Here is a 55,664-nt window from a genome sequence, read left to right as displayed (position 1 = left end):
CACCGAGCGTGCGGATATCGTGGATTTTTTGTATGCTCAAAAAGAAGCCGGGCGCTCTACAGCTACGCTGGCGCGCTTTTTGTCGTCGGTCCGGGCGTTCCACCAGTTTCTTCTGCGTGAGCAGGTAGTAAAAAAGGATCCCGCGGAATTGATTGAAATTCCAAAAGGAGAAAAAAAGCTCCCGACCGTGTTATCCACTCAGGAGGTTGAGCGGCTGCTTACAGCAGCCGAAGGAACGACGGCCTTTGCAAAACGGAATCAGGCGATGCTTGAATGCATGTATGCTACCGGTCTGCGGGTTACAGAGCTGTGTGAATTGAAAATTTCTGATGTGCATCTGCAGATGGGATTTATCCGCTGTATTGGAAAAGGAAACAAAGAGAGGATTGTGCCACTTGGGAAAGTGGCTTCCGAGGCTATTGATACGTACATACATCACGGACGCAGTACCCTGATGAAAAACAAACGCCACGACCTGTTATTTGTTAATCATCACGGCAATCCGCTTTCAAGACAGGGTTTTTGGAAAATATTAAAAGCAACGGCAGGCAAAGCGGGCATAGAAAAAGCATTAACTCCGCATACCCTTAGGCATTCCTTCGCCACCCACCTGCTCGAAAACGGGGCAGATCTGCGGGCGGTCCAGGAGATGCTCGGGCACGCAGATATTTCCACCACCCAGATTTATACCCATGTATCCAACCATAAATTAAAAGATGTATACCTGCAGGCTCATCCAAGGGCCTAACAGTAAAGGAGAGAGAGCAATGGAAAACTACAAATATCCACGCGTTTTTTTAGTTGTTATGGATTCTGTCGGTATCGGCGAAGCCCCTGACGCTGAAGAATACGGGGATAAAGGTGCCGACACGCTCGGTCATATCGCTCAGCACATGAATGGAATCAAAATTCCGAACCTTGAACGACTCGGTCTTGGAAACATCCGGGAAATTCCGGGCGTAGAGGCATCAGCGGCGCCTACAGCTTCCTACGGCTACATGGAAGAAATGTCTCGAAGCAAAGACACGATGACCGGCCACTGGGAAATCATGGGCCTCTATATTGATGAGCCGTTCCGCACATTTCCGGAAGGCTTTCCGGATGAGCTTTTGCAGCAGCTCGAACAGGAAACGGGCCGGGGCATCCTCGGAAACAAAGTAGCTTCAGGCACCGAGATCATTGAAGAACTCGGCGAAGAACACCAAAAGACCGGCAAACTGATTGTCTATACATCGGCGGATTCAGTGCTTCAAATCGCGGCCCACGAAGATGAGGTGCCTATTGAAGAACTGTATGACATCTGCGAAAAAGCGCGGGCGATGACGTACGAAGCACCGTATATGATCGGCCGCGTGATCGCGCGGCCATTTAAAGGCTCCCCCGGAAACTACGAACGGACGTCCAACCGCCACGATTATGCGCTTAAGCCGTTTGGCCGCACGGTCATGAATGACCTTGAAGACGCAGGCCTCGACAGCATTGCTATTGGAAAAATCAGCGATATTTATGACGGCGAAGGGGTGACGGAGTCGATCCGGACCTCGTCCAACATGGACGGCATGGACCGTGTGACGGAAACGGCGCAGAAGTCCTTTACGGGCCTCAGCTTTTTGAATCTGGTGGACTTTGACGCCAAGTTCGGCCACCGCCGTGACCCGCAGGGATACGGAGAGGCGCTTGAGGAGTTTGACGCCCGGCTTCCAGAGCTGCTCGAAGCAATGCATGAGGATGACCTTCTGCTTATTACGGCCGACCACGGAAATGATCCTGTCCATCACGGTACCGATCATACCCGTGAAATCGTGCCGCTGCTTGCCTACAGCAAAAGCACCGGCTCAGCACCGCTTGGCATCCGGGGAACATTTGCCGATATCGGAGCCACGGTAGCGGATAATTTCCGTCTGTCCATGCCGAAGTATGGCACGAGCTTTTTACCGCTATTAAAAAGGAAGGGTGAATAACTTGAGTATCCAGCAGCAAACCAAGGAAGCAGTTCAATACATTCAGTCCAACATCCCTGCCGTACCGTCGACCGGCCTCGTGCTCGGTTCCGGCCTGGGAGTACTGGCCGATGAAATTAAAAACCCGGTCGTTCTAAAATATGAAGATATCCCCGGCTTTCCCGTTTCTACAGTGGAAGGCCACGCGGGCCAGCTTGTATTCGGTGAACTTGAAGGCATGCAGGTGGCGGCAATGCAGGGGCGTTTTCATTACTATGAAGGGTATTCCCTCCAGGAAGTAACGTTTCCAATCCGGGTAATGAACGCACTCGGAGTGAAACGGCTTCTCGTTACCAACGCTGCGGGCGGCGTGAACCATGACTTTGAACCGGGTGATTTAATGATTATTGATGACCACATCAACTGGCTCGGCGCTAACCCGCTCATCGGAGAAAACGATGCAGAGCTCGGCCCCCGGTTTCCGGATATGAGTTCGGCGTATTCGAAGGGACTCGCCAAAATTGCTGACGAGGCGGCGCTGTCGCTAAATATCCGTATTCAGCGCGGCACGTACATGGCAAACACCGGCCCGGCCTATGAAACTCCGGCAGAGGTCCGCATGGCACGTGTGCTGGGTGCAGACGCCGTTGGTATGTCCACGGTGCCGGAGGTAATTGTTGCCGTTCACGGAGGCATGGAAGTCCTCGGCATTTCCTGCATTTCAAACCTGGCTGCCGGTATGCTTGACCAGCCGTTGAGCCATGATGAAGTCATGGATACGACATCAAAGGTCCAGGAAGATTTCTTGAAATTAATGAAAGAAACCCTTCGCCGGATCGCACAGGAGGATGCCTGAATGGACGCTGTAAAAATAGAGGAAGCAAAGAATTATATACAGTCGAAATACAGTGCAGCGCCTGAAGTCGGCATGATTCTCGGCTCCGGGCTCGGCGACCTGGCTGACGATATTGAAGCAGGCACCGTCATTGCGTATGAAGACATTCCGCATTTTCCTGTTTCCACCGTAGAGGGCCATGCCGGACGCCTCGTACTCGGCGAGCTCGAAGGAAAAACAGTAGTAGCGATGCAGGGCCGCTTTCACTACTATGAAGGCTATTCGATGCAGGAGGTAACGTTCCCGGTGCGGGTGATGAAAGCGCTCGGTGCCGAGTTTTTATTTGTTACCAATGCCTGCGGGGGGATGCAGTCGTCGTTTCGCCCAGGAGACTTAATGGTGATTGAAGACCACATAAACTTTACCGGATCCAATCCGCTGATCGGTCCAAATGACAATGAGCTTGGCCCGCGTTTTCCTGATATGAGCCAGGCGTACGATCCGGTACTCCGCGGGAAAGCATTCCAGGCTGCTGAAACGCTTGAAATTGACTTGAAACGCGGCGTCTACGGCGGCATCGGCGGTCCGAACTTTCTGAGCCGGGCAGAGCTAATCCTGCTCCGTAACGTCGGCGCTGATGTGGTGGGCATGTCCACGGTGCCGGAGGTAATTGTGGCCCAGCATGCCGGACTGCGCGTACTCGGTGTTTCGTGTATTACTGATATGGCCATCGGTGAAGAAATCGTCAGCATATCCCACGATGAAGTGATGGAAACGGCGGCTAAAACCAAACCGATTTTTATTTCTTTAATGAAGGAAATCGTCAAAAATACGTAATTAACAGCAAGGTGTAAAGGGGCCATACTATGAGAATGGTGGATATTATTGCAAAGAAGCGTGATGGAAAAGAACTGAGTGAAGAAGAAATCCGCTGGTTTGTGGATTCTTACAGCAAAGGTGAGGTGCCGGATTACCAGGCATCGGCGTTTGCAATGGCGATTTACTTTCAGGACATGACCCAGCAGGAGTCCGCTGCGCTTACCTATGCGATGGCAGAGTCCGGCGATCAGCTTGATCTGTCGGCGATCGAAGGAATCAAGGTGGACAAGCACTCCACCGGAGGTGTCGGCGACAAAACGACGCTGATCATCGGGCCGATTGTAGCAGCCTGCGGCGTCCCTGTGGCGAAAATGTCCGGGCGCGGACTCGGACACACCGGCGGGACGATCGATAAGCTGGAAAGCTTCCGTGGATTCGAAACAGAGATTCCTAAGGAAGAATTCGTCAATCTTGTTAATGAGCATAAAATTGCGGTCGCAGGCCAGAGCGGCAATCTGACTCCGGCAGACAAAAAGCTGTATGCGCTCCGGGACGTGACGGCGACCGTAAACTCGATTCCGCTGATTGCAAGCTCGGTAATGAGTAAAAAAATCGCTGCCGGCGCGGATGCGATCGTGCTGGATGTAAAGGCAGGCTCGGGCGCCTTTATGAAAGAAGTGGAGGAAGCCAAGCGTCTGGCAGAGGCGATGGTGGAAATCGGTCAGTCACTCGACCGTAAAACGATGGCGGTCATTTCCAATATGGACCAGCCGCTCGGCCGGACCGTCGGGAACGCGCTCGAAGTAAAAGAAGCAATTGAAACGCTGCAGGGCAACGGCCCCGAAGATCTGCACGAGCTGAGCGTTACGCTTTCTTCCTATATGCTTGTTGCAGGCGGCAAAGCCGAATCGCTTGAGCAGGCGGAAAAAATGGTGCTCGAGGTAATTGAAAACGGGGACGCGCTTAAAAAAATGAAAGCATTCGTGGAAAATCAGCACGGAGACGCCTCCGCTGTAGATGATCCGGAAAGTCTTGCCGCTGCCGAGCACCGCGTGGAAGTGAAGGCGGAAGCCTCCGGCTATGTGCACGGCATTGAAGCTGAAGAAATCGGCGTAAGTGCGATGCTTCTTGGAGCCGGACGTGCTACCAAGGACGACGTGCTTGATTACAGTGTGGGTATTGAGCTCACGAAAAAAATCGGTGACGCTGTGCAAAAAGGCGATACAATTGCCATTATGCATGTGAATGACCAGGACAGCGCCGAAAGTGCAAAGAAAATTTCCGAAGCCTTTACGATTGCAGAAGCTGCGGTCGAAAAACCAGTCCTCATTTATGAAACCGTGCAGTAATTGCGCGGTTTCTTTACTTGCATAAAGCTTTTGTCTTTTTGAGAAGCGTGCTAAAATAAATGAACGAGGAGGAGTAACGAAGGAGAGAATAATATGCAGCTTCATGGAACGCACCATATAAATGAACACGGCCACCTGGAGATCGGCGGGGTGGACACGGTTGATATAAAGCATGAATACGGAAGCCCGGTTTATGTGTACGACGTTGCTTTAATGCGTGAGCGGGCCCGCGGGTTTCAGCAGGCCTTTGAAGAGAACGGGATCACATATCAGGTCGCCTATGCGAGCAAGGCCTTCAGCTGCGTCGCAATGTCGCAGCTTGCGAAGGAAATGGGACTCAGCCTGGACGTGGTTTCCGGGGGAGAGCTGATGACGGCGTCAAAAGCCGGTTTTCCGATGGAAAAAGTTCATTTTCACGGCAATAATAAAAGCGAAGCAGAAATCGCCCTTGCCATTGAACTTGGCATCGGCTGTTTTGTGATTGATAATTTTCATGAAATTCAATTGATTGAGCAGCAGGCGGCCAGGCAGCAAACACATGTGGAGGCATTGATCCGGACGACGCCCGGCATCGAGGCGCACACACATGAATACATTTCCACCGGGCAGGAGGATTCAAAGTTTGGGTTTGATCTGACTTCCGGACAGGCAGACCAGGCCATTTACCGCCTGCAGCAGAGTCCGTCCATTAACATTAAAGGCGTGCATTGTCATATTGGTTCGCAGATTTTTGAAACGAGCGGATTCACCATGGCTATTAAAAAACTGTTTGATCAGTTTGTGCACTGGCAGGAGCACCTGCAGTTCACGCCGGATGTGCTGAACTGCGGCGGCGGCTTTGGGATCCGCTATGTGGAAGGAGACGAACCGCTCGCGCCGGAACAGTACGTTCAGGATATGATTCAGTCGGTCAAACAGGAAGCGCTCCGTACCGGCATGGACGTGCCGGAAATCTGGATCGAGCCTGGAAGATCCATCAGCGGTGATGCCGGCACAACGTTATATGACGTAGGTTCGAAAAAAGATATCCCTGGTGTCCGCCGCTACATTTCGGTGGACGGCGGCATGTCCGACAACATTCGTCCGGCGCTGTATCAGGCAGAGTACGAAGGCATTCTGGCCAACCGGGGCCATGAAAAAGCCGATGACACGTTTTCGGTCGCCGGCAAGCTCTGTGAAAGCGGCGATATGCTGATCTGGAACCTTCCGCTTCCGGAAGTGAAAACCAATGATACGCTGGCGGTTTTTTGCACAGGAGCCTACGGGTATTCCATGGCCAACAATTACAACCGCCTCCCGCGTCCGCCGGTCGTTTTCGCCGAAGACGGGGAATCACACCTGGTGGTCCGCGGGGAAACGTATGAAGACATTCTTCAGTACGATTTGTCCTACGCGCCAGCAAAGGCAAAAACCAAATAAAAAGGGGTAGAGAGAGATGAAAAAAGGTAAAATCGCATTTGAAAACGGAGAAACAGTAACATTGGAATTTTTCCCGGAGGACGCCCCGGGCACAGTAAAAAACTTTGAAAGCTTAGCGAATGACGGCTTCTATGACGGCCTTACATTCCACCGCGTCATCCCGGGCTTTGTTGCCCAGGGCGGATGCCCGAACAACCGCGGGGACGGCGGTCCGGGATATACCATTCCGTGTGAAACGGAAGGAAACCCGCGCACCCACGAAAGAGGCTATCTGTCGATGGCTCACGCTGGAAAAGACACCGGCGGCAGCCAGTTCTTTATTCTGTTTGACCAGCAGCCGCACCTGAACGGTGTACATACGGTATTTGGCCGTGTGACAGACAATATGGATCAGGTGGACCGCATCCAGGCACAGGACGTTATGAAGGAAGTGCGTGTCTGGGACGAAGCATAAGCTGAATGTTTTGACGGATGTATAAGAACGTAATAAAATGTATTTTAACTTCATACGGTACGTTGATTGCGATCAACATCCTTCGGGGTCGGGTGCAAGTCCCAACCGACGGTGATAAAGCGAATGCTTTTCAGTCCGTGACCCGGTAAGCGCCAGAGGCGTGGACGGTGGATTCAGTGCAACTCTGAAGCCGACAGTAACAGTCTGGATGGGAGAAGGAAAAACCGTATTCGAAAAAATTCTGTTTTTCTGTCTGCAGCCGTCAGGTTTGCAGACGAGAATAGAATACTATTTTGGATACGTATGTATAAAAGCCCCCGGATGTTCATCCGGGGGCTTTTTTTGTTTCTGTAATCAATAAAACAAGCAAAAATAAAAGGAGGTCCGGCCATATGGATCATACATGGATGCACACAGCACTCGAACTGGCACGCTCAACAGAAGGGCAGACTTACCCGAATCCGATGGTCGGCGCCGTCATCGTTAAAGATGGCAGAATCGTTGGAATGGGAGCTCACCTTCGCTCCGGCGAAGCACACGCAGAAGTCCATGCGCTTGCAATGGCAGGAGACGAAGCTGAAGGAGCTTCGATCTATGTCACTCTCGAGCCCTGCAGCCATTACGGCCGCACCCCGCCGTGTGCGAAGCAGATTATTGAAGCAGGCATTGCAAAAGTGGTAGTGGCAGCATCAGACCCGAATCCGCTTGTAGCCGGCAAAGGCATACAGATGATGGAAGAGGCGGGCCTTGAAGTTGTGACCGGAGTGGGGCAGGAAGAAGCGGCGTATTTAAACCGGAAATTCTTTCACTTTATTAAAACCGGACGCCCCTACGTGACGGCTAAAACAGCTTCTTCGCTCGACGGAAAAACTGCTACGGCCACGGGCGAAAGCCAGTGGATCACCGGAAAAGAAGCCCGGGAGGATGTTCACAGGGAAAGGCGCAGGTGTGACGGCATTTTAGCCGGTATCGGAACTGTGCTGAGTGATGATCCGTCCCTCACTGCCCGGGTCCCGGAAACAGGCGTGACGCCGGCACGGATAGTGCTTGACAGTGAGCTCCGGATGCCGGAAAACAGCCGGATGCTAAAGGATGCTGCAGCTCCGGTCTACGTCTTGACGAACGAGCCGGCGAGCGCTGAAAAGCAGCGCCGTCTGGAGGAAGCGGGAGCTGAAGTGATCCCAGTCGCTTCCGGCGTGAAAAATATCTCCGCGGTGCTGGAGGTGCTTGGGGAAAAGAAAATCGTTTCATTGTTTGTGGAAGGAGGGGCCGGGGTTCTCGGGTCTTTCCTGGAAGCTGAAGTGATTCAGGAGTATTTAATGTACGTAGCGCCGATTGTGATTGGCGGCGAAAATGCACCGGGAGTGTATCAGGGAAGCGGTATTTCGGCGCTTCAGGAAGCCCGGGCATTTTCACTGATAAAAGAAGAGACATTCGGGCAGGACCGAAAATATACACTGCAGGCCGGGGAGTGAAAGCATGTTTACGGGAATTATAGAAGCGACAGGAACAGTGTCAAAAATGACGCATCAGGAAAATTTAATCCAGCTCGAGCTTGAGAGTGATTTGGATATGAACAGTATTCAAATTGGCGACAGCATCGCAGTAAACGGCATCTGCCTGACGGCGACGGCTAAAAAAGGCCAGTGTGTCTACGTAGACGTGATGGCTGAAACGCTCAAGCATACGAGTCTGAAATATATGGAAGAAGGCACACGCGTAAACCTTGAGCTTGCGATGCAGGCCGGAGGAAGGTTTGGCGGGCACTTTGTGCAGGGACATGTGGATGCCACAGGAACCATTGCTTCTATTGAAGAGGAAGAAAACATGATTTACGTGCACGTACAGACGCCGAAGGAGCAGCTCCGCTACATGACCAATAAAGGCTCCGTCACGGTTGATGGCATCAGCCTGACGATTTTTGGGGTGGACGATGAAAAAGAAACCTTTACCCTGTCCATTATTCCGCATACGTGGCAGGTAACCAACCTGGCAGACAAACAGGCCGGCGATCTGGTCAATATTGAATGTGACATGCTTGCCAAATATACAGAACGTTTGTTAACTGTAGATAAATAAAACCTTTGCAAAGAAAGTAGGAACGATACCATGGAGGAACGACGCTGGTTTGACCCCATTGAAGAAGCGTTAGATGAACTGAGAAACGGGCAGGTTGTGATCGTTTGTGATGACGAAGACCGCGAGAACGAAGGAGATTTCGTCGCTCTGTCGGAAAACATTGATGCCCAGACAATTAACTTTATGATTACGTATGGCCGCGGTCTCGTCTGCACGCCGATCACAGAAGAGCAGGCCGAGCGCCTGCAGCTTCAGCCGATGGCTGATCAGAATACTGATCCGCATGGAACTGCTTTTACGGTGAGCGTCGACCACGTGTCGTCCAAAACCGGTATCAGTGCTTCCGAGCGGGCGCTGACAATTCAGCACCTTGCCAATCAGACCGCAGAACCGGGAGACTTTCAGCGTCCGGGCCATGTGTTTCCGCTTATTGCAAAAGAAGGCGGGGTGCTGCAGCGGGCCGGTCATACAGAAGCTGCAATAGATCTTGCGCGCCTGTCCGGAAAAACGTCGTCCGGAACGATTTGTGAAATCACAAGAGAAGACGGGGAAATGGCCCGGGTGCCGGAGCTGCGCGAAATCGCTGACCGCTTCGGGCTGAAAATGGTAACGATCAAAGACTTAATCAGCTACCGCCGCCACCGCGAAAAACTGGTGAAACGGGAGGCGGATACGAGCCTTCCAACCGAATTTGGTGATTTCCGGGCGCTCGGTTTCACGTCGTCCATTGATGGGAAAGAAATGATGGCGCTTGTGAAAGGGGAGATCGATCCGGAGGAAGAAACGCTGGTCCGGGTTCATTCGGAATGTCTGACGGGGGACGTCTTCGGCTCCAAGCGTTGTGACTGCGGGCCGCAGCTGCAGGCAGCGCTGATGCAGATTGAAAAAGAAGGAAAAGGTGTACTGCTTTATATGCGCCAGGAAGGACGAGGCATTGGCCTGATCAATAAATTAAAAGCGTATGAGCTGCAGGAAGCGGGCTACGATACGGTGGAAGCAAACAAAAAGCTTGGCTTTCCGGATGACCTGCGTGAATACGGGATTGGCGCCCAGGTGCTCCGCGACATTGGTGTAGGGAAAATGAAGCTGCTCACCAACAACCCGAGGAAAATAACAGGGATCTCCGGCTACGGCCTTGAAGTGACGCAGCGCATTGCGATACAGCTGCCGCTGCAGGAGGAAAACGAGAAATATATGCGTACGAAGTATCAAAAATTAGGCCACATGCTTCATTTTTAGGAGGAGAATAGAATGACAACTACTATTGAAGGCAACGTAAACGGAAGTGAACAAAAAATAGCGATCGTCGTAGCACGGTTCAATGAATTCATTAACAAACAGCTTCTCGAAGGAGCGGAAAGCACGCTGATCCGCAGCGGAGTGAGAGAAGAAGATATAGATGTTATCTGGGTGCCCGGGGCATTTGAAATTCCATTTGCCGCCCAGCAGGCAGCCAAAACGAAAAAATACGATGCAATTGTGGCAGTCGGCACCATCATTCGCGGCGCAACTCCCCATTTTGACTATGTGGCCAACGAATCCGCCAAAGGAGTCGCAAATGTATCGCTGCAGGAAGAACTGCCGGTTATTAACGGTATCATTACTGTGGAGACGATTGAACAGGCAATTGAACGAGCCGGCACAAAGGCCGGGAATAAAGGATCCGAGGCTGCTATGGGGGCCGTGGAAATGGCCAGTCTTGCAAAAAAAATCCGCATGGAGTAAAATAAATCACACGGTTTAAAGCCGTGTGATTTTGGTTTGAGTGATTACACGTGCATGAGCGGTGATGAGCAGCTTTCAGTTATAATTACCTATATTCCTCTTGCATTTCTGTCCAAAAGCGTGTATGGTCAATGGTGAACTTGGATACTGGTTTGCGTAAATTATGGAAATGAAGACAAAATTGTCTGAAATTCTGATCACAATGAGGGATAATTGGTTATGTTGATTAAGTATAAACAATCCTATAAAAAAATAGCGATGGGGCTTCTTTCGTACATGCCGGAAGAAAAAGATGTAAAAAAGCTCCAGGAAACAGTCCAGCAGTATGAAGAAACAGATGACTGGCAGCTGTTTATGTGGAAGGAAGACGATGACATTGTCGGAGTCGTCGGTCTGCGTTACACCGAGAACGGAGAAGCAGAGCTTCGCCATGTATGCGTGAACCCATCCTACCGGGATGAAGGCATCGGCAAAAAAATGGTGCAGGCGGTCAGAGGCCGTCTCGACCAGGAGCTGGTCGCCAGTAAGGAAACGGTGCAGTTCCTGCAGGTGTGCGATGAGCATCAAAAAGATATTCTGGAAAATGAAGTGAACTAATACCCACCCGCCGGTGAACGGCGGGTTTTTTAATGCAAATACGAAGGACACCACACCCAACTCACAGACCGCGGCTCCGGCGCTGCTTATCCCGGATGCGGAGCTGTTTGTCACGTTCATGAACGATGTCGGTGCGGTCACGGAGCACATGCTTATGGACGAGGTCCGTATCCTCAAGCGGGGAGGGCTGCAGCCAGGACGTCTTTTTTTGTTCACACAGACGAATACACTGGTCTTCGAGTTTGGGATCGGTGATTGGGAGGTTTAAGTCCCGGAACGGCTCTCCGAGATGGTCGAGCTGCTCCTCGATCCTCTGCAGGAGCCTTTCGGCGTCGAGTCCGAGCGCCTGGAGACGGCGAGGCAGCGGCCTAAGAATCACGCCGGCATTTTTCAGGCATTTGGAAGCACCGGTAAGGTTTCCCCTCCGCTCGTGGTACAGCCCAACAGCGATCTGAATCAGCCCGGGCCATACAGGGTCACGCTCTTTGGAAGGAGCTTCCTTCCAGTGGTCTTCGAGTATTTCGTGGCATTCAAAATAGTCGCGGGTGCTGTGAAACTCGACAAGAAACAGAATATAGGCGTCCGGATACATACGACGGTTTCTCCTTTCAAAAATTATTGATAAAGCTGATTGTATCAAAAACAGCCAGGGAAAACGCATGCCCTGCTTACAGCGGATATGATATACTTGCAACAGCACTCAACAAGTGATGAAGGATGGGGACTATGTCCGAGCAGTATAAAGTAAAAATTGATCAATTTGAAGGCCCGCTTGATGTGCTGCTTCATTTTGTCCAGCAGGCGGAGATGGATATCCAGGATATTCCGCTGGCTGCAATCACGGATCAGTATTTGCAATACGTACGGACCATGCAGGAGCTTGAGCTTGATGTAGCGGGGGAGTACCTCGTGATGGCGGCTACGCTTTTGCAGATCAAAAGCCAGACCTTACTGCCTGTGACAGCTGATGAGGAAGCCTGGATTGAGGAAGACGATCCGAAGGAACAGCTGATTGAGCAGCTTGAAGAATACAAGCGCTACAAGGAAGCAGCCGGGAAACTGCAGCAAAAGGAAGAGGCACAGCAGCAGGTGTACAAAAAACCGCTCAGTGAATGGAGCACCATGGAAGAAAAGGAAGAAAGTCTTCCGGAGGGGCTGACGGTGTATGACATGGTGGCAGCGTTCCAGAAGATGAAGGAACGGGCGAAAAACGCCCACCCTCCCCAGGCCACTGTCCGGGCGGATGAATATTCGGTGGAAGACCGGATGACAGAGGTGATGGGAGAACTCGAACAGCTCGATGCCTGTTCGTTTTATCAGCTGTTTGAAGAGACGAGAACCAAACCGCAGATGGTGGTGACGTTTCTTGCTCTGCTCGAGCTGATGAAACAAAAGCAAATTCGCTGCGAGCAGGCGCACAATTTTGATGATATAACGATTCAACTGGCAGAAAAGGTGAAGGTATGAAAAGGGAAAAAACGATTGAGGGGACGCTGGAATCGCTGCTGTATATTAGCGGGGATGAAGGCCTGGAAGCAGAACAGGCTGCCAGAGCACTTGGTATAGAAACAAAGACTGCCCGCGAACACTTAATCTCCTTAAAGGAAGCCTGGGCACAGCGGGAAGGCGGCCTGCAGATCACCCAGGCGGAAAATACATTTTTCTTCGCGACAGTGCCCGAGGCGGCGGAAGCGATTGAGCAGTTCAGTGAGCAGCAGAATCGGCAGACGCTCAGCCAGGCAGCACTGGAGACGCTTGCCATTATTGCCTACAATCAGCCGGCGCTGCGGGCGGACATCGATCAGGTGCGTGGAGTGAAATCGGACCGCGCGCTGCAGACCCTGCTCTCCAAAGGCCTTGTTAAAGAATTTGAACGTACACAGAAGCCGGGGAGGCCGATGTCTTTTGTAACGTCCACCCGCTTTTTAGAGTATTTTGGACTCGAGACCCTGGAAGAGCTGCCGCCGCTTGAGGATACAGAACAGCCCGAACAGGCGGATCTGTTTTTCCGGGAACTGTATCAAGATGAAGAATAAACGAAAAGCGCTGATAAGCGCTCTGCTTCCTGGTACAGTGACTTAGTGGCGGCGTGGACAGTTTCCCAACTGTCAGCGCCGTTTTGTGCGTTCGACACAAATACGGTTTTCCAGCCGCCCGTGCGGGTTTTCCAGTACGAATCAAGATACTGGCGGTAGCGCTGGAAAAATTGCCGCAGCGCTTCTGCTTCGCCGGAGGAAAAGGCGGTGTTCAGCTGTTCCTCCGAAAAATGCATAGCGTTTTCGGACTCGCGAACAGCACGCGGAAGAGGGGCATTGAACTGCCGGAACAGCGCATCCTTTACCGTCATGAAGCGGATGTAGATATCCTGCTCCGCGGATGCAGCATAAGCCTGGGTCCGGGCGGTTTCTGCTTCGGCTTCGAGCTGGTTTACGCGCTGGTACAAGTGCTTCAGCCGCCTGTTTGTAAGCTTTGTGCAGACAGCGGACCAGGCGGTTATCACGGCAAGAAGCAGCAGTGCTGCATAAAGAATCAGAAAATGAAATGTCATGTGGAACGCTCCTTTCTCCGTATTGTAGCGGAAGCAGGACGAAAATAAAATAAGCAGAAAAAACTGTATGAGGAGGCCTATTTATGGAAAGATTACAAAAGGTGATTGCCCAGGCCGGCATCACTTCAAGAAGAAAAGCAGAAGACTATATTACGGATGGCCGGGTGAAGGTGAACGGCAAAACAGTCAAAGAGCTCGGCAGTAAAGTCGGGCTCCACGATCAGGTGGAAGTGGACGGCATTCCGCTCACAAAGGAAGAGCCGGTCTATTATTTACTGTACAAGCCAAAGCAGGTTATTTCTGCGGTAGCGGATGATAAAAACCGTAAAGTGGTCACCGATTTCTTTCCCGAAGTAAAGGCGCGTATTTTTCCCGTCGGCCGGCTGGATTACGATACTTCCGGACTGCTGCTTTTAACCAATGACGGCGAGTTCGCCAATAAAATGATGCACCCAAAAAGCAACGTGAAAAAGACGTATATCGCAAAGGTGACGGGAAAACCATCAGCAGAAAAGCTGCAGCTTCTCCGCCACGGCATTGAGCTCGACGGAGTAAAAACGGCCCCTGCGAAGGTAAATGTTAAATCTGCCAATAAAAAAGGCAACAGCTCGATTATTGAAATTGTGATTCATGAAGGAAGAAATCACCAGATCCGCCGCATGTTTGAAAAGATCGGCCACCCGGTGGAAAAGCTGAAGCGCGAGCAGTATGCCATGCTTGATCTGCTCGGAATGAACCCAGGGGAAACCCGGCCGCTGAAGCCCAAAGAAGTTAAACAGCTCAAGGATCTGGCCTGAAAGTTCATTAATGTTTCAGTCCTGCCGCTTTGAATCTCGGTCTGGCGGCGGGTAAAATGAATGCATAAGCTTTTTAGACAGGAGAGGATTTCATGGACCAGCAGACAACCATATTAGTTGTAGACGATGAAGCCCGGATCCGCCGGCTTATCCGGATGTATTTGGAGCGCGAGGATTTTTTGATTGAAGAGGCGGAAAACGGGGAGGACGCTCTTGCGATGGCCCTGGAAAAGGATTACGACGTTATTCTGCTTGATTTAATGCTTCCAGGCATGGACGGCGAAGAAGTATGTGAACAGCTGCGTGAAACGAAAGCGACGCCGGTCATTATGCTGACAGCCAAGGGGGAGGAATCCAACAGGGTACAGGGGTTTGAGGTAGGGGCTGATGACTATATCGTCAAGCCGTTCAGCCCGCGCGAGGTAACGCTGCGCGTAAAGGCCCTCCTCCGGCGCTCATCGTCCACCAAATATATGAAGCCGGAAGCATCTGCCAATGAAGTACTGGTTTTCCCTCATTTAACGATTGATAACGATGCCCACCGGGTGACGGTGGACAATAAAATCATCGGTCTGACGCCGAAAGAGTATGAGCTGCTGCTGTATCTGGCCCAGTCGCCGGATAAAGTATTTTCCCGCGAACAGCTTTTGAAGGATGTATGGAAATACGATTTTTTCGGGGACCTGCGGACGGTGGATACGCACGTGAAGCGCCTGCGTGAAAAGCTGAATAAGGTTTCTGAAGATGCCGCGGATATGATCTCCACAGTATGGGGCGTCGGCTATAAATTCGAGGTGGAGCAAAAGCAATGATCTGGCGCAGTGTCGTCGGAAAGCTCTGGCTGACTATATTGGGACTGTTAACGGTGGTCCTGTTAATTCTTACTATTCTGCTGCTTCAGTTTTTCGAGCAGTTTAATATTTCGGAAGCAGAGAACCAGCTGACCAACAATGCTGAAATCATCGCGACAGCGCTTCAGGAAGAAAACTCCCCGGAGAGTTCGCAGCCGGTCATTGATCAGATCGCCGGCACGTACAATTCTGAAGTGATGGTATTTATCGATGGAGACCTCTGGTACGGCTCCGGGGGCGGGGACGGCCTGGCCGCCTCTGATATTCAAAATAGTAATGAGCTCGGACGGGTGGCCGGAGAACGGGAGCAGGTGACGGTTCATGATACCTTTTCCATGGATGGCGGAGAGGACGAGATTTTTGCTGTCGGCGAGCCTTTTACAACTAATGAGGGCCGCGAGGGGGAAGTGTATGTGTACCAGTCACTTTCGGTCATTGAAGAGACCACCGGGGAAACAAAGCAGATTATTCTGCTTTCGGCTGGTATTGCAATTATTTTAACCACCGTTTTTGCATTTTTTCTGAGTACCCGTATTACAGCACCTCTACGGAAAATGCGCGAGCTTGCCCTCAATGTGCTGAAAGGGGATTTCGACTCCAAGGTGCCTGTAGTAAGCAACGATGAAATCGGTCAGCTCGGCAATGCGTTTAATCGGATGCGACGGGAGCTTTCGCATAACCTGACAGCGCTGAACCAGGAAAAAGAGCAGCTGAGCCGTATCCTGCACAGCATGGCCGATGGGGTCATCACCTTTGACCGGGGAGGGACGATGGTGCTGACAAATCCCCCGGCGGACTACTTTATCCGTTTGAACCAGCTCGAGAATAAACAGGAAGCAAGCTCGCTCCCAGGGGAAGTTACCAGCCTGTTTGAAAAAGCGGTGGAGACAGAAATGGAGCAGCTTGATGAGTTTGAGGTGCAGGGCCGGAGCTTTGCGGTGCTGGTCACCCCGCTTTACGGCAACGAAGACGTGCGTGGGGCGGTAGCTGTGGTCAGGGATATGACAGAAGAACGCCGCCACGATAAGCTGCGTAAAGACTTTATTGCCAATGTATCCCACGAGCTGCGGACACCAATCAGCATGCTCCAGGGGTACAGTGAAGCCATTGTGGATGATATTGCAGCAACGGAGGAAGAAAAGAAAGAAATTGGCCGCATCATTTACGATGAGTCCTTGCGAATGGGACGCCTGGTGAATGAACTGCTGGACCTTGCCCGAATGGAGGCCGGCTACCTGAAGCTCGAAAAAGAAGAGGAGGAGGTTACTTCCTTCTTTCAACGGGTCGAACGGAAATTTCAGGGACTTGCTGATGAATCTGAGGTGCAGCTCAACCTGGATCTGCACGCTCCGGAAGAATACGCCTTTATCGATGTCGACCGGGTAGAGCAGATTCTCACAAACCTGGTCCATAACGCGATCCGTCATACCGAAGCGGGAGGGTCGATTACCATCAGGGCTGTAAACGCCGACTCCCTGCATATGGAAGTGAGCGATACAGGCAGCGGAATTTCGAAAGAGGACCTGCCGTATGTATTTGAACGTTTTTATAAAGCAGACAAAGCAAGGACGCGGGGCAAGGGAGGCACCGGACTCGGCCTTGCCATTGTTAAAAATATTGTCGACGCCCATCACGGGGCTATTGCAGCAGAAAGTGAACCGGGAGAAGGAACGACGTTTTATATTGATCTGCCGAATAAGTAAAGCCCAGAGGAGCGGTTCAGCATGAAAGCTTGGTACGAAGAGCACTTTCAGGAAGACTATTTACGAGTGTACGACCACCGCGATGAAACGAAAGCGGCCAGTGAATTGAATACGATTATGGAAAAAATTCCGCTGACGCCCGGCGCCAAGGCTATCGATCTTTGCTGCGGAAACGGACGTCATGCCCGCTGGCTGGCGAGAAAAGGCGTGGACGTTACCGGCATTGATCTCTCGCCGGCACTGCTGAAAAAAGCAATTGAATTGACGAACGGCCTGTCGGTACAATACCAGCGTGGCGATATTCGCAACGTTCAGATCCGGAAGGAATACGATCTGGCCTTTAATTTGTTTACAAGCTTTGGCTACTTTCCGGATGATGAAGAAAATGAGTTAATATTTCAGCAGGCGGCCTCCGCGCTAAAGCCGGGCGGATGGTTTGTTTTTGATTATTTAAACCCAGAGTATATTAAGCAGCATATCGTCCCCCGGGATGAAACGGTGAAGGATGGACTGAAAATTTATCAGGAGCGGAGTATTCAGGACGAATTTGTCGTAAAACGCATCAGTATCGTAGAAGGGGATTCCACCAGAAGATACATGGAAAAAGTGAAAATGTATCAGGAAAGCCAGCTGCGCAGCATGATGGAAGCGCACGGACTGCAAATTCATGCTTTTTACGGCGATTACGATGCTTCTCCTTTTCAACTCGAAGCTTCCCCGAGGCAGATATTTATTGCCCAGCTTGCAGAACAATAAGCAGGAAGGAAGAAGATGGATGAAACTTAAAGCACTGATGATAATACCGGCAGCAGGTGCGCTTGCTGCCTGCAGCACTGATGGAGAAAGCGGCGGTCAAAGCGGGAACGACAGCAGCAATAATGAAAACACAGAACCTATTGAAGTTACGGATGCTTCCGGAGAGACAGTGACGCTCGACGAGGAGCCTGAGGATATTGTCAGCTTGATACCGAGCAATACGGAAATAGTTTATGAGCTGGGAGCGCTTGACCGGATTGCAGCAAGAACCGATGCGGATACATATCCAGAGGAAGTTACTGACGTCGAAAGTGTCGGTTCAGGCCTGGAACCAAATATTGAAGAGATAATTGCTATGGAGCCGGATGTGGTGCTTGCCCACGCCTCCTCCGGCATTGAAGACTCTCTTTCCCAGGTGGAGGAAGCAGGGATTCCGGTAGTTACCGTGCCGGACGCGCAGTCGTTTGAAGCTGTATATGACAGCATCGAGTTGATTGGCAGCACTATCGGGAAGGAAGAGGAGGCCGGTGATGTTGTCGATGAAATGAAAGAAGAGGTATCAGACGTAAAGGAAGCGACCGAAGAAGCTGATGCCAGCCCGCAGGTGTATGTGGAAGTAGGGGCCTCTCCTGATCTGTACACCGCAGGAAGCGGCACGTTTATTGATGAAATGCTCACTGCTGTTCATGCAGACAACGCTGCCGGCGAATTGGAAGGATGGTCGATGGTGAGCGAAGAAGAAATTATTGATGCTGCCCCGGATGTCATTTTAACAACGTACCCGACAGAAGAGGAGCCGCTTGAAATGATTGCCTCAAGAGAAGGATGGGAAGCTTTGCCTGCGGTGGAAAATGAAGAAGTGTACGCATTGAGCAGCGATAAAGTGAGCCGACCGGGTCCGCGTCTTACTGAAGGGCTTGAAGAAATGGCAGAAAGAATTCATCCGGATGCGATGGCTGAAAAATAATTACACAGGTGCCTACCTTCTTATGCTTGCAGCGTTTACCGGGGTGCTGCTTCTCGCCGTTTCCGCCGGTAGTGTGGCAGTACCTTTATCTGTAAGCATTAGAGCGGTATTAATACAGTTTTTCCCCTTTCTTCCTGTCTCACTTGAAACAGAGGCCGGCGCTGCAGCGATTATTCAGGAGGTGAGGCTGCCGCGTGTACTCCTGGCGTCCGCAGTGGGAGGGGCACTGGGGCTGGCCGGAGCTGTTTTTCAGGGACTGCTTCGAAACCCGCTTGCCGATCCTTATACGCTCGGCGTTTCCTCGGGATCCTCGCTTGGGGCGGTGGCGGTATTGTATTTCGGATGGCAGATCCCTCTGCTTGGCGGGTTTACCCTGCCGGTAGTCAGCATTATCTGCGGTTTTTTAACACTTGCTGTGCTGCTGCTTTTTGTTTATTCCGTGGAACGGGCAGTGCGCACTGAAACGATGATTCTTGCGGGTATTATCATCACCGCATTTCTCAGCGCGTTTATGTCGCTGTTGATTGCGTTCAGCGGAGAAGAGCTCCGGCAGATTATCCAGTGGCTGCTTGGGAGCGTAAGCCGCAGAGGGTGGGATTATTTTCAGCTGATCGTCCCGTGTCTACTGGTGGGAGTGCTGCTTCTGCTTCCACAGGCGCGTGCGCTCAACGCTTTTGCGTTTGGCGAAGACAGTGCTTCCTCGGTAGGGGTAAATGTAGCGAGGACAAGGCTGCTGCTTCTAATCGGCGCATCAGTACTGACAGGAGGAGCGGTTGCTGTGTCGGGCACTATTGGTTTTGTAGGGCTCGTGATTCCGCATATGATCCGGCTTCTTTGGGGGCCGGATCATAAACATCTGCTGCCATTATCCTTTATAGGCGGAGCAGTGTTTTTAATGCTTGCGGATTTGATCGCACGCACGGCAGCTTCTCCGGCAGAGGTGCCTGTCGGGGTGATTACGGCTCTGGCCGGAGCGCCGGTATTTGCTCTGCTTTTATTTTATCAGCGAAGAAGGCGGTGGCAGTAATGGTGGTAGTCCAAGTCGAAAACGTAACTGCCGGCTACGGAAAAAGAAGTAAGGTCGTTGACCGGGTCTCCTTTAACGTCAGGGCCGGGGAGATGATTGGCATTGTCGGGCCGAACGGCAGCGGAAAGTCTACACTGCTTCGAGTGATGGCCGGTCTGCATGAAGCAGCCTCCGGAAGCGTTCGGTATAAAAACATCCCTTTGAGCTCGTTCACTTCGTCACAGCGGGCTAAGACTGTTGCCTATCTTCCGCAGTTTGACGAATTAACAGCAGCCTATTCGGCCCGCCAGGTGGTAGAGATAGGAAGGTATGCTTACCAGCATGGCCTGTGGCCGGCAGCAAATAATAAAGAAGATGAACAAGTCATTCAAAACGCTATGCAGCAGATGCAGGTGTGGTCGAAAAGATTCCATTCATTCCACGCGTTAAGTGGCGGCGAAAAACAGCGGGTACTGCTTGCGAGACTGCTTGCACAGGAACCCGAGTGTCTGCTGCTCGACGAGCCGACGAACCATCTGGATATTCACTATCGTATTGAACTGTTGAATTATATTCGCAGCTGGACTTTGGAAGAAAAACGGGCTGTGGTAGTTGTAATGCACGATATTCAGGCAGCTGCTCTGTACTGTGACCGGGTACTGATGCTCTCACAGGGCAGGGTGGAAGCGTTTGATGAACCGACGGCTGTTTTTACCGAAAGCCGTTTGGCCCAAGTGTACCAGGCCGATATTCATGTCAGTCTGCAGCATGAAATAAAAGCACCAGCTGTGCACTGGCGCCCGCCGCAGCCAGAAGGTAACGGTGCGGATGATGTCCCGCTTTCATGGTCGGAAACAGCGCATCGAATGGAAGCAGTCTCACACACCGCTTTAAATGTGTACGCCCCTTCTTTAAAAAAGCTGGTTTATGGATCGGTGTTTTTCGTCGATACAATAAACGGTGCTGTACATATTTCCGCTGATGGAGAGCTGACCCATACCATTCAATTTTCCCCGGATATGCATGTGTGGAGAAAAAGCACAGGCAGCCGGGAGGCTGTTTTTGGCTCCGGACAGTCATGCTTTTTATGGCTCCACATGGCCGAAGGCTGGCCGGCCCAGGAGATTTCATCCTTGCAGCTGTATATGCAAAGAAAAGCATTCGAATGGATGCATGACCGCGGATATACTGGGCTTTCCCATGGAGCGCTCGAAGAGGTTATAGTAACCGCGCCGGTAAAAAAAAATGAAGCAATCCCGGAAGAACAGTTACATTGGCACTACCTTCACATCGGAGAATTGATAGAATCAGTGTTAGATGACTACAATTCGGCTTCCGGATAGAAAGGGTGATAAACATGAAGCTGTATACCAAACAGGGAGACCGCGGAGACACCTCCGTAGTAGGTGGAAAAAGAAACAAAGGCGATGCGAGGATTGAAGCATTTGGAAGCTTTGAAGAAGTCAACGCACTGATTGGCAAGGCACAGTTGATGGCAGCGGAGGAAAAAAGCGGCACAGATCTGCAAAAGGATCTTGAGCGTATTCAGCATGAACTGTTTGACTGTGGCAGTGATGTCGCTGACATAAGGGCTGAGACGGCACGTAAAGTTGATAATTCCACCGTGGAATGGCTCGAACGCCGTATCGACCAATACACGGAGGAAGCCCCGGCACTGAGAAAATTTATTCTCCCGGGAGGCACGCCGCTGTCGGCGGAGCTTCACCTTGCCCGCACCGTTTGCCGGCGGGCCGAACGGGAGCTTGTCCGCGCAGGCGAAGCCGAAGACGTTCCTGCCCCGGTGCTTATGTATATGAACCGTCTGTCGGATTACCTGTTCAGTGCCGCGAGAATTGCAAACAGCCGGGCGGGCACAGCGGACGTTGAATATGAACGAAGCGCAGAAGTATTTACTACGGAACAGGATAGGGAAAACAAAAAATGAAGCAGCTTCCGGCACAGACGATTCAAACTCAGCTGAGTGGTGAAGATGTGTTCATTGACGTCGGGCTGCTCCGCTGGCTGAATGAGCAGAGCGGGCCGGTGGAGCGGGACAACTGGCTGCTGGATGCATGTTTGTTCTTTCTGACCCGCCTGAGGGTACACGGACGTATCCGGCTTGATGAGGACGGCCATATCCACCGGCGCTTCTGGAAGGTCATGGAGAAGTCGCTGAAGCTGGAGAAGCACGGCAAGCATATCAAAACGAAACATATTTTTATCTACTGCTTTTTAGAGCAGATGGCCATGCAGAAGCAGTGGATTCAAAAAGACGGGGAGCATGCATTTATTACCCGGAGCGGCGGAGCTTTTTTGAACGAAAACCGGGAAAAGCAGCTTAACGAGCTGCTCGGGTATTTGTGGCCGAAATCATAAAAAAGAGGAAAACGACGGGCTCGGGGCTCGTCTTTTTTAATATCACTAAAAAAATTTAAACAAAACAGATAAAAGGAAAACTGTACAAAAAAGACGCGCCCGCAGGCACGTCTTTTTTGTATTATTGCTACAGTTCAATCGTATCGGCCAGAGAAATTTCTTCAATGGACGTTAAATCTTTTACCACGTCCTGGTTGGCTTCACGGTCAACAGCGAGCATCATGATAGCTTCCCCGCCTTCCTCACGGCGTCCTACCTGCATGGTGGCGATGTTGATCTGATGCCGTCCCAGAATTTGTCCCATTTTACCGATAACCCCCGGCTTATCCGTATGCTGGATGTAAATAAGGTGGCCGGTCGGATAGAAGTCGACATTAAAGTCATTGATGCGAACAATGCGTGGGCCGTATTCCTTTACATACGTGCCGTACAGCGTAAACGAACGGCCTTCGCCTTCGACGGTCGCCTGAATCAGGTTGGAATAGCCAAGCGACTGGGAGCCGAACTGCTCTCCGTAGTCAATGCCCCGTTCCTTGGCAATCGTGGAAGCATTCACATCGTTGACCGGTGCGTCGATACGGCTCTGGAGAAAGCCGGCAAGAAGGGAGCGGGTCAGAATAGACGTTTCAAGATCCGTGACATTACCGCTGTAGCGCACGTTCAGCTCCTGAACAGGCGTTTTTACGCTCTGGGACATGATATTACCCATGCGGCGGGCAAATTCATAATACGGGCGTATTGCTTCAAACTTTTCTTTCGACATTGTCGGGAGGTTAATAGAGTTTAAGGCTGGGAGCCCCTGCAGAAACTGAAGCACTTCGTCTGAAACCTGGGAAGCAACGTTTAACTGGGCTTCTTTGGTTGAAGCTGCAATGTGGGGCGTGCTGACCACCTGATCGAAAGCGACGAGCGGGTTTTCGTTTGCCGGCTCTTCTTCATAAACATCGAGGGCCGCGCCAGCCACATGGCCGGTTTCGAGATAATGGGCGAGTGCTTCTTCGTCAATAATACCGCCGCGGGCGCAGTTTAAAAGCATAACGCCGGGCTTTGTTTTGCCAAGGTTCTCGTAGCCGAGCATGCCTTTTGTATCCTTGGTGAGCGGTGTATGAACGGTGATTACGTCGGCCTCCCCGAGCAGCTCTTCGAAGTCCCGGAGGTCTACGCCCATTTCGTTTGCCCGTTCCTTTGTCAAAAACGGATCATACACGATGACGCTCATCTCAAAGCTCTGGGCCCGCTTGGACAGCTCCGAACCGATGCGGCCGAATCCTACAATGCCAAGCGTCTTTCCGCGAAGCTCCGTGCCCTGGAAGCCTTTACGGTTCCATTCACCGGCTTTCAGTGAAGCGTTCGCCTGCGGGATTTTGCGGGCGAGTGAAGCCATCATGGCAAATGTATGCTCAGCCGTGGAGATTGTATTGCCGTCCGGGGCGTTGATTACTACAACCCCTCTTTTAGTAGCGGCGTCAATATCAATATTGTCTACTCCGACACCGGCACGGGCTACGATGCGGAGGTTCGGCATGGAATCCATCACTTCCGCTGTGACAGTCGTACCGCTCCGGACGAGCAGGGCATCAAACGAATCGAGCCCTTCTGCATCATCAACGTGCTGCTGAACGCACTGTACCTGATCACTTTCAAGCAGCGGGGCGAGGCCCTCGCTGCTCATCGAATCGGATACAAGCACACGAAACGTCTGATTGCTGGTCACTGTTTCTTCTTCGTTCATAGTTTTCTGCATGTTACTCCACTCCCTTGTTCGTTCATTCACAAAAAGTTTGTTGACGTTTTGTGCTTTAAATGTCCAAATGTATTTCTCTGAAGGACAAATGTCTATGCGTAGTTGGGAAGAACTTTATCATACTCCAGTACAGGTGTCAATTTACCTGACGTCGCTGAAAATACTAAAAGAGACTGGTTTTCAGCCTCTTTGGTTACACGCATGTATAAAAACCGGCGGCAGCAGAAAAATTTCCCGCTGCCGGCCCGTATGATAATTACTGGTTGTTATAACGGTCGATGGATTCCTGTACAAGTTTAGCTGCTTCTGCTTCGTTTTCCCAGCCGCCGATTTTAGTCGTTTTCTTTTCAAGCTCTTTGTACGTCTGGAAAAAGTGGGAGATTTCATCAAGCTTGTGCTGTGGGACGTCATCAAGCGTGGTTACTCCTTCAAAGCGCGGATCCTCCGTTGGTACGGCCAGCAGCTTCTGGTCCTCGTCCCCGTCATCGATCATGTTTAAGTAGCCGATGACCCGTGCGTCAATGACGCAGCCCGGGAACGTTGGGTTGGTAACGAGCACGAGTACGTCAAGCGGGTCGCCGTCAAGCGCAAGCGTGTCGTCGATGTAGCCGTATTCTGCTGGATAAAACATTGGAGAGAAAAGCACGCGGTCGAGTTTAAAGACCCCTTTATCTTTGTCAAATTCGTATTTGTTCTGGCTGCCTGTTGGGATTTCAATGAGTACTTCTACTTCTTTGTTTTCTGCCAAGGCAATCTCCTCCTTCAATATGTATAGTAAACATCTTCTGCATTATAGCAGGAATGAAACACGGAAGAAAGGCAGGGAACAGAATCTGTAAAAAAACCCCCAGCAGCCTGGGGGCACGGTGCTTATTCGAATTTAAACGGGTCACCGCCGAACGGTTCCTCCGCGACTTTAATGGAATCGGTCGGGCAGCCTTCAAAAGCATCGATCATATCTTCTTCAAGATCGTCCGGAATGCTTTCTGTGCCCTGGTTGTCATCGACAATGTTTTCGGCCAGCCCCTCTTCGTCGTAATCGAAAATATCGGGAGCTGCTGCTCCGCAGGCACCGCAGGCGATACATGTATCTTTATCAACAATGGTGTACTTCGCCATCTGTGTCCCTCCATGTGATCAAATATCTATAAACTTATGCGCTTGGGCGAAGAGCGTCGTAAGGTCTATTCCATATTGTATTTCTTCATGATAAACTTTTCAACAGATATGAAATGCCCCCAGCAGGCAAACCTGTGGCATTTTGATGAACGAACAGAAAGGAAGAGGCGTATTGCTGTTTCAAGAGGCGATGATCCTGATAGCATTAAAAAGGCTCCGCGGAGAGCGTACAGACGCATCCGCCTATCACCTTTTGACCGGAAAGCGCTCCTCACAGACGATCACGGATGCCAAGTGGTTTCAATCAAAAGACCTGTTCGGTGCGGTTCCTGCTCTCGATAAGCCGCACTTTGAAAGCATTACCGCCTCTTTTTACCGGCGCGGCTGGCTGGAGGCCGGAGGAGTACCGGGTGCAGAGGCTTCCGCTGCCATCAGCCCGTGGGAGAAGATAGTGGAGGAAGCAGGCTTTGACGGATGGACGTACCGCGACACGGGACGGCAGTTTTGGAGAAGGGTTGCTCTGTTGATTCAGACGCTCTCCCACCTGTACCAGCAGAAAAAACAGTTTGTTCCTATCATTCAGGATGTGCAAGCACAGCAGTGGGTAAAACGGAAGCTTGCGGCCTGGGGCCCGGAAAAATATACTGTCATGAACAGGTTATATGAAGAAATGGCGGATTGTCTGCATGAACTGAAAGAGGTGCAGGCATTTATACTTGCATACAAACTGACCGGAGCGGAAACTCTCGGAAAAACGACAGAGCAGATAGCGCTTCTCCAGGATATGGAAAAGGATGAAATTGAGTACTTGTTCCACGGAGCAGTGCACACTTTAATAAAAAAAGCGGAAAACCAGCCGGGGACGGTGCTTCATGAATGCCTGGATACCGGAGGAAATCCACAGCTTACCGTCACAGCTGAAAAGACGCTTGATTTCATAAACAAAGGACTGTCGCTCGACGGAATCGCGCGTGCCCGCCGGTTAAAGAAAAGCACCATTGAAGACCATTTTGTGGAAATTGCCGGTGAGATAGAAGAATTTTCGATTGACCATCTGGTGCCGCCAGACCAGCAGGAAGCAATACGCCGGGTAGCTGCTTCCCTCGATACATTTAAGCTGAAAGCGCTGAAAGAACAGCTGGACGATGATGCGACATACTTTGCGATCCGGCTTACGTTAGCAAAAGGAGGAAAGAAAAGTGAGCGAGAAAACAGAAGCGCTGAATAAATACTTTGGCTTTCCTTCCCTGCACGACTACCAGGAGCCGATCGTGGATGCGCTGCTTGCAGATACGGACACCCTGGCTGTTCTGCCGACTGGAAGCGGTAAGTCCATCTGCTTTCAGCTGCCCGCTTTAATGAAGAGCGGCCTGACGATTATCGTTTCTCCGCTGCTCTCCTTAATGGATAATCAGCTCCAGGAGCTGAGGGCAAAGCATATTAAAACAGCCGCCGCCTACAACAGCTTTATGAGCCCGGAGGAAAAATCCCGGGTGCTCAGCCGGCTTTCGTCGTTAAAGCTTTTGTATATTTCTCCGGAAGCGCTGTCGCTGCCGTTTATAGTAGAACGGCTGAAAACGATACAAGTGTCGATGATGGTAGTGGATGAAGCTCACTGTATTTCCCAGTGGGGGCATGAGTTCCGGACTGATTATTTGAAAATCGGGCCGGTGCGGCAAGCGTTGGGCCGCCCCTGCATGGCCGCTTTTACGGCAACGGCGACCCCGGAAGTGCAGATGGACATAAAAAAACAGCTGCAGATGGATGCGCCGGCAGAGTACATACATTCGGTGGATCGTGAGAACATTGCGCTGTTTGTTCGACAGTGCACGGGCGAACGGGAAAAGAAAAAAGAAATGATCAGGCTCGTCCAGGAGGCACCGGGCCCCGGCCTGGTTTACGTATCGAGCCGGAAAAGATGCGAAGAGCTTAAAGCGCTGCTCCAGAAAGAAACATCCCACCGGGTGGAGGCTTACCACGGCGGGCTCGAAAATGAGACCAGATTAATGATCCAGCAGCAGTTTTTACATGGCGACCTGGATGTCGTAGTGTGCACAAATTCCTTTGGTATGGGGCTGAATAAAGCCGACGTCGAATTTGTTCTTCATTATCATTTTCCAAAAGATGCAGAGTCGTATATCCAGGAAATCGGACGAGCGGGAAGGGACGGAAGACAGGCATGGGCGGCAGTGCTTTACCTGGAGGATGACATCATTATTCCGCAGATGCTGATGGAAGCGGAGCTTCCCCCGGTGAATGAACTCGGCTCTGCATTGGAAACGGCAGCTGGAAGCAGCAGGGCAGAAATAACAGAGGAGCTGATAAACAGAATGGGATGGACAGAAACTGCTGCCCGGTTTCTTGCGTACTATCTTGAAAAATATCCGGAAAAATCACGGGGAGGGCTTCTTGAAGAACTGGAAAAGCAGGTGCAGCAGCGATGGTTTGAAAAGCAGAAAAAGCTGAAGGCTATGATACAATGGTTAGAAAATAGTGAAGCCTGCCGGAGACGTTTATTACTGCAGGTTTTTGGGGAAGCATTAATGAAACGTCCCGAGCCCTGCTGTGATATGTGCGGGCACAGGATTCCTTTTCGTGAGCATCAAAGAGCAGAGAAAGAAAAAGAAACAGCCCCGTGGGAAACACGACTACAGGAGCTGTTTTTCGGAAGGGAGAGAGCGAAGCATGAGTAAAACACGTATGGAAAGGCGAAACGCCGACGCGGGCGAAAATGCCCAGCAACGAGATACAGACCGGAGCCGCCTTGGCCGCCGCCGGGGCAGTGCAGGCGGGGAGAATTCGGGTGAGGAGGAGCACGGAGAGGCCCTGAGGCGTTCACGCTACTCCGGAAAAGACGAAGAGCCGGAGGAAGAAGAGAGCCCAATGCTGACCCTTCCCCATACGCTGTTGGCTGCGTTTATATTTATTGTAATTACCGCCCTGGTATCCCCGTTCATTATAAGTATGTTTCAGTAGAAATGAACGCGGCAGACGTTTCTGTCAGCGGTGAAGATAAAAGAAGGCCGACAAAACAGGCAATCACGCCAAAGATCATTAATACAAACGGCCAGGTGAGCGGTTTTTTTCTGAATAAAAAATATAAAAGCAAAAAGAAGCCTCCTCCAAATAAAGCGGCTCCTGCTAAAAAGACAATAAGATCCATCGTTTAAATACCTTCTTTCCGGTCAATTTTTCCCTTACATAAGTATAGCGGAGATAAACGGTATACGTATACTCGTTTTTAAATTGTCCGGAAACGTTCAAATTTTATAAAGGAAAAGAGGGGTTCCATCGTGAAAAAATGGCTGCTGGCTCCTCTTCTTTTTTCTGTGCTGTATGCCGGCAGGGTCCTGCAGGAAACATGGCAGAATAAAGTGAGAACTCATGAGCTTGAATATAAAAATCTGCCGCCGGAGGCGGAGGGCTTCTCCATCTTTTTCATTACCGACATTCACCGCCGGCGGGTCTCGCCTGCATTGTTCCGGCAGCTCGAACGAAATCCTGACCTGATTATTATTGGCGGTGACCTGGCCGAGCTTGGGGTGCCGGCTGAGCGTATCAGACAAAATCTCCGCCTGCTCCGCAGCTATGCGCCGGTTTTGTTTGTCTGGGGCAACCATGACCTGCAGGTGGGCCGTAGATGGCTGAGACCGCTTCTGCATCAGGAAGGGATCGAAATTCTCGAAAAAAACGCATACACGTTGAATGAAAGTACTTTTACCATTGCTGCCTTCGGGGAGGAACGCTTTTACGAATCTTACCGTAACCCGGCACGCCTGCCGGACGCAGACCTGCTTATCGCCCACAACCCGGAAGCGTATTACCGGTACGGCCCTTTTTCCGTGCGTGCGGCCTATATGCTTACCGGGCATACCCATGGCGGCCAGATCCGGCTGTTTGGCTGGGGGCCGAAATTAAAGGGAGGCTGATACGATGAAAAATACCAGGCTTTGTTTATCAGCAACGGCTACGGCACGACCAGCATACCGATGCGCCACGGCGCCCAGGCGGAAACGCACCTGTTTGTGCTGACAAACAGTCATTCTAACAGCGAATAAAGGAGTATGAATATGAAGGAGCAAGTAATTATTATCGGGGGCGGGCCGTGCGGTCTGGCGGCAGCTATCGCTTTAAAGCGCCGGGGGATTGATGCGGCCATTATTGAGAAGAAAAATATCGTCCACAGCATTTATGAGTACCCCGTCCATCAGACGTTTTTCAGCTCTGCAGATAAACTCGAAATCGGCGGCCATCCCTTCCCGGTGGTAGACCGAAAACCCCGGCACCAGGAGGCTCTGGTTTATTACCGCAAGGTAGCGGAAGCGGAAAAACTGCGTATTTATAACTATGAGGAAGTACAGGCGGTCCGGGAAGCGGAGGGCGGCTATCTGGTTCAAACTGAAACGCTTCAGGGCGAGACCCGGGAGTGGCAGGCCCCTCACGTTATTATAGCTACCGGCTACTACGATAATCCAAACCATATGGGCGTGCCTGGAGAAACCCTCCCGCATGTAAAGCATTATTTTGAAGAAGCCCATCCTCACTTTAACCAGCAGGTCGTTATCATTGGCGGAAGAAATTCAGCTGTGGATGCTGCTCTGGCCCTTGAGCAGGTGAACGCTCAGGTGACGGTACTCTACCGGGGAGAGGAGTATTCCAAAAGCATCAAGCCGTGGATCCTTCCGGATTTTCAGGCAATGGTCCGGCGCGGCGCAGCACGAATGGAATTTGAAGCGGATGTGGTACGTATTGAGCCCGATCAGGTCATTTATGAACAGGGGGGCAGGTCCTTCTCCGTGCCGGCTGATTTTGTTTTCGCCATGACCGGCTATCATCCGTCAAGGGAATTTTTCCGCCAGCTCGGTATTGCTGTTGATGAACAGTCGGGCCGTCCTTCCTTTGACGAAGAAACGATGGAAACAAACCGGGAAAACATTTATATTGCCGGAGTCATCGCAGCCGGGGATGAAGCAAACGAGATATTTATCGAAAATGGACGCTTCCATGGAGAAAAAATAGCAGAAAATATAGCACGAAAAAAAGCCACTTCGTTTTGATAAACTGGTGGCTTTTTGATATACGGGCTATGCTATTCAATATGTTCAAAACAGTCGCGAATAGCTTCAAGCGGCCGCTTTTCATCCAGGGCAGCGAGCAGCTTCAGGCGCGCTTTCTGGCCGTTCAGCCCGTTCGTAAAGATAACGCCCTTTTGCTTCAGCTGATAGCCGCCCCCTTCATAGCTGTAGGTAGCCTGGACCACACCGCTGTGGCAGCGGGAGACAAGGACTACAGGCACCTGCCTGGCAATCGAATCCTCAAGCAGCGGCACGATGGTAGGAGGAATGTTCCCCTGGCCAAATGCTTCGATAATGATGCCGTCAAGAGGCTGGTCGAGCAGTGGGGAAAGCAAAGCGGCATCCATGCCGGCTGCCATTTTTAAGAGGAGCACCTTCCTATCCATATGAGCCGGGGAAAAATGCTCGCGGCTTGCCGGGTAGTGATGGATAAATATTTCGTTGTTCGTCACAAAGCCGAGCGGACCGTATTGCGGACTCTGAAATGTGGCAATGTTGGACGAATGGGTTTTTGTGACGTTTTTGGCAGAATGGATCTCTTCGTTTAAAACGACAAGAACGCCGATGCCTCGGGCTTTATCGCTTGCGGCAGTACGGACCGCTGCCAGGAAATTCTGCGGGCCGTCAGCGCTGATTTCATTGCTTGAACGCATGGCACCTGTCACTACGACCGGCAGGTCTTTGTCGTGAAAAAGGTCGAGTGCATAGGCGGTTTCTTCAAGGGTGTCGGTGCCGTGGGTAATAACGACGCCGTCATATGCATCCTCGGAAAGCTTCTCAAGCATATGCTCGTGCAAAGAAAGCATGTGCTCCGGAGTAATGTGGGGGGAAGGGAGATGCAGGAAATCGCTTGTCACAATTTCAGCAATTTGGTTGGCAATGCGGCTCCATTGGCTTAACGGATTGTGAAGGCCCGGCTCCACGCCGCTTTCCTCCGTCTGGGTCATGGCGATCGTGCCGCCTGTATGAATAACCAGTATTTTTTTCATTTTAATTCCTCCTTGTCGGCTCGGCTGTGGCTGGCATTATTCTTTTACGAATCTGAACATAGCATGATACGATACGTTTAACAAGAGAGGGTGAGAACAAAAGGTGATCGCACTGATTATGGCGGCCCTGGCGCCGGCTGTTGCTTTACTGATATATTTCACATTAAAACGCCGGGCGGACGTAGAGCGGAGGCTGCCGGTCATTCGTGCGTTTGTTATAGGGGTGCTGATTGTGTTCCCGGTGCTTGTGATCGAGCATGCGCTTGAAACGGAAGGGGTAAGCATGCCGCTTTTTGCGGCGCAGTATACCCAGGCTGCCGTGCTCGAGGAAGGCATCAAGTTTTTTCTGTTGTATACGTTTGTGCTGCGATTTGCCCCGATTAAAAATACTTACGACGGCGTTATTTATGGGCTTTCCCTGTCGCTTGGCTTTGCTTCGCTCGAAAACATTCTGTACTTAATTGCAAACGGCATTGAAACGGCTGTCACCAGAGCTCTCCTGCCGGTAACGGTGCATGCGCTCCTGGGCGTGATTATGGGGTACTATGCGGTATCGGCAAAGCGTGCTTCCCGTCATGGCAGGCGCCTCTTCTCTTTTTTTCTTGCTCTCGCTATTCCGCTTATCTTCCACGGGCTGTATGACTATATATTAAGTGCTTCTTTAGGCAATATTCTGTATTATCTTATCCCGTTCATGCTATTTTTATGGTGGTTTGCGTTGTCAAAAGCAAATAAAGCCAATGCGATATAACAACTCGAAAGGACGAAGCTACTATGTCAGAAGACCGCCGTTACCGCGTTGTTATCCGCTGTCCGAAATGCGGGGAAAAGTACATTCTCCGCGGCAGAAAAAACAAAGCCGGGGAAATGGAAACAGGTTTTCGCCGCTGTGTCTGCGGCAATGAAAGCCAGCTGCATATCGATATTGCACCGGAATAAAAAGGTTACTTGCAATATCGATTCGTTTCATGTACTTTGGAAAGTAATCATATAACGTTTCTTATCAAGAGAGATGGAGGGATCGGCCCTTGGAAGTCTCAGCAACCAGCCGCAGGCAATGCGGTCAGGTGCTAACTCCTGCAAGCTTTGCTTGCGAGATGAGAAGAAGTATTGCATGCCAAGGTCTTCTTCTGTCTAAGGAAGAAGGCCTTTTCGTACATTTAATGCATTAATTTTATAGAAATGAGGGCTGTGACATGTCAAAGCAACTGCAGATAGAAACCATCCTGGCACAACTGGGTAACAATTCCGACCCGCGGACCGGAGCGATCAATCCTCCTGTCTATTTTTCCACGGCGTATAAACATACAGGCATTGGAGAGTCGACAGGATACGACTATTCCCGGACGGCGAACCCGACAAGAGACCTGCTTGAAAACGGTATCGCCGCGCTTGAAGGAGGTAAACACGGGTTTGCCCTCAGCTCGGGGATGGCTGCGATCCAGACGCTGTTTGCGATTTTTGAAACCGGTGATGAAGTGATTGCAACGAGCGATATTTACGGCGGCACGTATCGTCTCTTCGAAGAAGGATGGCGGCACTGGGGCGTGACGGTTACATACGGTGATCCGAGGGACCTCGAAGCATTTGAACAGCTGATAACAGAGAAAACAAAGGCATTGTTTATTGAGACGCCGACGAACCCGCTGATGCAGGAAGCGGATCTGAAGGAGCTTTCGCTGCTTGCGAAAAAGCACGGTGCCTGGCTTATTGTAGACAATACGTTTTATACTCCAGTGCTTCAGCGACCGATAGAAGAAGGTGCTGACATTGTAGTGCACTCGGCCTCGAAATATTTGGGCGGACACAATGATTTGATTGCCGGGCTGATTGTATCCAACGTGGACGAGCTTTCTGAAAAAATTGGAGCGCTTCAGAACGGCATGGGCACAATTTTAAGCCCGTTTGATTCATGGCTGCTTATGCGCGGAATGAAAACCTTAAAGCTCCGCATGAAGCAGCATACAGAAAACGGCAAAGCAATCGCAGAGTATCTCAGCCGTCACGAGAAGATAACAGATGTGCTTTACTCGGGCCGGGGAGGCATGCTTTCCTTCCGTCTTGAAAACGAAGAATGGGTGGATTCATTTTTACGAAATATTAAAATTATCACGTTCGCAGAAAGTCTGGGCGGAGTCGAAAGCTTTATTACGTACCCGGCAACGCAGACACATGCAGATATGCCGGAAGCAGTACGGGTCCACAACGGCGTTGACAACCGCCTTCTCCGCTTTAGCATCGGCATAGAGGATAAGGATGATTTAATTGAAGATCTCGAACAGGCGCTCAGGGCGCTGTAACTGATAAGCAGGAGAGGGGCAGAGCTATGAACGTACTCGAAAAACTCGATTCTTCGATTTTGATCGGCGACGGGGCTATGGGCACGTATCTTTACCAGAAGGGCTACAAGGGCTCGTTTGAAGCTATGAATTTAACGGACCCTGAGGCTGTGGAGCATGCTCACCGGGAATACGCAGAAGCCGGGGCGGATATTTTACAGACAAACACCTACGCGGCGAACCGGGTGAAGCTTGAAGGCTACGGCCTTGAAGATAAAGTACAGGATATTAACCGGGCCGGGGTGCAGCTGGCGAGAAATGCCTCCGGCGGCACAGCGTATGTATTTGCTACGGTCGGAGGTATAAAAGGCGTCCAGGTGAGCGAACATTCGGATGACTTTTTAAGAGATGCGCTGCAGGAGCAGGTGGATATCTTGCTGGGGGAACCGGTGGATGGCCTGCTGCTTGAAACGTTCTATGACCTGCCGGAGCTTCTGGAAATTATCCGCTACATTCGGAATAAGGATGCAGAGGTTCCTGTTATTGCCCAGGTGGCGCTTGGAGACGTCGGCGTCATGCACGGGGGAGTCCAGATCAGTGAAGCCTTCAGCCGGCTTGAGGATGCCGGAGCTTCGGTGGTCGGACTCAACTGCCGGATGGGTCCGTATCATATATTGAAATCACTGGAGCAGGCGGAACTGACCGACCGGGCGTATTATTCCGCCTACCCTAACGCCAGTCTGCCAAACTGGTACGACGGCCGTTACGTCTACCAGTCCAACCCCGAGTACTTTTACAAGCAGGCGTTCCGTTTTAAAGAACAGGGCATCCGTCTGATTGGCGGCTGCTGCGGCACCACGCCTGAGCATGTCCGCATGATAGCAGAAGCTGTGAAACACGACGTTCCGGAAAAGACGAAGCCTCCGGTGAAGGTGGAGACTGCGGCGGCTGAGGCTACAGCCGATAAGGAACCGTTCGTGCCTCTCCATGAAAAAGTAAAAAGTGAAAAAACAGTTATCGTGGAGCTGGACCCGCCGAAAAAGCTGAAAACAGGTAAATTCATACGCGGCTCCCAGGCGCTTCATGACGCTGGGGCGGACGCGGTTACGCTTGCCGATAATTCTCTGGCTTCCCCCCGGATCGACAATCTCGCCATGGGAGCGATGCTCAAGCAGCAGACCTCTGCCAGGCCGCTTTTGCATATCGCCTGCCGGGACCGGAATCTGATCGGCCTGCAGTCCCACCTTCTCGGGCTTCACACCATTGGCGTGCGGGACCTTCTGGCGATCACCGGCGACCCTTCGAAGGTTGGGGATTTTCCAGGGGCGAAGTCTGTATATGATGCCAACTCCGTTTCGCTTATTTCCCTGATCCGGGAAATGAATGAAGGACGGCTGTTTTCCGGTAAGTCTCTTGGAGAAAAAACGAATTTCTCCATCGGGGGAGCGTTTAATCCGAACGTGCTTCATATCGACAAAGCTGTAAAAAGGCTCGAAAAGAAAGTGGATGCAGGGGCGCATTATTTTATGACTCAGCCGGTGTACGATATAGACCGGATTAAAACGATTCATGAAGCGGTCAAGGAACTGGAGGCACCTGTGTTTATCGGCATTATGCCCCTAGTGAGCGCCGGGAATGCAGAGTTTCTTCATAACGAGGTACCGGGCATTCAGTTAACCGCGGATACGCGGAAACGGATGGCTGCCTGCGGGAACGATTCTGAAGCTGCCGAGCGGGAAGGAATTGCTATCGCAAAAGAACTGATTGATGAAACGCTTCGCTATTTTAACGGCATTTATTTAATCACGCCGTTTCTGCGTTATGAAATCACGGCCGAGCTGACAAAATATGTGCAAGAGCAAACCAGTGCCGGCGTAACAGAGATTTAACCGTTTTGCTTTTTATCCGATATATACAGTAAAAGGGGTTTTAGCTATTGTACGAGATTGGAAGCGTTTGGCATCTGCATGAAAATATGAAAACAAAGGAACCACATGATAATGACATCCAATACAAATCCCAGCTGCTTGATGCGGATGAGCATACGTTCACGATTGCTATGCCTTCAGAAAAAGAGACCGGCAAAATGATTTCCTTTCAGGCAGGCAAAGCAGTCCATGTCTGGTTTGTCGGAGAGGACAGCGCTGTTTATTCGTTTCGTTCGACAGTGCTTTCCCGCCAAAAGGGACGCATACCGGCCCTGGTCATTGAAAGGCCCGAGAAAAAGGAATGGCAGCGAATGCAGCGCAGAAACTACGTGCGTGTGGAGGCAGGCGTCAATGCAGCTGTCCACGGTCATTACCGCCCGTTCACCACGGTCACGGTAAATGTGAGCGGTGGTGGATGCATGATCGTCGTGCCGCCAAAAGCAAAGCTGCTCGAAGACGAACAGGTACAGATCACGCTCGCTTTCTCAATGGAGGACGGCTCGATTCATTATCTGCATTGTGCTGCTGTGGTAAGAAGAGTACTGGAAAAAGAAGAGCGCCGGCCGAAAAGGGCAAGCATGGAGTTTTTAGGGCTGGCCGAAAAAGAGCGCCAGGCAATAATCAGATACTGCTTTGAACGGCAGCGGTCTGCAGCGAATCAGGAAAAGCGAATAGGAAGCTAGCACGTTAGACCGCCGGAGCGGTCTTTTTATTTTTTATGAAGCACTGGAAAATGAAAAAGTTCGGCAGGTACAATATATGCAAACGGCACGAAATATGTTAGTTTTGAAAATGATGAGCAAAAGCTAAATGTTCAACAATCTAATGGGCGGGGTGCAGGAGGATGAGGAAAATCAATATTGCGATCGACGGGCCGGCCGGTGCTGGAAAAAGCACTGTATCGAAAGGATGTGCCGTTCAGCTCGATTATACATACATCGATACAGGAGCAATGTACCGGGCGCTGTCGTTAAAAGCGCTGCGGACGGGCACCTCCCTGGATGACGGCGGCAAAATGACGGAGCTGTTAAAAGCATCCGCTATTCGTCTTGTAGGGAATCCGAGGGTAAGCGAAGTTTACCTTGACGGGGAAAATGTGTCTGAGGCTATCCGTACGAGCGAAGTGGACAGCGTAGTATCTCTGACCGCGGCCCACCTTGGCGTGCGTGAGGAAATGGCCCTGAAGCAGCGCCGGCTTGCGGCAGAAAAAGGAGCGGTGCTCGATGGCCGGGATATCGGCACTACTATCCTTCCGGACGCGGAATTAAAAATATTCCTGGTTGCTTCTGCACAAGAGCGTGCACTGCGAAGGTACAAGGAGGTGCAGGAGCGTGGCAAGCTGGCGGATTACGATGAAATTTATGAAGCGATTATTCACCGGGACGAATTCGATAAAGCCAGGGAGCATTCGCCGTTAAAAAAAGCGGAGGATGCGGTGGAGATTGATACGACTGCCCTTACCATCCCGGAAGTGATCAGCAGGATCACAGCGCTTGCAGAAGAGAAGGTGAATCAGTCCCATGATGTATAATATCGTAAAGTATTCTTCCTACTTTCTTGCGGTTATTTTTATGCGTGTTCGTGTGACCGGAAGAGAAAACGTGCCAAAGGATGGACCGGTTTTGATCTGTTCGAACCATATCAGTAACTTTGATCCGCCTCTGCTTGCCACTCATATTCGCAGAAAAGTGCACTTTATGGCTAAAAGCGAGCTGTTTAATAAAAAAATTCTGGGTTTTATTATGTATTTTGTCGGAGCCTTTCCAGTCCGCAGAGGCGTGGTAGACCGAAAGTCATTAAAACAGGGAATTCAATTTTTAAACGAGGGACAGGTTTTATGTCTTTTTCCTGAGGGTACTAGGAGTAAAAGCGGGGAAATAGGAAAAGGATTAACCGGCGCCGGTTTTTTTGCTCTCCGTTCAGACGCAGCAGTAGTTCCGGTTGCTATCAGCGGCCGCTACGGTTTGTTCAGGCGTGTGAATGTAGTGATAGGCCGGCCGGTGCCCATGCAGGACCTTCGGACGAATAAAGCAAAAGCTGAAGAAGCGACCGAAGTAATCATGGAAGAAATTAAAGCTGTTCATCAGCAGGCGAAGGCCGGCAACAGCCGGCTGCCGTCGGGTTAATCCTCAAAATCCCCAAAAACCCCATAGGCAGGATTTAAGGACACTGAAGGAGGCAATGGTCAATGGCAGATGAAATGAACAACGAACTTGAAGGTATGAAAGAGTTTAACGTGGGAGATATCATTACTGCCACAGTAACAAAGGTAGAGGAAAAACAAGCGTATGCGGATGCCGGCTATAAAGTAGATGCGGTTATTCCGATCAGCGAACTTTCAAGCCTGCATGTAGAAAAAGTAGACGACGTGCTCAAGGAAGGAGATCAGCTCGAATTCAAAGTAACAAAAATGGAAGATGATGAGCTGGTTCTCTCCCGCCGGGCAGCACTTGCTGATAAATCCTGGGGCGAGCTTCAGGAGAAGTATGAATCCGGCGACGTTATTGAAGCCCAGGTGGCTGAAATCGTCAAAGGCGGGCTTGTAGTTGATCTGGGCGTGCGTGGCTTTATCCCGGCTTCGCTCGTGGAAAGATATTATGTGGAAGACTTTTCAGATTATCAGGGAAAAACATTAAGACTAAAAATTGCAGAAATAGATCCGGAAGAAAACAAGCTGATTTTATCGCAGCGTGCCGTTCTGGACGAGGAGGCCGAAGTGAAAAAGAAAGAAGTACTTGAAAACTTGAATGTAGGAGATACGGTGAAAGGAACAGTGCAGCGCCTGACTAACTTTGGCGCATTTGTGGATGTCGGCGGCGTCGACGGTCTTGTCCACATTTCGCAGATGGCCCACCACCGTGTAGAATCACCAGGAGAAATCGTCAACGAAGGCGATGAGATTGAAGTGAAAATCTTAGCTGTTGATCCGGACAGCGAAAGAGTATCTCTGTCGATTAAAGATACCCTTCCTGGACCATGGACGACCATTGAAGGACAAATTGAAGCCGGAGACGTTATCGACGGTCAGGTAAAACGGCTTGTCAGCTTCGGCGCCTTCGTTGAAGTGGCTCCCGGAGTAGAAGGCCTTGTGCACATTTCCCAAATCGCGAACCGTCACATCGGAACGCCGGGAGAGGTGCTTGAAGAAGGGCAGGCAGTTACAGCAAAAGTGCTTGATATTAACCCTGCCGAGCATCGTATTTCGTTAAGCATCAGAGAACTGGAAAGTGCCGAAACCGGCGATTCGAAGGTTCAAAGCGAATACGAAGCACCGGAAGAAGACCACGCTGGCTTCTCCCTCGGAGATATGGTCGGCGATCAGTTGAAAAAATATAAAAAGTAAGGAGATTTGCTTGTGTCGCGGGCTAGGCGGAAACAGGATCACATTGAATATGCTTTATCCACAGGTTTTTCAGCCGAAAGCAGTTTAGATGACATTCAATTTGTCCATCAAAGTCTGCCTGACTCAGCTTCTCTTTATACAGATGCATCAGTAGAAATCGGCGGACTTTCGTTAAGTTCGCCGATTCTTATTAATGCAATGACGGGTGGAGGCGGCAGCGAAACAGCCGCTGTTAACGCGTCACTGGCAGAAGCTGCAGCAGAAACCGGCGTTGCTATGGCAGTCGGATCTCAAACATCGGCCATCAAAAACGAGCATGAATCCTATACATACAGAGTCGTGCGGGAAAAAAATCCCGACGGTATTATTTTTGCCAATACAGGAAGTGAAGTGAGCGTCGAGCAGGCGGCCCAGGCGGTTGAAATGATACAGGCGGATGCCCTTCAGATTCATTTGAATGTCATCCAGGAGCTTGTTATGCCTGAAGGAGACAGAGATTTTCAGGGAGCCCTGGACCGGATCGGACGGATTGCAAGTGAGCTTTCTGTTCCGGTAATTGTAAAAGAAGTAGGGTTTGGCATTTCTTTTGAAACGGCAGCCAAGCTGCGCAGCTCCGGAGTAGCTGTGATTGACGCGGGCGGCAGCGGCGGAACAAATTTTTCGATGATTGAAAACAAAAGACGGGAGCGCCCGTTTGCTTTTTTCGATCAGTGGGGCATCCCGACAGCGGCGGCCATTGCCGAAACCGTGCACGCCTGGCATCCAGGCAGCGTTATCGGTTCAGGAGGCGTAAGGCACGGCCTGGACGTCGCAAGGATTATTGCCCTTGGAGGCAGTGCCAGCGGAATGGCAGGCTCCGTCCTGCGGGAAGCGAAAGACAGTGGAGCAAAGGGCGCTGCTTCTTTTCTCCGGCAGGTTCAGGAAGAGTTGAAAACAGTAATGACAGCGGTTGGAGCGCAAAATATAAATGAACTGCAGAGAGCTCCAATTGTGCTGCGCGGAGAAACAGCCCACTGGCTGAAAGAACGTGGTATTGATACGTCTGTATACAGTCGGCGTTCGATATAAAGGAAGAAAAAGCAACCAGGTGCATAATGTGTGCCTGGTTTTTTCCTTGTTTTCCCCGGCGAATACAAATTTGGGGGAGAGGAACGGATCTGTTTCATGTTATGATAATGAAGATAGATTTAGAGACAGAAAGGAATCAAAACGATGGTAAAACCTACAGTCGCCATTGTCGGCAGGCCAAATGTCGGCAAATCAACAATATTTAACCGTATTATCGGAGAACGAATGGCTATCGTCGAAGACGAGCCAGGTATTACAAGAGACAGACTTTACGGGGAAGGTGAATGGCTGCATCGCTTCTTTCACGTAATTGACACCGGGGGCATCGAACTGAATGATGAACCGCTGCTCACTCAAATTCGGGAGCAGGCTAAGCTTGCTATCGACGAAGCAGACGTCATTGTTTTTATCGTGAACGGCCGGGACGGCATTACGGCTTCAGATGAAGAAGTCGCAGATATTCTGCTTCGATCCAAGAAACCGGTCATCACGGCCGTGAATAAAATAGACAACTATGAAATGCGGGAGCAGATGTATGAGTTCTACTCCCTGGGCCTCGGAGAAGTATTTCCGATTTCCGGCTCGCACGGACTCGGCCTTGGTGATCTGCTTGATGAAGTACTCGAACGGTTTCCTGTAGAGGAGGAAGAAGAAAAGGACGATGACACGATTCATATGGCAGTCATCGGCCAGCCGAACGTTGGAAAATCCTCTCTCGTAAACGCAGTACTCGGGGAAGAGCGGGTAATCGTGAGCGACATTCCCGGCACGACGAGGGATGCAGTGGACACGGAGTTCGAAAAAGACGGCCAGAAATACAGCATCATTGATACGGCAGGTATGCGCCGGCGGGGAAAAGTGTATGAAAAAGCAGAAAAATACAGTGTTCTCCGGGCGATGCGTGCCATGGAACGGGCTGATGTAGCTGTTGTCGTTCTCGACGGTGAAGCAGGCATCCGGGAGCAGGATAAAAAAGTAGCAGGCTATGCGCACGACTCCGGCCGGGCTATCGTTATTGTCGTTAACAAATGGGATGTAGTGGAAAAAGACGACAAAACGATGCACCGGTTCACCGAAGAAATCCGGGATGCTTTCCAGTTCCTGGACTATGCACCGATCGTTTTCCTTTCGGCCAAGACGAAGCGGAGAATACAGAACCTTCTGCCGGTAGTGCGTCAGGTGGCTGAAAATCATCACGTACGGGTGCCTACCAATGTGTTAAATGAAGTTATTATGGACGCGGTGATTATGAACCCAACCCCAACTCATAGTAACAAACGTCTGCGTATTAATTTTGCAACACAGGTAGCCTCGGGCCCACCGGTTATCGTGTTGTTTGTAAACGACCCGGAGCTTCTGCATTTTTCATATCGCAGGTATTTGGAAAACAAATGTCGCGAGGCTTTCTCGTTTGAAGGTACACCGCTTCGCATCGTGGCCAGAAAGAAAAACGAATAGCAGACGGAAATGGTTTGGTAAGGGGAGAGTGCAATGGGAGTAATTCTTGCAGTTGTGATTGGCTATCTAATTGGCTCAGTTAGTTTTAGTTATCTATTTGTACAGCGTATAAAAAAGGTGGACGTGCGTTCTGTCGGAAGCGGCAATGCCGGCGCTACCAATACCCGGCGGGTTCTCGGAACAAAATGGGCGGTGGTGGTGCTGCTGTTGGATGTGCTGAAAGGAATGGTGGCGGTCTGGCTCGGCTTTTTTTTCCAATGGACAGCCTCGGCCCTGTTGCCCGGGTTTTTGTCGTTAAGCCAGGTGGACGGCCTGGCCCCGGCCCTTGGCGGTCTTGCCGCTGTGCTTGGACATAACTGGCCGGTCTATTTCGGCTTCCGCGGTGGCAAAGGGGTGGCAACGGCCATTGGAGTTATCAGTGTACTCGTCTTTTTTCCGGCAATTTATGTCGGCATTATAGCAATTGCTGCTATTGCCATTACCGGTTATGTGTCTCTTGGTTCTCTGTTGTTTGCTGTTTTAACCCCGGTGGCGGTTTTCTATACGCAGTCGACCAACGGCCATCCGGAAACCTATTTGTATTTAACCGTTTTTCTCGGCCTTCTTTCGATATGGAAGCACCGTACAAATATCGTCCGCCTGCTGCGTGGCAATGAAAGCTCATTGTATAAAAAGAGCAGTGAAGGATAAAAGGAGTTAAAAACATGAAGAAACAGGCAGCTGTTATTGGAGCGGGGAGCTGGGGAACGGCCCTGGCCTCCGTATTGGGACAAAATCAGCACATGGTGCATCTTTGGTGCCGCAGAGAAGCACTGGCGGAAGAAATCAATACGACACACAGAAATGAAGGCTATTTAAAAGGGATCGCCCTGCCGGAAAACATAGTGGCCACCACTGACATAAAGGAAGCAGCAGGTGAGGCTTCCTACATTGTTCTTGCAGTTCCGAGCGGAGCAGTCAGAAAAATTGCCCGGGATTTAATGCCGTATCTTCAGCAGGACACTATCGTCGTACATGCGGCTAAAGGTATCGAGCCTGAATCGTTTTTAAGAGTATCGCAAATTCTCGAAGAAGAGTGGGCGGATCTTTCCTTTGAGGGAATGGCAGTGCTTTCGGGACCAAGCCACGCAGAGGAAGTGGCAGAGCAGCAGCCGACCACTGTCGCGGTTTCAGGCACATCTGAGCAAGTACAGACCCGGGTGCAGGAGCTGTTTATGAACCAGGCTTTCCGTGTATACACAAATGATGATTTTCTCGGTGTGGAGCTGGGCGGGGCGCTGAAAAATATTATTGCCCTTGGTATCGGTCTTACGTCAGGACTTGGATACGGAGACAACGCAAAAGCTGCATTAATGACAAGAGGACTGGCGGAAATTACCCGTCTCGGTACGCATCTGGGAGCCTCCCCGCTTACCTTTACCGGCCTTTCGGGCCTTGGGGACTTGATTGTTACATGTACAAGTGAACACAGCCGCAACTGGCGGGCTGGAAATCAAATCGGCTCAGGTAAAAGCCTCGAAGACGTTCTCGAGCAGATGGGGATGGTCGTGGAAGGTGTTCGCACTACCGAAGCTGTCTATCACTGGTCCCGTTCTCTTGGAGTGGAGATGCCTATTACAGAAGGATTGTACAAAGTACTGTTTGAACACGTTCCGCCGGAAAAAATGGCAAAATCCCTGATGGAGCGTGGAAAGAAAAATGAAAAAGAGCACTCCATCATGCTGCTCGATAATAATAATTAATGCGCCGGTTACGTTTAAAGGCGCCCCTTTTGCTTTCTAAAAGGGCTTATGCTAAAATTTTTCAAGACAAACAGCAGTGGCTGAAGGCAGCAGAAGTTGATTGGAGGACTTACGGTGGCTAATTTCGATCATGAAAAAATAAAAGAAGGTGTCAGGCTGATTCTTGAAGGAGTTGGCGAAGACGTCGGCCGCGAGGGCCTGCTCGATACTCCGGACAGAGTAGCCCGTTTATACCAGGAGGTTTTTGCAGGGCTGCATGAATCAGCAGACGAGCATTTAAAAACCGTATTTGGAGAAGATCATGAGGAACTGGTGCTCGTAAAAGATATTCCGTTTTTTTCGATGTGCGAGCATCACTTAGTTCCTTTTTTCGGTAAGGCTCACGTCGCCTACATTCCGAAGGGCGGGATGGTGACAGGTCTCAGCAAGCTGGCCCGGACCGTAGAAACGATTGCCAAGCGTCCGCAGCTGCAGGAGCGTATTACCTATACTATCGCAAACGAAATTGTTTCGACGCTTGAACCTCACGGAGTGATGGTTGTTCTGGAAGCAGAGCATATGTGTATGACGATGCGCGGGGTGAAAAAGCCGGGATCGATGACAGTAACATCTGCGGTAAGAGGCACGTTTGAAGAAGATCAGGCGGCAAGGAGCGAAGTTCTGTCGCTTATTAAGCACTGATCACCAGCAGATATAAACCAGGCGCCTGCAGCGAGCAGGCGCTTTACCATGGACACAAACCGAAAACAGGGAGGGTCTTAAATGCAGAATAAAGATGATTTTATCGTCATCCGTGCAGAAGAAGACGGTGTCAACGTTATGGGCTTGACCCGCGGCAAAGACACCCGTTTTCATCACTTGGAAAAATTAGACGGCGGAGAAGTACTTATCGCTCAGTTTACCGAACATACATCTGCGATAAAGGTGCGTGGCAATGCAGTTATACAAACAAGCTACGGCGAAATGAAGGCCGGAAGCGGGGAAGATTAACGTAATCTTTCTAGGAAGCAAAGAGGCTGTGCTATAATTGGAGAGCATAGGATCGAAGAAATGAAATCACCAGCATTTAAGGGGTTGGGGGAAGCGGCATGAACAACTACTGGACACCATGTGCAGAGGAAATAAAAAAAGAGTTTCAGCGCCTGACCCAGCACTCGTATATTGAGCAGAAAATCGGGCTGCCGGAAGCGCACGAAGAGACGATCCACCTGCTGCTTGAAGCGCTAAGAGAAGCCAAAGTGCCCCGGGAACGGATGGTGGAACAAATTGCAGCTGTACTGCTCGTGCAGTCAGCGTTTAAAGCTCATGAACAGATTCAGCTGCATAACGACGGCGATGACAAAAAAATAAGGCAGCTGACGATTTTGAACGGCGATTTGATGAGCAGTCTTTACTACCGTCTGCTCAGCACTGCCTTTCATCAGGAAATCCTGCTTGTTTTTACATCAACAATCCGAAGCATGAACGAAGCAAAAATGAAGCTTCATTTTGGTGAGTGCCGGGACTATACCGATATGCTTCAAACACTTAGAATGAGTGAAGCGGGCATTGTAGAAGCGGTCATTCATTTTTACGGACGCCCGCATCTTGCAGTGGCTGCCTCGTCTGTTTTTGCCTTAAAAAGGCTGTTTCATGAATGGGAGTGGTTTGGCCGTACTGAGGAATTTTCAGCCTGTGCCGCTCAGATACATTGCTGGGAAAGCCAGTCGCAAAGCGCCCAGCAAATATTAAAACAATTAATCGATCAAGAACACAGCTTTTTTCATCAGCATGTCGAAAAAGACGAACAGCTCTCAGATACGCTGCAATCGTTAATGGATGAATGGATAGCTGTAGGTATTGAGTAAAAAGGGGTTTCAATGATGGCTACCCAAAAAGAAAATAAAGTATATCAGGTGTTCCAGTCTATTTCAGGCAACTATGATCATATGAACAGCGTGATCAGCTTCCGGCTGCACAAGCGCTGGCGGAAAAAAACAATGAAGCAGATGAACGTCAGCCGCGGTGCAAAAGCACTCGATTTATGCTGTGGAACAGCCGACTGGACGATCCAGCTTGGCAAAGCAGTAGGAAAAGACGGCAGTGCCACCGGCATTGACTTCAGTGAAAAAATGCTCGAAGTCGGCCGGGAGAAGGTGCACCGGGAACAGCTCGCAAACATTGATTTAATACATGGAAATGTAAATAGTCTCCCGTTTCCGGATGATTCGTTTGACTACGTAACGATAGGCTTCGGCCTCCGGAACGTATCCGATTATCTGCGGGTGCTTAAGGAAATGCAGCGTGTGCTGAAGCCTGGCGGCACCGCTGTGTGCCTGGAAACGTCCTGGCCGGAAAACAGTGTCGTGGAAAAATTCTATTCCTTTTATTTTCAGTCGGTTATGCCGGTGATAGGAAAAGTACTGATTAACCGGTACGACGAATACCGCTGGCTCCAGGAATCAACTATGGCCTTTCCGTCGAAAGAAACGCTTGGGGTTATGTTCATGGAAGCAGGGTTCAGCCAGGTGCAGATGTCTCCTTTTTCTGCCGGCACCGTCTGTGCCCATATTGCACGCAAAAAGTGATAAGATGACAGTGATAAGGAAGTTGAACCAATGAATAAAATTAAAACTATTTTAGAAATGATAAAATTCGAACATACCGTATTCGCCCTCCCGTTTGCTTTTTTGGGAGCGGCGCTCGGCGGCCTGATGATCAACGGCTCCTGGCCATCCATTGCTGACTGGATATGGATTACACTGGCAATGTTTGGGGCGCGCAGCGCTGCAATGACATTGAACCGCCTGATTGATGCAGAAATAGACGCCCGGAATCCGCGAACGGAAACACGTGCCATTCCTGCAGGAGACGTTTCAAGAGGTCAAGCCATTTTGTTTGTGCTTGGATCTTTTTTTATTTTATTTGTCGCAGCGTTTCAGTTAAACATGCTGGCGGTCTACCTCCTGCCAATTCCTGTATTTTTTATGACGCTGTATTCTTACACAAAGCGCTTCACCTGGCTCTGCCATGTATTTTTAGGAATAACAATTGGCATCGCCCCGCTCGGCGGATGGGTGGGAGTGACTGGCACGCTTCAGCCCGAGGCATTTTTACTGTTTACGGCGGTGGCGATGTGGATTGGCGGATTTGATATTATTTATGCAACGCAGGATGCGGAGTATGACAAGCGCGTCGGGCTGAATTCCATCCCCGCCCGCTTCGGAATTGCGAAAGCTCTTTATATTTCCCGGGGATTTCACCTCGTCAGTCTGGCTTCCCTTCTGGCATTGTATATGCTTTCGCCGCTCAGTTGGTTTTACCTTATTGGACTTGCCGCAGCTGCAGCGATCATGATTTACGAGCACTCTCTGGTGAAGCCGTATGATCTGTCGAAGGTCGGGGTCGCTTTTTTCCCCATGAACGGAATTATCAGTATTGTAATATTAGTATTTACCCTTGGAGATATTTTAATGTAAAAAATAGGTACACCTGCTTAGGGAAGATGTATACGATTTGGAGAGATAGTTATGTCCATAACAATGGGAGAAATCGCCTATACGAATGCAAAACCGTTTTTTTATTATCTTAACCGGCAAAAGCTTGAGCAGGAGGGGGTACAGTTCGAACAGGACGTACCTGCTTCGCTGAACCGAAAGCTCGAAGACCAAAAGCTGAGCGGAAGTGCTGTATCTTCGTTTGCTTTTGGATCCAGTACGCGCGCTCTTTCGCTTCTGCCTTCTCTTTGTGTAGCTTCTGCCGGCAAAGTACGCTCCATTTTGTTCTACTCCCGCTACCCTCTTGATGAGCTTACGGGAAAGCGGATTGCTTTAACATCGACAAGTGCCACAAGCGTGCATCTGCTGAAAATTATTCTGCAGGAATTCTATCAGGTGACAGAGGCGGAGTATCAAACGCAGGCACCGGACCCATTGAAAATGAAAGAGCAGAACGACGCTTACCTGTTAATCGGCGATGATGCCATCAAGGCGTCCTGGGGGGAAAGTGACTGGTACCGTTACGATCTCGGCGAGCTGTGGTATGCTCATACCGGTTTGCCGATGGTTTACGCTGTGTTTGCCGTGCAAAATGAGTCGTTCCATCAGGCTGAGAGCACGTGGTCCGCTCTGCATCGAGACTTTTTAAAAAGCTGCCGCACAGCGCAGCAGGACAATTTCGCCGAAATGGCCAGTGATTACAGTCACAAGCTCGGAGGCAGCAGAACGTACTGGCAGAACTACTTTCGGGGGCTTCATTTTACGCTTGGAACCAGGGAGCAGGAAGGCCTGCTTTATTATTACCATCTCGCTTATAAGTATGGATATTTAAATGAAGCAGTGGAGAGTTTAGATATTTTGCAGCCGGGAGACGAGGTGCATTATTTATTTTGAAGGTGAATAAGATGAAGCTGATGGATCTGTACAGAGATTTAAAACCGGATATTAAAGTGATCGAAAAAACGCTTGAAGAAGCGGTGGATTCGAAGCACGCCGTCTTGACTGAAGCGTCCAATCATTTATTAAAAGCTGGAGGCAAACGCATCCGGCCGGTTTTAGTGCTGCTAAGTGCGAAATTTGGAAATTATGATATTGGGCATATTAAACATGCTGCCGCTTCGCTTGAACTGATACACATGGCTTCTCTTGTTCACGACGATGTGATAGATGATGCCGAGCTGCGCCGGGGCGAGTCTACAGTCAAGGCGGCATGGGATAACAAAGTAGCAATGTATACCGGCGATTATATTTTTGGAAGTGCTGTCGAACGCGCAGCCTACTACCGGGATCCTGTTATCAACCGGATAATTTCAAAGACGCTGATCGAAATATGCGTCGGCGAGATCGAACAGATCCGGGATCAGTACAACTGGGAGCAGCCGCTGCGGACATATCTGCGCAGAATCCGGAGGAAGACAGCGGTTTTGATTGCCGCCGGCTGTGAGCTCGGTGCTGCAAGCGCCGGAGCATCTAAAAAGACGCAGCGTCAGCTTTACCGGTACGGCTATCACCTCGGCATGTCCTATCAGATTATCGATGACATTCTCGATTTTACCGGCAGTGAAAAAGAGCTTGGAAAACCAGCTGGAGGCGATCTGAGACAGGGAAATGTAACGCTGCCTGCGCTGTACGCTATGCATCAGAATCCGTATCTGCAGGAAAAAATCAGCGCGGCTATTCAGGAAGAGACTGTCGACGAACAGCAGGTGTCCCGTATTCTTTCAGAAATCAATAACTCCGGGGGGATCGAATACGCGAAAACAATGAGTGAGCGGTACCTGGAGAAAGCCTATGAAGCTATTGCCACGCTGCCGGATATAGAGGCAAAGGATTCCTTAAAGGACATTGCTGCGTATATTGGCGGCAGAAAATATTAATTTTCCCCGTCCAGCCCGCAATTGCTAACGCTTTCAACTTTTGCTATACTAATTCTGGTAAACAGTAATGGATGGGGGAAGAAATATGACGAGTGAACGCACGTTTGTAATGGTAAAGCCGGACGGGGTCCAGCGTGGACTGGTGGGAAGCATTGTTCAGCGTTTTGAAGAAAAGGGACTGAAAATCGCCGCCGGTAAGTTTATGCAGATTTCACCTGCATTAGCCCAAGAGCATTACGAAGAACATAAAGAAAAACCTTTTTTTAATGATCTGGTCGGTTTTATTACGTCGGGCCCCGTGTTTGCGGTAGTACTCGAAGGCCAGGATGCCATACATATTTCCCGGCTGCTGATCGGGAAAACAGATCCAAAGGAAGCACCGGCAGGAACGATCCGCGGCGATTACGGGCACGTGAAGGAGAAAAACGTTATCCACGGCTCGGATTCTCTTGAGAGCGCGGACCGGGAGATCAGTTTGTTTTTTAAACCGGAAGAAGTGCTCGAATATGAACGTTCCATCGATGCCTGGCTGTAAAACAAGATTAAGCTGGTTTGCATTTGGGAATACACTCTTATAGACAATTCAAGATAAGGGTGATAATTAATGATGTATTTACTGGCAATACTGTTGCCGCCGGTAGCGGTCCTGATCGTCGGCCGGCCGTTTCAGGCATTTATCAATTTTCTGCTGCTCCTGATTTTCTGGGTGCCGGCATCCATTCACGCCTGCTTCGTCGTAGCAGACTCCAAAGCGGAAAAACGGGCGAAAAGGTATTAATCTAAAGCGTGTCCCTGCTTGGGGGCCGCTTTTTTTATAATTTAACGGCATATGCCCACCACCTGGTTTTCAAGTGAATATTTTCTCTCTGCTGGTCGATATAATGGAAAAGATCTCTGGGCGGCACCTGAAGAAACAAGGCCGCCGTGATATAATAACGAGACAAAGCAAAGTGGGGATACGATGACAAGCAGGCAAGGCGTAGCAGGGGAAAATCAAATGAATGAGGATTACGGTGTATTTGTGCAAAAAATGAAAGGCCTGACCGGCCTGGATCTGCATTTATATAAAGAGGCGCAGATGAAACGGCGGCTGTTTTCTTTTTTACAGAAAAAAGGTTTTCATTCGTTTACAGATTTATTTGACCGTGGGCTTCAAAAAGACGAAGCGCTTTTGAAGGAAATACTTGACCGGATGACTATCAATGTTTCCGAGTTTTTTCGCAATCCTTCCCGGTGGGAGGTGCTGCAGACATCGATTCTTCCGGAAATACTTAATAAACGGAGCAATCCGCACATATGGTCTGCAGCGTGTTCTACCGGTGAAGAACCGTACTCGCTCTGGATGATGATGAAAGAGGCGTTCCCGGGAACCTCCTTTTCCATTACGGCGACAGATATAGACAGCCACATTCTTGAACAGGCGCAGATGGGCATTTATTCGGGCCGTGCAGTAGAAAATGTGCCCCCGGCGTATCTGCAGAAATATTTTGAAGCGAGTCCGCCCGCCTACCAGTTTAATACAAAAGCGGCAGCCCGGGACATTCGCTTTAAAAAGCAGAATCTGCTTGCAGACAATCCGGTGAGGGATGTAGATGTTATCATTTGCAGAAATGTGATGATTTATTTTACAGAAGAAGCGAAGGATTATATCTATCAGCAGTTTTACAGCGCGCTGCGCCCGGGAGGTGTGCTGTTTGTCGGAAGCACAGAGCAGATGTTTCATCCGGAAAAGTATAAGTTTGAGCCGGCCGGGACCTTTTTTTACCGCAAAAGCTAAGCTTTTCAGGAAGATGAAAGAAGGCAGTTTCGCTAAATAGAGGATTATGTTATCATTTACTGCATAAAAGCACTAAAGAGATACGTATGGAGCAAAGGGGAGAGATGGCACATATGAGATTTTTAACCGCAGGAGAATCACACGGACCACAGCAGACAACGATCGTTGAGGGAGTTCCGGCACAGATGGAACTTCTTGAAGAAGATATCAACCAGGAACTTGCAAGACGACAGGGCGGATACGGACGCGGCCGCAGAATGCAGATCGAAAAAGACAAAGTGAAGTTTTTAAGCGGGGTCCGGCACGGAAAAACAACCGGCGCACCAATCACAATGGTCGTCGAAAATGACGATTTTGTGCACTGGGAAAAGATCATGGGCACCGAACCGCTCTCTGAAGAGGAAGCGGAAAAAGTGAAGCGCAAAATTACCCGTCCCCGTCCTGGGCACGCAGATTTGAACGGGGCTATTAAATACGGGCATCGTGACATGAGAAACGTGCTCGAGCGTTCCTCGGCCAGAGAAACAACTGCCCGGGTGATGGCAGGGGCACTGGCGAAAAAAATTCTCAAAACCTTCGGAATAGAAGTTGGAGGCCAGGTTCTTACGATAGGCGGTATTCATTCAGCACAGACGTCTTATTCCTCCATGCAGGAGCTTCAGGAAAAATCAGAAGCGTCTCCGGTTCGCTGTTTGGACCCCGAAGCGGAGAAACAAATGATGGAAGCGATCGACAAGGCGAAGGCGGATGGCGATTCTATTGGCGGCGTCGTTCAGACTGTGGTGGAAGGCCTGCCGGTTGGTCTGGGCAGTCACGTGCAGTATGACCACAAGCTCGACGGCAAAATCGTCGGCGCGGTTGCGAGCATTAATGCCTTTAAAGGGGCTGAAGTTGGTATCGGCTTTGAAGCGGCTAACCGGCCGGGAAGCCAGGTGCATGATGAGATTGTCTGGGACGAAGAGAACGGCTATTACCGGAGCACCAACAACCTTGGCGGCTTTGAAGGTGGGATGACTAACGGCATGCCGGTGGTCATCCAGGGTGTGATGAAGCCGATCCCGACTCTCTATAAGCCTTTGCAAAGCGTAGACATTGATTCCAAAGAACCGTTTAAAGCGAGCATTGAGCGTTCAGACAGCTGTGCGGTGCCTGCCGCTTCGGTCGTAATGGAAAACGTCGTGGCGTTTGAAGTAGCCGTCTCCTTCCTGGATATGTTTGGCACAGATAATGTGGACCGTATCCGCCGGAACTTTGAAGAGTACGTACAGGAAGCGAAGGGTTTTTAACGGATGGAAACTGTACAGATACAGGCGGAGAAAAGAAGCTACCCGGTAATAATCGGGGAGGGGCTCCGCTATCAGCTTGCAGACGTTTTAAAGGAAACGGCAGCAAAAAAGAGCCGCTTCCTGCTCGTCGTGGACGAGGCTGTGGACGCTCTCTACCGGGCGGAAACAGAAAGCCAGCTAGCCCGTCTGCTGCCCGTGAGCACCTATGTGATGCCCTCGGGCGAGCAGTCCAAATCGGTAGAAGAGCTTTCCCGGCTGTGGGAGTTCGCAGCGGAAAATGAAATGGACAGAAAGTCGGTTTTTGTGGCGCTTGGCGGCGGTGTAGCCGGTGATTTGACCGGATTCGCAGCGGCTGGATATATGCGGGGCGTGGACTATATTCAGCTGCCGACCACTCTTCTTGCCCAGGACAGCAGCGTAGGGGGGAAGACGGGCATTAACCTGCACGCAGGCAAAAACCTGGCAGGTGCCTTCCATCCGCCTCTAGCTGTCATATATGACACACAGACTCTGCATACCCTGCCCGACGCCGAGTGGCGCTCCGGCTTTGCCGAAATGATCAAACATGCGTACCTTGACGGGGAAGCCTTTTTACAGGATTTAAAAGCCCGCGTACAGAGCGTGGAAGATATGAAGTCGCCCGAAGTAGCTTCGTGGATCAAAAGGTCGATTGAAGTCAAAGCGCGTATTGTCGAAGAAGACGAACGTGAGCAGGGCGTGCGGGCCTTTTTGAATCTGGGGCACACGCTTGGGCACGCCCTGGAGAAAGAAATGGGATACGGACGTATCACGCACGGAGAAGGAGTGGCAGCCGGCCTGTGGTTTGCCCTTGCAGTAAGTAATAATGAAGGCGTCGGCCACTGGGATCTGGAAAAAGAAAAAGCATGGCTCAAATCGCTGGGCTATCCGATGGATGCCCCGGGCGGGCTTTCGGCTGACACGTTAGTGGAGGCGATGAAAAGAGATAAAAAAGCTTTCCACGGGGATATCCATTACGTGCTGCTCGAAAAGCCGGGGAAGCCGTTAACAGCAAAAGTGGAAGAAAACACGATCAGGCAGCTGCTCGATCGCTATTATAAATAGGCAGGTGACAACAGTGATACGAGGTGTACGGGGTGCAACAACGGTAAAAGAAAACCGGGCAGAAGAGATCTGGGAGGAAACCGGACGGGTACTTAAGGAAATGATAGCGGAAAACCACATTACAGCGGACCAGGTTTCGCATATTTGGTTTACGGTCACTTCCGATCTTGATGCTGCTTTTCCGGCAAAAGCTGCGCGGGAGATTTCCGGGTGGGAGTTTGTTCCGGTAATGTGTGCCCAGGAAATTCCGGTGCCTGGCAGCCTGGAGCGGTGCATCCGTGTGATGATGACTGCGGATGTAAATGTACCTGCAAAAGATGTGCAGCATATCTTTTTAAACGAAGCGGTGGCGCTTCGTCCGGACCTGGGTTTGACAAAGCAGAAGGATTCCTAGTAGGATGAATATAAGTTTAGAGTAACGACAGTTAAGGTATAGATGAGCGCTGCCATCGGAGGCAGCATAGAGAGTTAGAAGAGCAGAGACAGAATAGCAGAGAATAGAAGATACCTGACAATACATGTAACCAATAAATCCTGCGTAGTATATGCAGGGTTCTCTTCTATCATGCCTCTCTGTTTGCAGAGAGGTTTTTCTCGTGTTCTGGCATGCTTTTCCTATTAAAGGAGGAAAAACCGTGACCAAAACAACAAAGCAGGCGTTCACTGACGCGTCTTTATCCCACCGAACGATTCCCTATATGGAGCATTACTTTTCCGACACCCTCACCCCTATTGATGTGTTTCGCCACTTTCAGGAAGATGCGGTATATCTGCTTGAAAGTAAAGACGAAGCCTCTCCGTGGTCGCGCTACTCGTTTGTCGGAATTCATCCTTCCTACCGGATTGTAGAGCAGGGAGGAGAGTTCCGCCTCGAGAAAACGGACGGCGCTCTTATACTTACAGCTTCCGATCTGGAGGCCTGCATGCAGCAGGCGACAGACTATATTGATCCTTCGCTGCCGGAGGTGGATCTTCCATTTAAAGGCGGTGCTGTCGGAGCTCTCTCGTACGATGCTGTGGAATTGTTCGAGCCAAAGCTTGCGCCGGAGAACGCCCCGGAATCACGCATACACTTTGTGTACTGCAGCACGATTATGGCGCTCGATCAGACGAATAAAGAGCTGACGATCATCTATTATGATGAACATACAGAGAAAGAGCCTGAAAAACGCTTTGAGGAAGCAAAGGCAACGGTAGGAAAGCTTCAAAAAAGTCTTCAGAACGGTAATTCCGGCTCCGCCATGTATCCGCCGCTTGAAAAAAATACAGCCGTGGACTTCAGCAGGGTCCAGTCCAATTATTCGAAGGAAAATTTCATGGATGCGGTGGAGAAAATTAAAGAATATATTGTAGCCGGAGACGTATTTCAGACAGTGCTGTCCCAGCGTTTTGAGCTCCCGACAACGGTGAGTGGCTTTGACCTTTACCGGGTGCTTCGCATGATTAATCCGTCGCCGTACCTGTTTTACCTGCGGCTCGGGGAAACTGAAGTGGTAGGCAGCTCTCCGGAACGGCTCGTGCAGGTGCTCGACGGCCACGTGGAAATCCATCCGATTGCCGGGACTCGCAAACGGGGACAGACCGACACAGAAGATAAAGCACTCGAAGAAGAACTGCTTGCCGACGAAAAAGAGCGGGCGGAGCACTTTATGCTCGTTGATTTGGCGCGAAATGATGTTGGCCGGATTGCCTCCTACGGCACAGTGGAAACGCCGGTGCTGCTTGAAACAGTCCGCTTCTCACACGTGATGCATATTATTTCGAAGGTGACAGGACGACTTTCTCCATTCGTTTCCCCGGTAGCGGCTCTTCAGTCTGCTTTTCCAGCTGGTACTGTTTCCGGAGCGCCTAAAATCCGTGCGATGGAAATTTTAAAGGAACTCGAGCCGACAAGGCGCGGAATGTATGCCGGGGCTGTTTGCTACATGGGCTTTGACGGCAACATTGACTCCTGCATTGCCATCCGGACGATGCTTGTGGAAAATCAGACGGCAAAGGTTCAGGCCGGAGCCGGTATCGTTGCCGATTCAGATCCGGCATCGGAATACGAAGAAACGCAAAATAAAGCAGCCGCTCTTCTGCGTACTGTAGCCGCTGCCGAAGCAATGTTCACCGATGAGAAGGGAGAGAATATTCATGCTTAAAGCACTGTTGAATAAATGCATTGAGGGGCATACACTAAAAGAACAGGAAGCAGAACAGGCAATGGACTTTATTATGCAGGGAGAGGCGACGCCTAGCCAGATTGCCGGTCTTATTACTATTATGCGGTTCCGGGGCGAGACCGTGGAAGAGCTGACCGGCTTTGTCCGCAGTATGCGCCGTCACGCCCTTTCTCTGGAGCATGAGGAGCCTTCCCTTCTCGATACGTGCGGCACCGGCGGCGACGTAAGTTCAACGTACAATATTTCCACTGCTTCTGCGATTGCGTTAAGCGGAGCGGGCATTAAGGTAGCCAAGCACGGCAACCGCTCGGTATCATCCAAAAGCGGGAGCGCCGACGTGCTTGAAACGCTGCAGGTGCCCGTGCAGTCAGGACCTGAGGAAGCGGTTAAAGCTCTGCAGGAAAAAGGTCTGGCCTTTTTGTTTGCCCCGCTGTACCACGTAGCGATGAAGCACGCCGTCACTCCAAGAAAAGAACTCGGTTTTCGTACCATCTTTAACGTGCTCGGGCCGTTAACAAACCCGGCAAACGCTGACATTCAGGTGGTCGGTGTGTTCGACCGGGGATACGGGGAGAAAATGGCCTACGTACTGAAAAATTTGGGTGCGAGCCGGGCGTTATTTGTGACTGGAAAAGACGGACTTGATGAAATGACGATTTCAGACAGTACGTATGTTACAGAGCTTCGCGACGGTGAAATTACGAAATATGAAATTACCCCGGAAGAGGCAGGACTTACAAGAGCTCCCGTGGAAGAAGTGCAGGTGGAGACGGCGGAAGAAAGCGCAGCGCTGATCGAAAATATTTTTAACGGCTCAGAAACTGGGGCCGCAAAAGACATTTTACTATTAAACATGGGCGCTGCATTTTATGCTGCCGACCGGGCAGAAACAATCGCAGACGGCGTGCAGCTTGCACAAAGAGTTATCCGCGAAGGCAAAGCCGAACAGCAGCTGCAGCGTCTGCGGGGAAATGAGGTTAATTCAACGTATGCTTGAAAAAATACTGCAAACTAAACAGGAAGAGCTGTCCCGT

The 55,664-nt window shown here is 50.5% G+C and carries 63 protein-coding genes and 2 riboswitches (2 of these 65 cut by a window edge); of the genes, 56 read left to right on the top strand and 7 right to left on the bottom strand.

Going from position 1 to position 55,664, the window contains the following annotated elements:
* The 12 genes from xerD to G548_RS0101140 all read left to right on the top strand — a co-directional run.
* Positions 1-748, top strand: partial view of a site-specific tyrosine recombinase XerD gene (xerD, locus tag G548_RS0101195; RefSeq protein ID WP_022792323.1) — the 3' portion only. 140 nt of this gene lie to the left of the window's left edge; only the last 748 of its 888 coding nucleotides appear in the window; its start codon lies off the left edge, out of view; the stop codon is at positions 746-748.
* Between the two features lie 19 nt (positions 749-767).
* A complete protein-coding gene (gene deoB, locus G548_RS0101190; protein ID WP_022792322.1) occupies positions 768-1,961 on the top strand; it encodes a phosphopentomutase in 1,194 nt (397 codons plus the stop codon).
* Positions 1,962-1,968: 7 nt separating this feature from the next.
* Positions 1,969-2,796 (top strand): purine-nucleoside phosphorylase, encoded by an 828-nt coding sequence (locus G548_RS0101185; protein WP_027847121.1) that lies wholly within the window; start codon positions 1,969-1,971, stop codon positions 2,794-2,796.
* Positions 2,797-3,612, top strand: coding sequence for a purine-nucleoside phosphorylase (locus G548_RS0101180; RefSeq protein ID WP_022792320.1), 816 nt, complete (start codon positions 2,797-2,799; stop codon positions 3,610-3,612).
* Positions 3,613-3,641: 29 nt separating this feature from the next.
* Positions 3,642-4,943, top strand: coding sequence for a pyrimidine-nucleoside phosphorylase (locus G548_RS0101175; protein ID WP_022792319.1), 1,302 nt, complete (start codon positions 3,642-3,644; stop codon positions 4,941-4,943).
* Positions 4,944-5,036: 93 nt separating this feature from the next.
* Positions 5,037-6,362, top strand: a complete 1,326-nt coding sequence (gene lysA / locus G548_RS0101170) for a diaminopimelate decarboxylase (RefSeq protein ID WP_022792318.1) — start codon at positions 5,037-5,039, stop codon at positions 6,360-6,362.
* A gap of 16 nt (positions 6,363-6,378) precedes the next feature.
* A complete protein-coding gene (locus tag G548_RS0101165; protein WP_022792317.1) occupies positions 6,379-6,816 on the top strand; it encodes a peptidylprolyl isomerase in 438 nt (145 codons plus the stop codon).
* Between the two features lie 74 nt (positions 6,817-6,890).
* Positions 6,891-7,040, top strand: a riboswitch (FMN riboswitch).
* 168 nt (positions 7,041-7,208) lie between these two features.
* Entirely contained in the window at positions 7,209-8,291 is a 1,083-nt protein-coding gene (gene ribD / locus G548_RS0101160) for a bifunctional diaminohydroxyphosphoribosylaminopyrimidine deaminase/5-amino-6-(5-phosphoribosylamino)uracil reductase RibD (RefSeq protein WP_022792316.1), read from the top strand.
* A gap of 4 nt (positions 8,292-8,295) precedes the next feature.
* Positions 8,296-8,895 carry a riboflavin synthase gene (locus G548_RS16980; protein WP_022792315.1) on the top strand — a complete coding sequence of 200 codons (600 nt, stop codon included), beginning with the start codon at positions 8,296-8,298 and terminating at the stop codon, positions 8,893-8,895.
* 30 nt (positions 8,896-8,925) lie between these two features.
* Entirely contained in the window at positions 8,926-10,134 is a 1,209-nt protein-coding gene (locus tag G548_RS0101150) for a bifunctional 3,4-dihydroxy-2-butanone-4-phosphate synthase/GTP cyclohydrolase II (protein ID WP_022792314.1), read from the top strand.
* A 12-nt stretch (positions 10,135-10,146) separates the two neighbouring features.
* Positions 10,147-10,620, top strand: coding sequence for a 6,7-dimethyl-8-ribityllumazine synthase (ribH, locus tag G548_RS0101145; RefSeq protein WP_022792313.1), 474 nt, complete (start codon positions 10,147-10,149; stop codon positions 10,618-10,620).
* 219 nt (positions 10,621-10,839) lie between these two features.
* Entirely contained in the window at positions 10,840-11,217 is a 378-nt protein-coding gene (locus tag G548_RS0101140) for a GNAT family N-acetyltransferase (RefSeq protein WP_022792312.1), read from the top strand.
* 61 nt (positions 11,218-11,278) lie between these two features.
* On the opposite strand, the gene G548_RS0101135 is transcribed toward G548_RS0101140, so the two are convergent.
* Positions 11,279-11,809, bottom strand: a complete 531-nt coding sequence (locus G548_RS0101135) for a DUF309 domain-containing protein (RefSeq protein ID WP_022792311.1) — start codon at positions 11,807-11,809, stop codon at positions 11,279-11,281.
* A 134-nt stretch (positions 11,810-11,943) separates the two neighbouring features.
* Here G548_RS0101135 and G548_RS0101130 point away from each other — a divergent pair, with 134 nt between their 5' ends.
* Complete coding sequence (locus G548_RS0101130) at positions 11,944-12,684, top strand: segregation/condensation protein A (RefSeq protein ID WP_022792310.1); 741 nt, start codon at positions 11,944-11,946, stop codon at positions 12,682-12,684.
* A complete protein-coding gene (gene scpB / locus G548_RS0101125) occupies positions 12,681-13,253 on the top strand; it encodes an SMC-Scp complex subunit ScpB (RefSeq protein ID WP_022792309.1) in 573 nt (190 codons plus the stop codon). The genes G548_RS0101130 and scpB overlap by 4 nt, the downstream gene beginning before the upstream one ends.
* Here the strand turns inward: scpB and G548_RS0101120 are convergent.
* Positions 13,238-13,765: a hypothetical protein gene (locus G548_RS0101120; RefSeq protein WP_022792308.1), complete on the bottom strand. Its 528-nt coding sequence runs from the start codon at positions 13,763-13,765 to the stop codon at positions 13,238-13,240. The genes scpB and G548_RS0101120 overlap by 16 nt on opposite strands.
* Before the next feature lie 83 nt (positions 13,766-13,848).
* Here G548_RS0101120 and G548_RS0101115 point away from each other — a divergent pair, with 83 nt between their 5' ends.
* From G548_RS0101115 to G548_RS0101075, 9 genes are all read left to right on the top strand, one after another.
* A complete protein-coding gene (locus tag G548_RS0101115; protein WP_022792307.1) occupies positions 13,849-14,562 on the top strand; it encodes a pseudouridine synthase in 714 nt (237 codons plus the stop codon).
* 92 nt (positions 14,563-14,654) lie between these two features.
* Positions 14,655-15,374: a response regulator transcription factor gene (locus G548_RS0101110; protein WP_022792306.1), complete on the top strand. Its 720-nt coding sequence runs from the start codon at positions 14,655-14,657 to the stop codon at positions 15,372-15,374.
* The gene (locus tag G548_RS0101105; protein WP_022792305.1) at positions 15,371-17,116 is read left to right on the top strand and encodes an ATP-binding protein; all 1,746 of its coding nucleotides are present in this window, start codon (positions 15,371-15,373) and stop codon (positions 17,114-17,116) included. The genes G548_RS0101110 and G548_RS0101105 overlap by 4 nt, the downstream gene beginning before the upstream one ends.
* A 21-nt stretch (positions 17,117-17,137) precedes the next feature.
* Positions 17,138-17,872: a class I SAM-dependent methyltransferase gene (locus G548_RS0101100; RefSeq protein WP_022792304.1), complete on the top strand. Its 735-nt coding sequence runs from the start codon at positions 17,138-17,140 to the stop codon at positions 17,870-17,872.
* A gap of 19 nt (positions 17,873-17,891) precedes the next feature.
* Positions 17,892-18,839: an ABC transporter substrate-binding protein gene (locus G548_RS0101095; protein WP_022792303.1), complete on the top strand. Its 948-nt coding sequence runs from the start codon at positions 17,892-17,894 to the stop codon at positions 18,837-18,839.
* The gene (locus tag G548_RS0101090; RefSeq protein WP_022792302.1) at positions 18,820-19,866 is read left to right on the top strand and encodes a FecCD family ABC transporter permease; all 1,047 of its coding nucleotides are present in this window, start codon (positions 18,820-18,822) and stop codon (positions 19,864-19,866) included. The genes G548_RS0101095 and G548_RS0101090 overlap by 20 nt, the downstream gene beginning before the upstream one ends.
* Positions 19,866-21,188 carry an ABC transporter ATP-binding protein gene (locus G548_RS18660; RefSeq protein WP_022792301.1) on the top strand — a complete coding sequence of 441 codons (1,323 nt, stop codon included), beginning with the start codon at positions 19,866-19,868 and terminating at the stop codon, positions 21,186-21,188. The genes G548_RS0101090 and G548_RS18660 overlap by 1 nt, the downstream gene beginning before the upstream one ends.
* 14 nt (positions 21,189-21,202) lie before the next feature.
* Positions 21,203-21,790 (top strand): cob(I)yrinic acid a,c-diamide adenosyltransferase, encoded by a 588-nt coding sequence (locus G548_RS0101080; protein ID WP_022792300.1) that lies wholly within the window; start codon positions 21,203-21,205, stop codon positions 21,788-21,790.
* The gene (locus G548_RS0101075) at positions 21,787-22,221 is read left to right on the top strand and encodes a hypothetical protein (RefSeq protein ID WP_022792299.1); all 435 of its coding nucleotides are present in this window, start codon (positions 21,787-21,789) and stop codon (positions 22,219-22,221) included. The genes G548_RS0101080 and G548_RS0101075 overlap by 4 nt, the downstream gene beginning before the upstream one ends.
* A 127-nt stretch (positions 22,222-22,348) precedes the next feature.
* Here G548_RS0101075 and serA read toward each other — a convergent pair whose 3' ends face one another.
* From serA to G548_RS0101060, 3 genes are all read right to left on the bottom strand, one after another.
* Positions 22,349-23,965: a phosphoglycerate dehydrogenase gene (gene serA, locus G548_RS0101070; RefSeq protein WP_022792298.1), complete on the bottom strand. Its 1,617-nt coding sequence runs from the start codon at positions 23,963-23,965 to the stop codon at positions 22,349-22,351.
* Positions 23,966-24,221: 256 nt separating this feature from the next.
* Complete coding sequence (locus G548_RS0101065) at positions 24,222-24,713, bottom strand: inorganic diphosphatase (RefSeq protein ID WP_022792297.1); 492 nt, start codon at positions 24,711-24,713, stop codon at positions 24,222-24,224.
* Positions 24,714-24,835: 122 nt separating this feature from the next.
* A complete protein-coding gene (locus tag G548_RS0101060) occupies positions 24,836-25,084 on the bottom strand; it encodes a ferredoxin (RefSeq protein WP_022792296.1) in 249 nt (82 codons plus the stop codon).
* 172 nt (positions 25,085-25,256) lie between these two features.
* Here G548_RS0101060 and G548_RS0101055 point away from each other — a divergent pair, with 172 nt between their 5' ends.
* Genes G548_RS0101055 through G548_RS0101045 form a run of 3 tightly spaced genes read left to right on the top strand, consistent with a single transcriptional unit; the run spans position 25,257 to position 28,060 of the window.
* Entirely contained in the window at positions 25,257-26,312 is a 1,056-nt protein-coding gene (locus G548_RS0101055; protein ID WP_022792295.1) for a YpbB family protein, read from the top strand.
* Positions 26,284-27,777, top strand: coding sequence for a RecQ family ATP-dependent DNA helicase (locus G548_RS0101050; RefSeq protein ID WP_022792294.1), 1,494 nt, complete (start codon positions 26,284-26,286; stop codon positions 27,775-27,777). Before G548_RS0101055 ends, G548_RS0101050 begins: the two co-directional genes overlap by 29 nt.
* Positions 27,770-28,060, top strand: a complete 291-nt coding sequence (locus G548_RS0101045) for a hypothetical protein (RefSeq protein WP_022792293.1) — start codon at positions 27,770-27,772, stop codon at positions 28,058-28,060. Before G548_RS0101050 ends, G548_RS0101045 begins: the two co-directional genes overlap by 8 nt.
* Here the strand turns inward: G548_RS0101045 and G548_RS0101040 are convergent.
* Complete coding sequence (locus G548_RS0101040) at positions 28,041-28,247, bottom strand: hypothetical protein (RefSeq protein WP_022792292.1); 207 nt, start codon at positions 28,245-28,247, stop codon at positions 28,041-28,043. The two genes, G548_RS0101045 and G548_RS0101040, sit on opposite strands and share 20 nt — an antisense overlap.
* 130 nt (positions 28,248-28,377) lie before the next feature.
* On the opposite strand from G548_RS0101040, the gene G548_RS16970 reads away from it, so the two are divergent.
* Both G548_RS16970 and G548_RS0101030 read left to right on the top strand, forming a co-directional pair.
* Positions 28,378-29,013 carry a metallophosphoesterase gene (locus G548_RS16970; RefSeq protein ID WP_051143818.1) on the top strand — a complete coding sequence of 212 codons (636 nt, stop codon included), beginning with the start codon at positions 28,378-28,380 and terminating at the stop codon, positions 29,011-29,013.
* A 141-nt stretch (positions 29,014-29,154) separates the two neighbouring features.
* Positions 29,155-30,141: a YpdA family putative bacillithiol disulfide reductase gene (locus G548_RS0101030; protein ID WP_022792291.1), complete on the top strand. Its 987-nt coding sequence runs from the start codon at positions 29,155-29,157 to the stop codon at positions 30,139-30,141.
* Positions 30,142-30,173: 32 nt separating this feature from the next.
* On the opposite strand, the gene G548_RS0101025 is transcribed toward G548_RS0101030, so the two are convergent.
* The gene (locus G548_RS0101025) at positions 30,174-31,148 is read right to left on the bottom strand and encodes an asparaginase (protein ID WP_022792290.1); all 975 of its coding nucleotides are present in this window, start codon (positions 31,146-31,148) and stop codon (positions 30,174-30,176) included.
* 103 nt (positions 31,149-31,251) lie between these two features.
* Here G548_RS0101025 and prsW point away from each other — a divergent pair, with 103 nt between their 5' ends.
* The 28 genes from prsW to trpC form a co-directional block, all read left to right on the top strand.
* Positions 31,252-31,899, top strand: coding sequence for a glutamic-type intramembrane protease PrsW (gene prsW, locus G548_RS0101020; protein WP_022792289.1), 648 nt, complete (start codon positions 31,252-31,254; stop codon positions 31,897-31,899).
* 23 nt (positions 31,900-31,922) lie between these two features.
* Positions 31,923-32,087, top strand: coding sequence for a hypothetical protein (locus G548_RS19430; RefSeq protein ID WP_022792288.1), 165 nt, complete (start codon positions 31,923-31,925; stop codon positions 32,085-32,087).
* A 58-nt stretch (positions 32,088-32,145) separates the two neighbouring features.
* A riboswitch (SAM riboswitch) is annotated at positions 32,146-32,252 on the top strand.
* 92 nt (positions 32,253-32,344) lie between these two features.
* Positions 32,345-33,448 carry a methionine biosynthesis PLP-dependent protein gene (locus tag G548_RS0101010; protein ID WP_022792287.1) on the top strand — a complete coding sequence of 368 codons (1,104 nt, stop codon included), beginning with the start codon at positions 32,345-32,347 and terminating at the stop codon, positions 33,446-33,448.
* Positions 33,449-33,474: 26 nt separating this feature from the next.
* A complete protein-coding gene (locus G548_RS0101005) occupies positions 33,475-35,316 on the top strand; it encodes a bifunctional homocysteine S-methyltransferase/methylenetetrahydrofolate reductase (RefSeq protein ID WP_022792286.1) in 1,842 nt (613 codons plus the stop codon).
* A gap of 47 nt (positions 35,317-35,363) precedes the next feature.
* Complete coding sequence (locus G548_RS0101000; protein WP_022792285.1) at positions 35,364-36,038, top strand: flagellar brake protein; 675 nt, start codon at positions 35,364-35,366, stop codon at positions 36,036-36,038.
* Between the two features lie 161 nt (positions 36,039-36,199).
* Positions 36,200-36,886 (top strand): (d)CMP kinase, encoded by a 687-nt coding sequence (cmk, locus tag G548_RS0100995; RefSeq protein ID WP_022792284.1) that lies wholly within the window; start codon positions 36,200-36,202, stop codon positions 36,884-36,886.
* Positions 36,876-37,481, top strand: coding sequence for a lysophospholipid acyltransferase family protein (locus G548_RS0100990; RefSeq protein WP_022792283.1), 606 nt, complete (start codon positions 36,876-36,878; stop codon positions 37,479-37,481). The genes cmk and G548_RS0100990 overlap by 11 nt, the downstream gene beginning before the upstream one ends.
* A gap of 62 nt (positions 37,482-37,543) precedes the next feature.
* The gene (gene rpsA / locus G548_RS0100985; protein WP_022792282.1) at positions 37,544-38,698 is read left to right on the top strand and encodes a 30S ribosomal protein S1; all 1,155 of its coding nucleotides are present in this window, start codon (positions 37,544-37,546) and stop codon (positions 38,696-38,698) included.
* Positions 38,699-38,710: 12 nt separating this feature from the next.
* Positions 38,711-39,766: a type 2 isopentenyl-diphosphate Delta-isomerase gene (gene fni / locus G548_RS0100980; RefSeq protein ID WP_022792281.1), complete on the top strand. Its 1,056-nt coding sequence runs from the start codon at positions 38,711-38,713 to the stop codon at positions 39,764-39,766.
* A 144-nt stretch (positions 39,767-39,910) separates the two neighbouring features.
* Positions 39,911-41,224, top strand: a complete 1,314-nt coding sequence (der, locus tag G548_RS0100975) for a ribosome biogenesis GTPase Der (protein WP_022792280.1) — start codon at positions 39,911-39,913, stop codon at positions 41,222-41,224.
* 33 nt (positions 41,225-41,257) lie between these two features.
* Positions 41,258-41,914: a glycerol-3-phosphate 1-O-acyltransferase PlsY gene (gene plsY / locus G548_RS0100970; RefSeq protein ID WP_022792279.1), complete on the top strand. Its 657-nt coding sequence runs from the start codon at positions 41,258-41,260 to the stop codon at positions 41,912-41,914.
* A gap of 14 nt (positions 41,915-41,928) precedes the next feature.
* A complete protein-coding gene (locus tag G548_RS0100965; RefSeq protein ID WP_022792278.1) occupies positions 41,929-42,966 on the top strand; it encodes an NAD(P)H-dependent glycerol-3-phosphate dehydrogenase in 1,038 nt (345 codons plus the stop codon).
* Positions 42,967-43,080: 114 nt separating this feature from the next.
* On the top strand, positions 43,081-43,647 hold the full coding sequence (gene folE, locus G548_RS0100960; RefSeq protein WP_022792277.1) for a GTP cyclohydrolase I FolE: 567 nt from the start codon (positions 43,081-43,083) through the stop codon (positions 43,645-43,647).
* Positions 43,648-43,728: 81 nt separating this feature from the next.
* Positions 43,729-43,956, top strand: a complete 228-nt coding sequence (gene mtrB, locus G548_RS0100955; RefSeq protein ID WP_022792276.1) for a trp RNA-binding attenuation protein MtrB — start codon at positions 43,729-43,731, stop codon at positions 43,954-43,956.
* Between the two features lie 98 nt (positions 43,957-44,054).
* Positions 44,055-44,813 (top strand): heptaprenyl diphosphate synthase component 1, encoded by a 759-nt coding sequence (locus G548_RS0100950; protein WP_022792275.1) that lies wholly within the window; start codon positions 44,055-44,057, stop codon positions 44,811-44,813.
* Between the two features lie 15 nt (positions 44,814-44,828).
* Complete coding sequence (locus G548_RS0100945; protein ID WP_027847118.1) at positions 44,829-45,533, top strand: demethylmenaquinone methyltransferase; 705 nt, start codon at positions 44,829-44,831, stop codon at positions 45,531-45,533.
* Positions 45,534-45,563: 30 nt separating this feature from the next.
* A complete protein-coding gene (locus G548_RS0100940; protein ID WP_022792273.1) occupies positions 45,564-46,424 on the top strand; it encodes a UbiA-like polyprenyltransferase in 861 nt (286 codons plus the stop codon).
* A gap of 51 nt (positions 46,425-46,475) precedes the next feature.
* Positions 46,476-47,336 carry a menaquinone biosynthesis protein gene (locus tag G548_RS0100935; protein ID WP_022792272.1) on the top strand — a complete coding sequence of 287 codons (861 nt, stop codon included), beginning with the start codon at positions 46,476-46,478 and terminating at the stop codon, positions 47,334-47,336.
* An 11-nt stretch (positions 47,337-47,347) separates the two neighbouring features.
* On the top strand, positions 47,348-48,319 hold the full coding sequence (gene hepT / locus G548_RS0100930) for a heptaprenyl diphosphate synthase component II (RefSeq protein ID WP_022792271.1): 972 nt from the start codon (positions 47,348-47,350) through the stop codon (positions 48,317-48,319).
* An 85-nt stretch (positions 48,320-48,404) separates the two neighbouring features.
* Positions 48,405-48,854, top strand: a complete 450-nt coding sequence (gene ndk / locus G548_RS0100925; protein WP_022792270.1) for a nucleoside-diphosphate kinase — start codon at positions 48,405-48,407, stop codon at positions 48,852-48,854.
* A gap of 69 nt (positions 48,855-48,923) precedes the next feature.
* Positions 48,924-49,097, top strand: a complete 174-nt coding sequence (locus tag G548_RS18930) for a YqaE/Pmp3 family membrane protein (RefSeq protein ID WP_022792269.1) — start codon at positions 48,924-48,926, stop codon at positions 49,095-49,097.
* A 183-nt stretch (positions 49,098-49,280) separates the two neighbouring features.
* Positions 49,281-50,096: a CheR family methyltransferase gene (locus tag G548_RS0100915; protein ID WP_281163388.1), complete on the top strand. Its 816-nt coding sequence runs from the start codon at positions 49,281-49,283 to the stop codon at positions 50,094-50,096.
* A gap of 113 nt (positions 50,097-50,209) precedes the next feature.
* Entirely contained in the window at positions 50,210-51,382 is a 1,173-nt protein-coding gene (aroC, locus tag G548_RS0100910; RefSeq protein ID WP_022792267.1) for a chorismate synthase, read from the top strand.
* A gap of 3 nt (positions 51,383-51,385) precedes the next feature.
* Positions 51,386-52,465 (top strand): 3-dehydroquinate synthase, encoded by a 1,080-nt coding sequence (aroB, locus tag G548_RS0100905; RefSeq protein WP_022792266.1) that lies wholly within the window; start codon positions 51,386-51,388, stop codon positions 52,463-52,465.
* Between the two features lie 13 nt (positions 52,466-52,478).
* Positions 52,479-52,859 (top strand): chorismate mutase, encoded by a 381-nt coding sequence (aroH, locus tag G548_RS0100900; protein WP_022792265.1) that lies wholly within the window; start codon positions 52,479-52,481, stop codon positions 52,857-52,859.
* A 241-nt stretch (positions 52,860-53,100) separates the two neighbouring features.
* A complete protein-coding gene (gene trpE, locus G548_RS0100895) occupies positions 53,101-54,609 on the top strand; it encodes an anthranilate synthase component I (protein WP_022792264.1) in 1,509 nt (502 codons plus the stop codon).
* Positions 54,602-55,627 carry an anthranilate phosphoribosyltransferase gene (gene trpD / locus G548_RS0100890; RefSeq protein WP_022792263.1) on the top strand — a complete coding sequence of 342 codons (1,026 nt, stop codon included), beginning with the start codon at positions 54,602-54,604 and terminating at the stop codon, positions 55,625-55,627. Before trpE ends, trpD begins: the two co-directional genes overlap by 8 nt.
* Positions 55,620-55,664, top strand: the start of a protein-coding gene (gene trpC, locus G548_RS0100885; protein WP_022792262.1) for an indole-3-glycerol phosphate synthase TrpC. 738 nt of this gene lie beyond the right edge of the window; the window shows 45 of its 783 coding nt (coding positions 1-45); the start codon lies at positions 55,620-55,622; its stop codon lies off the right edge, out of view. Before trpD ends, trpC begins: the two co-directional genes overlap by 8 nt.

The sequence above is a fragment of the Marinococcus halotolerans DSM 16375 genome (assembly GCF_000420725.1).
Classification (GTDB): domain Bacteria; phylum Bacillota; class Bacilli; order Bacillales; family Marinococcaceae; genus Marinococcus; species Marinococcus halotolerans.
This window is presented reverse-complemented; position numbering and strand designations above follow the sequence as displayed.

What these genes read in the sequence shown, in the direction of transcription:
- deoB (WP_022792322.1), top strand. Translation starts at nt 768, where the DNA reads ATGGAAAACTACAAATATCCACGCGTTTTTTTAGTTGTTATGGATTCT.
- G548_RS0101180 (WP_022792320.1), top strand. Translation starts at nt 2,797, where the DNA reads ATGGACGCTGTAAAAATAGAGGAAGCAAAGAATTATATACAGTCGAAA.
- G548_RS0101175 (WP_022792319.1), top strand. Translation starts at nt 3,642, where the DNA reads ATGAGAATGGTGGATATTATTGCAAAGAAGCGTGATGGAAAAGAACTG.
- lysA (WP_022792318.1), top strand. Translation starts at nt 5,037, where the DNA reads ATGCAGCTTCATGGAACGCACCATATAAATGAACACGGCCACCTGGAG.
- G548_RS0101165 (WP_022792317.1), top strand. Translation starts at nt 6,379, where the DNA reads ATGAAAAAAGGTAAAATCGCATTTGAAAACGGAGAAACAGTAACATTG.
- ribD (WP_022792316.1), top strand. Translation starts at nt 7,209, where the DNA reads ATGGATCATACATGGATGCACACAGCACTCGAACTGGCACGCTCAACA.
- G548_RS16980 (WP_022792315.1), top strand. Translation starts at nt 8,296, where the DNA reads ATGTTTACGGGAATTATAGAAGCGACAGGAACAGTGTCAAAAATGACG.
- G548_RS0101150 (WP_022792314.1), top strand. Translation starts at nt 8,926, where the DNA reads ATGGAGGAACGACGCTGGTTTGACCCCATTGAAGAAGCGTTAGATGAA.
- ribH (WP_022792313.1), top strand. Translation starts at nt 10,147, where the DNA reads ATGACAACTACTATTGAAGGCAACGTAAACGGAAGTGAACAAAAAATA.
- G548_RS0101140 (WP_022792312.1), top strand. Translation starts at nt 10,840, where the DNA reads ATGTTGATTAAGTATAAACAATCCTATAAAAAAATAGCGATGGGGCTT.
- G548_RS0101135 (WP_022792311.1), bottom strand. Translation starts at nt 11,809, where the DNA reads ATGTATCCGGACGCCTATATTCTGTTTCTTGTCGAGTTTCACAGCACC.
- G548_RS0101130 (WP_022792310.1), top strand. Translation starts at nt 11,944, where the DNA reads ATGTCCGAGCAGTATAAAGTAAAAATTGATCAATTTGAAGGCCCGCTT.
- scpB (WP_022792309.1), top strand. Translation starts at nt 12,681, where the DNA reads ATGAAAAGGGAAAAAACGATTGAGGGGACGCTGGAATCGCTGCTGTAT.
- G548_RS0101120 (WP_022792308.1), bottom strand. Translation starts at nt 13,765, where the DNA reads ATGACATTTCATTTTCTGATTCTTTATGCAGCACTGCTGCTTCTTGCC.
- G548_RS0101115 (WP_022792307.1), top strand. Translation starts at nt 13,849, where the DNA reads ATGGAAAGATTACAAAAGGTGATTGCCCAGGCCGGCATCACTTCAAGA.
- G548_RS0101110 (WP_022792306.1), top strand. Translation starts at nt 14,655, where the DNA reads ATGGACCAGCAGACAACCATATTAGTTGTAGACGATGAAGCCCGGATC.
- G548_RS0101105 (WP_022792305.1), top strand. Translation starts at nt 15,371, where the DNA reads ATGATCTGGCGCAGTGTCGTCGGAAAGCTCTGGCTGACTATATTGGGA.
- G548_RS0101100 (WP_022792304.1), top strand. Translation starts at nt 17,138, where the DNA reads ATGAAAGCTTGGTACGAAGAGCACTTTCAGGAAGACTATTTACGAGTG.
- G548_RS0101095 (WP_022792303.1), top strand. Translation starts at nt 17,892, where the DNA reads ATGAAACTTAAAGCACTGATGATAATACCGGCAGCAGGTGCGCTTGCT.
- G548_RS0101090 (WP_022792302.1), top strand. Translation starts at nt 18,820, where the DNA reads ATGCGATGGCTGAAAAATAATTACACAGGTGCCTACCTTCTTATGCTT.
- G548_RS18660 (WP_022792301.1), top strand. Translation starts at nt 19,866, where the DNA reads ATGGTGGTAGTCCAAGTCGAAAACGTAACTGCCGGCTACGGAAAAAGA.
- G548_RS0101080 (WP_022792300.1), top strand. Translation starts at nt 21,203, where the DNA reads ATGAAGCTGTATACCAAACAGGGAGACCGCGGAGACACCTCCGTAGTA.
- G548_RS0101075 (WP_022792299.1), top strand. Translation starts at nt 21,787, where the DNA reads ATGAAGCAGCTTCCGGCACAGACGATTCAAACTCAGCTGAGTGGTGAA.
- serA (WP_022792298.1), bottom strand. Translation starts at nt 23,965, where the DNA reads ATGCAGAAAACTATGAACGAAGAAGAAACAGTGACCAGCAATCAGACG.
- G548_RS0101060 (WP_022792296.1), bottom strand. Translation starts at nt 25,084, where the DNA reads ATGGCGAAGTACACCATTGTTGATAAAGATACATGTATCGCCTGCGGT.
- G548_RS0101045 (WP_022792293.1), top strand. Translation starts at nt 27,770, where the DNA reads ATGAGTAAAACACGTATGGAAAGGCGAAACGCCGACGCGGGCGAAAAT.
- G548_RS0101040 (WP_022792292.1), bottom strand. Translation starts at nt 28,247, where the DNA reads ATGGATCTTATTGTCTTTTTAGCAGGAGCCGCTTTATTTGGAGGAGGC.
- G548_RS0101030 (WP_022792291.1), top strand. Translation starts at nt 29,155, where the DNA reads ATGAAGGAGCAAGTAATTATTATCGGGGGCGGGCCGTGCGGTCTGGCG.
- G548_RS0101025 (WP_022792290.1), bottom strand. Translation starts at nt 31,148, where the DNA reads ATGAAAAAAATACTGGTTATTCATACAGGCGGCACGATCGCCATGACC.
- G548_RS19430 (WP_022792288.1), top strand. Translation starts at nt 31,923, where the DNA reads ATGTCAGAAGACCGCCGTTACCGCGTTGTTATCCGCTGTCCGAAATGC.
- G548_RS0101010 (WP_022792287.1), top strand. Translation starts at nt 32,345, where the DNA reads ATGTCAAAGCAACTGCAGATAGAAACCATCCTGGCACAACTGGGTAAC.
- G548_RS0101005 (WP_022792286.1), top strand. Translation starts at nt 33,475, where the DNA reads ATGAACGTACTCGAAAAACTCGATTCTTCGATTTTGATCGGCGACGGG.
- cmk (WP_022792284.1), top strand. Translation starts at nt 36,200, where the DNA reads ATGAGGAAAATCAATATTGCGATCGACGGGCCGGCCGGTGCTGGAAAA.
- G548_RS0100990 (WP_022792283.1), top strand. Translation starts at nt 36,876, where the DNA reads ATGATGTATAATATCGTAAAGTATTCTTCCTACTTTCTTGCGGTTATT.
- rpsA (WP_022792282.1), top strand. Translation starts at nt 37,544, where the DNA reads ATGGCAGATGAAATGAACAACGAACTTGAAGGTATGAAAGAGTTTAAC.
- der (WP_022792280.1), top strand. Translation starts at nt 39,911, where the DNA reads ATGGTAAAACCTACAGTCGCCATTGTCGGCAGGCCAAATGTCGGCAAA.
- plsY (WP_022792279.1), top strand. Translation starts at nt 41,258, where the DNA reads ATGGGAGTAATTCTTGCAGTTGTGATTGGCTATCTAATTGGCTCAGTT.
- G548_RS0100965 (WP_022792278.1), top strand. Translation starts at nt 41,929, where the DNA reads ATGAAGAAACAGGCAGCTGTTATTGGAGCGGGGAGCTGGGGAACGGCC.
- mtrB (WP_022792276.1), top strand. Translation starts at nt 43,729, where the DNA reads ATGCAGAATAAAGATGATTTTATCGTCATCCGTGCAGAAGAAGACGGT.
- G548_RS0100950 (WP_022792275.1), top strand. Translation starts at nt 44,055, where the DNA reads ATGAACAACTACTGGACACCATGTGCAGAGGAAATAAAAAAAGAGTTT.
- G548_RS0100945 (WP_027847118.1), top strand. Translation starts at nt 44,829, where the DNA reads ATGGCTACCCAAAAAGAAAATAAAGTATATCAGGTGTTCCAGTCTATT.
- G548_RS0100940 (WP_022792273.1), top strand. Translation starts at nt 45,564, where the DNA reads ATGAATAAAATTAAAACTATTTTAGAAATGATAAAATTCGAACATACC.
- G548_RS0100935 (WP_022792272.1), top strand. Translation starts at nt 46,476, where the DNA reads ATGTCCATAACAATGGGAGAAATCGCCTATACGAATGCAAAACCGTTT.
- hepT (WP_022792271.1), top strand. Translation starts at nt 47,348, where the DNA reads ATGAAGCTGATGGATCTGTACAGAGATTTAAAACCGGATATTAAAGTG.
- ndk (WP_022792270.1), top strand. Translation starts at nt 48,405, where the DNA reads ATGACGAGTGAACGCACGTTTGTAATGGTAAAGCCGGACGGGGTCCAG.
- G548_RS18930 (WP_022792269.1), top strand. Translation starts at nt 48,924, where the DNA reads ATGATGTATTTACTGGCAATACTGTTGCCGCCGGTAGCGGTCCTGATC.
- G548_RS0100915 (WP_281163388.1), top strand. Translation starts at nt 49,281, where the DNA reads ATGACAAGCAGGCAAGGCGTAGCAGGGGAAAATCAAATGAATGAGGAT.
- aroC (WP_022792267.1), top strand. Translation starts at nt 50,210, where the DNA reads ATGAGATTTTTAACCGCAGGAGAATCACACGGACCACAGCAGACAACG.
- aroB (WP_022792266.1), top strand. Translation starts at nt 51,386, where the DNA reads ATGGAAACTGTACAGATACAGGCGGAGAAAAGAAGCTACCCGGTAATA.
- trpD (WP_022792263.1), top strand. Translation starts at nt 54,602, where the DNA reads ATGCTTAAAGCACTGTTGAATAAATGCATTGAGGGGCATACACTAAAA.